Origin of the sequence: Psychrobacter sp. DAB_AL43B, assembly GCF_900168255.1 — a bacterium.
In the GTDB taxonomy this organism is placed as follows: domain Bacteria; phylum Pseudomonadota; class Gammaproteobacteria; order Pseudomonadales; family Moraxellaceae; genus Psychrobacter.
On sequence record NZ_LT799838.1, the window covers coordinates 2824816 to 2882486 of the forward strand.

General features: G+C 42.5%; 52 protein-coding genes (2 of these 52 only partly in view). 24 read left to right on the top strand and 28 right to left on the bottom strand.

Annotated features, from left to right (window positions below):
• Positions 1-283, bottom strand: partial view of a heme ABC exporter ATP-binding protein CcmA gene (gene ccmA, locus DABAL43B_RS12040; protein ID WP_079692610.1) — the 5' end (the start) only. The gene continues 347 nt to the left of window position 1, outside the view; the window shows 283 of its 630 coding nt (coding positions 1-283); its start codon is at positions 281-283; the stop codon falls past the left edge of the window.
• A 76-nt stretch (positions 284-359) separates the two neighbouring features.
• Between ccmA and DABAL43B_RS12045 the strand changes: the two genes are divergently transcribed.
• The 3 genes from DABAL43B_RS12045 to DABAL43B_RS12055 all read left to right on the top strand — a co-directional run bounded on the left by DABAL43B_RS12045 (position 360) and on the right by DABAL43B_RS12055 (position 3414).
• Positions 360-1454, top strand: a complete 1095-nt coding sequence (locus DABAL43B_RS12045) for a hypothetical protein (protein WP_227516689.1) — start codon at positions 360-362, stop codon at positions 1452-1454.
• 79 nt (positions 1455-1533) lie between these two features.
• Complete coding sequence (locus tag DABAL43B_RS12050; protein ID WP_079692611.1) at positions 1534-2361, top strand: YbjN domain-containing protein; 828 nt, start codon at positions 1534-1536, stop codon at positions 2359-2361.
• A gap of 93 nt (positions 2362-2454) precedes the next feature.
• Positions 2455-3414 (top strand): histone deacetylase, encoded by a 960-nt coding sequence (locus DABAL43B_RS12055; protein WP_079692612.1) that lies wholly within the window; start codon positions 2455-2457, stop codon positions 3412-3414.
• Here DABAL43B_RS12055 and DABAL43B_RS12060 read toward each other — a convergent pair.
• Both DABAL43B_RS12060 and coaBC read right to left on the bottom strand, forming a co-directional pair.
• A complete protein-coding gene (locus tag DABAL43B_RS12060; RefSeq protein ID WP_079692613.1) occupies positions 3404-4189 on the bottom strand; it encodes a sulfite exporter TauE/SafE family protein in 786 nt (261 codons plus the stop codon). The two genes, DABAL43B_RS12055 and DABAL43B_RS12060, sit on opposite strands and share 11 nt — an antisense overlap.
• 114 nt (positions 4190-4303) lie before the next feature.
• Positions 4304-5689, bottom strand: coding sequence for a bifunctional phosphopantothenoylcysteine decarboxylase/phosphopantothenate--cysteine ligase CoaBC (gene coaBC / locus DABAL43B_RS12065; RefSeq protein ID WP_079692614.1), 1386 nt, complete (start codon positions 5687-5689; stop codon positions 4304-4306).
• Positions 5690-5817: 128 nt separating this feature from the next.
• On the opposite strand from coaBC, the gene radC reads away from it, so the two are divergent.
• The 3 genes from radC (at position 5818) to DABAL43B_RS12080 (ending at position 11584) form a co-directional block, all read left to right on the top strand.
• Positions 5818-6501 (top strand): RadC family protein, encoded by a 684-nt coding sequence (gene radC, locus DABAL43B_RS12070; RefSeq protein WP_079692615.1) that lies wholly within the window; start codon positions 5818-5820, stop codon positions 6499-6501.
• Between the two features lie 381 nt (positions 6502-6882).
• On the top strand, positions 6883-9810 hold the full coding sequence (locus DABAL43B_RS12075; RefSeq protein ID WP_079692616.1) for an acyl-CoA dehydrogenase: 2928 nt from the start codon (positions 6883-6885) through the stop codon (positions 9808-9810).
• A 400-nt stretch (positions 9811-10210) separates the two neighbouring features.
• A complete protein-coding gene (locus tag DABAL43B_RS12080; protein WP_079692617.1) occupies positions 10211-11584 on the top strand; it encodes a dicarboxylate/amino acid:cation symporter in 1374 nt (457 codons plus the stop codon).
• Positions 11585-11688: 104 nt separating this feature from the next.
• Here DABAL43B_RS12080 and DABAL43B_RS12085 read toward each other — a convergent pair whose 3' ends face one another.
• On the bottom strand, positions 11689-12444 hold the full coding sequence (locus DABAL43B_RS12085; protein WP_079692619.1) for a TSUP family transporter: 756 nt from the start codon (positions 12442-12444) through the stop codon (positions 11689-11691).
• A 506-nt stretch (positions 12445-12950) separates the two neighbouring features.
• Between DABAL43B_RS12085 and nhaA the strand changes: the two genes are divergently transcribed.
• The 3 genes from nhaA (at position 12951) to DABAL43B_RS12100 (ending at position 16275) form a co-directional block, all read left to right on the top strand.
• Positions 12951-14153 carry a Na+/H+ antiporter NhaA gene (gene nhaA, locus DABAL43B_RS12090; protein ID WP_079692620.1) on the top strand — a complete coding sequence of 401 codons (1203 nt, stop codon included), beginning with the start codon at positions 12951-12953 and terminating at the stop codon, positions 14151-14153.
• 53 nt (positions 14154-14206) lie between these two features.
• Positions 14207-14803 carry a DUF2799 domain-containing protein gene (locus tag DABAL43B_RS12095; RefSeq protein WP_079692621.1) on the top strand — a complete coding sequence of 199 codons (597 nt, stop codon included), beginning with the start codon at positions 14207-14209 and terminating at the stop codon, positions 14801-14803.
• A gap of 83 nt (positions 14804-14886) precedes the next feature.
• Positions 14887-16275 carry an oxygenase MpaB family protein gene (locus tag DABAL43B_RS12100; RefSeq protein WP_079692622.1) on the top strand — a complete coding sequence of 463 codons (1389 nt, stop codon included), beginning with the start codon at positions 14887-14889 and terminating at the stop codon, positions 16273-16275.
• A 211-nt stretch (positions 16276-16486) separates the two neighbouring features.
• Here the strand turns inward: DABAL43B_RS12100 and DABAL43B_RS12105 are convergent, their stop codons facing one another.
• The gene (locus tag DABAL43B_RS12105; protein ID WP_079692623.1) at positions 16487-17224 is read right to left on the bottom strand and encodes an NUDIX hydrolase; all 738 of its coding nucleotides are present in this window, start codon (positions 17222-17224) and stop codon (positions 16487-16489) included.
• A gap of 198 nt (positions 17225-17422) precedes the next feature.
• On the opposite strand from DABAL43B_RS12105, the gene DABAL43B_RS12110 reads away from it, so the two are divergent.
• The 3 genes from DABAL43B_RS12110 to DABAL43B_RS12120 all read left to right on the top strand — a co-directional run bounded on the left by DABAL43B_RS12110 (position 17423) and on the right by DABAL43B_RS12120 (position 20342).
• A complete protein-coding gene (locus DABAL43B_RS12110) occupies positions 17423-17938 on the top strand; it encodes an HPP family protein (protein WP_227516690.1) in 516 nt (171 codons plus the stop codon).
• 347 nt (positions 17939-18285) lie between these two features.
• Complete coding sequence (locus DABAL43B_RS12115; protein WP_079692624.1) at positions 18286-18849, top strand: NUDIX hydrolase; 564 nt, start codon at positions 18286-18288, stop codon at positions 18847-18849.
• A gap of 173 nt (positions 18850-19022) precedes the next feature.
• Positions 19023-20342, top strand: coding sequence for a serine hydrolase domain-containing protein (locus DABAL43B_RS12120; protein ID WP_079692625.1), 1320 nt, complete (start codon positions 19023-19025; stop codon positions 20340-20342).
• Between the two features lie 259 nt (positions 20343-20601).
• On the opposite strand, the gene DABAL43B_RS12125 is transcribed toward DABAL43B_RS12120, so the two are convergent.
• Positions 20602-23694 carry an insulinase family protein gene (locus DABAL43B_RS12125; RefSeq protein ID WP_079692626.1) on the bottom strand — a complete coding sequence of 1031 codons (3093 nt, stop codon included), beginning with the start codon at positions 23692-23694 and terminating at the stop codon, positions 20602-20604.
• Positions 23695-24064: 370 nt separating this feature from the next.
• Between DABAL43B_RS12125 and DABAL43B_RS12130 the strand changes: the two genes are divergently transcribed.
• Complete coding sequence (locus tag DABAL43B_RS12130) at positions 24065-24526, top strand: universal stress protein (RefSeq protein ID WP_079692627.1); 462 nt, start codon at positions 24065-24067, stop codon at positions 24524-24526.
• Between the two features lie 100 nt (positions 24527-24626).
• On the opposite strand, the gene DABAL43B_RS12135 is transcribed toward DABAL43B_RS12130, so the two are convergent.
• On the bottom strand, positions 24627-25574 hold the full coding sequence (locus DABAL43B_RS12135; protein WP_079692629.1) for a LysR substrate-binding domain-containing protein: 948 nt from the start codon (positions 25572-25574) through the stop codon (positions 24627-24629).
• A gap of 256 nt (positions 25575-25830) precedes the next feature.
• Here DABAL43B_RS12135 and DABAL43B_RS12140 point away from each other — a divergent pair, with 256 nt between their 5' ends.
• Positions 25831-26913 (top strand): YeiH family protein, encoded by a 1083-nt coding sequence (locus DABAL43B_RS12140; protein WP_079692630.1) that lies wholly within the window; start codon positions 25831-25833, stop codon positions 26911-26913.
• A 239-nt stretch (positions 26914-27152) separates the two neighbouring features.
• Here the strand turns inward: DABAL43B_RS12140 and DABAL43B_RS12145 are convergent, their stop codons facing one another.
• From DABAL43B_RS12145 to DABAL43B_RS12190, 10 genes are all read right to left on the bottom strand, one after another.
• Positions 27153-27362, bottom strand: a complete 210-nt coding sequence (locus tag DABAL43B_RS12145; RefSeq protein WP_010201661.1) for a cold-shock protein — start codon at positions 27360-27362, stop codon at positions 27153-27155.
• Positions 27363-27606: 244 nt separating this feature from the next.
• Positions 27607-28029 carry a YbaN family protein gene (locus DABAL43B_RS12150; RefSeq protein ID WP_079692632.1) on the bottom strand — a complete coding sequence of 141 codons (423 nt, stop codon included), beginning with the start codon at positions 28027-28029 and terminating at the stop codon, positions 27607-27609.
• A 367-nt stretch (positions 28030-28396) separates the two neighbouring features.
• Entirely contained in the window at positions 28397-28888 is a 492-nt protein-coding gene (locus DABAL43B_RS12155; RefSeq protein WP_079692634.1) for a hypothetical protein, read from the bottom strand.
• A gap of 380 nt (positions 28889-29268) precedes the next feature.
• Positions 29269-29667, bottom strand: coding sequence for a hypothetical protein (locus DABAL43B_RS12160; protein ID WP_079692636.1), 399 nt, complete (start codon positions 29665-29667; stop codon positions 29269-29271).
• A 106-nt stretch (positions 29668-29773) separates the two neighbouring features.
• Entirely contained in the window at positions 29774-30859 is a 1086-nt protein-coding gene (locus tag DABAL43B_RS12165) for a DUF262 domain-containing protein (RefSeq protein ID WP_079692637.1), read from the bottom strand.
• The gene (locus DABAL43B_RS12170; RefSeq protein WP_079692638.1) at positions 30856-31437 is read right to left on the bottom strand and encodes a hypothetical protein; all 582 of its coding nucleotides are present in this window, start codon (positions 31435-31437) and stop codon (positions 30856-30858) included. The genes DABAL43B_RS12165 and DABAL43B_RS12170 overlap by 4 nt, the downstream gene beginning before the upstream one ends.
• Before the next feature lie 235 nt (positions 31438-31672).
• Positions 31673-31849 (bottom strand): hypothetical protein, encoded by a 177-nt coding sequence (locus tag DABAL43B_RS12175; RefSeq protein ID WP_171996354.1) that lies wholly within the window; start codon positions 31847-31849, stop codon positions 31673-31675.
• Entirely contained in the window at positions 31827-32120 is a 294-nt protein-coding gene (locus tag DABAL43B_RS12180; protein WP_145952537.1) for a hypothetical protein, read from the bottom strand. Before DABAL43B_RS12180 ends, DABAL43B_RS12175 begins: the two co-directional genes overlap by 23 nt.
• A 52-nt stretch (positions 32121-32172) precedes the next feature.
• Complete coding sequence (locus tag DABAL43B_RS12185; protein ID WP_413771847.1) at positions 32173-35091, bottom strand: valine--tRNA ligase; 2919 nt, start codon at positions 35089-35091, stop codon at positions 32173-32175.
• A gap of 158 nt (positions 35092-35249) precedes the next feature.
• On the bottom strand, positions 35250-35828 hold the full coding sequence (locus tag DABAL43B_RS12190) for a hypothetical protein (protein WP_079692642.1): 579 nt from the start codon (positions 35826-35828) through the stop codon (positions 35250-35252).
• A gap of 157 nt (positions 35829-35985) precedes the next feature.
• Between DABAL43B_RS12190 and DABAL43B_RS12195 the strand changes: the two genes are divergently transcribed.
• On the top strand, positions 35986-37095 hold the full coding sequence (locus DABAL43B_RS12195) for a formate/nitrite transporter family protein (RefSeq protein ID WP_079692643.1): 1110 nt from the start codon (positions 35986-35988) through the stop codon (positions 37093-37095).
• 48 nt (positions 37096-37143) lie between these two features.
• Here DABAL43B_RS12195 and DABAL43B_RS14280 read toward each other — a convergent pair whose 3' ends face one another.
• The 6 genes from DABAL43B_RS14280 to DABAL43B_RS12225 form a co-directional block, all read right to left on the bottom strand.
• Positions 37144-37296 carry a hypothetical protein gene (locus DABAL43B_RS14280; protein WP_171996355.1) on the bottom strand — a complete coding sequence of 51 codons (153 nt, stop codon included), beginning with the start codon at positions 37294-37296 and terminating at the stop codon, positions 37144-37146.
• 177 nt (positions 37297-37473) lie between these two features.
• Entirely contained in the window at positions 37474-37944 is a 471-nt protein-coding gene (locus DABAL43B_RS12205; protein WP_079692645.1) for a YbjQ family protein, read from the bottom strand.
• Between the two features lie 98 nt (positions 37945-38042).
• On the bottom strand, positions 38043-38513 hold the full coding sequence (locus tag DABAL43B_RS12210) for a YbjQ family protein (RefSeq protein ID WP_089554541.1): 471 nt from the start codon (positions 38511-38513) through the stop codon (positions 38043-38045).
• Positions 38514-38567: 54 nt separating this feature from the next.
• On the bottom strand, positions 38568-39125 hold the full coding sequence (locus tag DABAL43B_RS12215; RefSeq protein WP_079692646.1) for a YecA family protein: 558 nt from the start codon (positions 39123-39125) through the stop codon (positions 38568-38570).
• 313 nt (positions 39126-39438) lie between these two features.
• The gene (locus DABAL43B_RS12220; RefSeq protein ID WP_079692647.1) at positions 39439-39675 is read right to left on the bottom strand and encodes a PA3496 family putative envelope integrity protein; all 237 of its coding nucleotides are present in this window, start codon (positions 39673-39675) and stop codon (positions 39439-39441) included.
• A gap of 194 nt (positions 39676-39869) precedes the next feature.
• On the bottom strand, positions 39870-41408 hold the full coding sequence (locus DABAL43B_RS12225) for a hypothetical protein (RefSeq protein ID WP_079692648.1): 1539 nt from the start codon (positions 41406-41408) through the stop codon (positions 39870-39872).
• Between the two features lie 436 nt (positions 41409-41844).
• Between DABAL43B_RS12225 and serB the strand changes: the two genes are divergently transcribed.
• From serB to hemJ, 7 genes are all read left to right on the top strand, one after another.
• On the top strand, positions 41845-43032 hold the full coding sequence (gene serB, locus DABAL43B_RS12230; protein WP_079692649.1) for a phosphoserine phosphatase SerB: 1188 nt from the start codon (positions 41845-41847) through the stop codon (positions 43030-43032).
• A 153-nt stretch (positions 43033-43185) separates the two neighbouring features.
• On the top strand, positions 43186-44226 hold the full coding sequence (locus DABAL43B_RS12235) for a DUF368 domain-containing protein (protein ID WP_079692650.1): 1041 nt from the start codon (positions 43186-43188) through the stop codon (positions 44224-44226).
• Between the two features lie 194 nt (positions 44227-44420).
• Positions 44421-44471, top strand: a complete 51-nt coding sequence (locus tag DABAL43B_RS14580) for a hypothetical protein (RefSeq protein ID WP_413771848.1) — start codon at positions 44421-44423, stop codon at positions 44469-44471.
• Positions 44449-44829 (top strand): AciT family ciprofloxacin tolerance protein, encoded by a 381-nt coding sequence (aciT, locus tag DABAL43B_RS14415; RefSeq protein ID WP_227516795.1) that lies wholly within the window; start codon positions 44449-44451, stop codon positions 44827-44829. Before DABAL43B_RS14580 ends, aciT begins: the two co-directional genes overlap by 23 nt.
• A 178-nt stretch (positions 44830-45007) precedes the next feature.
• A complete protein-coding gene (locus tag DABAL43B_RS12245) occupies positions 45008-45514 on the top strand; it encodes an SCP2 sterol-binding domain-containing protein (protein WP_079692652.1) in 507 nt (168 codons plus the stop codon).
• Between the two features lie 212 nt (positions 45515-45726).
• Positions 45727-46905, top strand: coding sequence for a biotin synthase BioB (bioB, locus tag DABAL43B_RS12250; RefSeq protein ID WP_079692653.1), 1179 nt, complete (start codon positions 45727-45729; stop codon positions 46903-46905).
• Positions 46906-46981: 76 nt separating this feature from the next.
• The gene (gene hemJ / locus DABAL43B_RS12255; protein WP_079692654.1) at positions 46982-47416 is read left to right on the top strand and encodes a protoporphyrinogen oxidase HemJ; all 435 of its coding nucleotides are present in this window, start codon (positions 46982-46984) and stop codon (positions 47414-47416) included.
• Positions 47417-47681: 265 nt separating this feature from the next.
• Here the strand turns inward: hemJ and DABAL43B_RS12260 are convergent, their stop codons facing one another.
• From DABAL43B_RS12260 to DABAL43B_RS12280, 5 genes are all read right to left on the bottom strand, one after another.
• A complete protein-coding gene (locus DABAL43B_RS12260; protein ID WP_079692655.1) occupies positions 47682-48443 on the bottom strand; it encodes a hypothetical protein in 762 nt (253 codons plus the stop codon).
• Positions 48444-48680: 237 nt separating this feature from the next.
• Complete coding sequence (locus DABAL43B_RS12265; RefSeq protein WP_079692656.1) at positions 48681-49172, bottom strand: hypothetical protein; 492 nt, start codon at positions 49170-49172, stop codon at positions 48681-48683.
• Positions 49173-49246: 74 nt separating this feature from the next.
• A complete protein-coding gene (gene rph / locus DABAL43B_RS12270) occupies positions 49247-49963 on the bottom strand; it encodes a ribonuclease PH (protein ID WP_079692657.1) in 717 nt (238 codons plus the stop codon).
• A gap of 236 nt (positions 49964-50199) precedes the next feature.
• Complete coding sequence (locus DABAL43B_RS12275; protein WP_079692658.1) at positions 50200-51984, bottom strand: AMP-binding protein; 1785 nt, start codon at positions 51982-51984, stop codon at positions 50200-50202.
• A 474-nt stretch (positions 51985-52458) separates the two neighbouring features.
• Entirely contained in the window at positions 52459-54189 is a 1731-nt protein-coding gene (locus DABAL43B_RS12280) for an AMP-binding protein (RefSeq protein ID WP_079692659.1), read from the bottom strand.
• 713 nt (positions 54190-54902) lie between these two features.
• On the opposite strand from DABAL43B_RS12280, the gene parC reads away from it, so the two are divergent.
• Both parC and DABAL43B_RS12290 read left to right on the top strand, forming a co-directional pair.
• Positions 54903-57221, top strand: a complete 2319-nt coding sequence (gene parC / locus DABAL43B_RS12285; RefSeq protein WP_079692660.1) for a DNA topoisomerase IV subunit A — start codon at positions 54903-54905, stop codon at positions 57219-57221.
• A gap of 48 nt (positions 57222-57269) precedes the next feature.
• Positions 57270-57671 carry the 5' portion of an SMI1/KNR4 family protein gene (locus DABAL43B_RS12290; protein ID WP_079692661.1) on the top strand. 240 nt of this gene lie beyond the right edge of the window, so only the first 402 of its 642 coding nucleotides appear in the window; it begins with the start codon at positions 57270-57272; its stop codon lies beyond the right edge, outside the window.

The window sequence follows — 57671 nt, forward strand, 5'->3', positions numbered from 1 at the left end:
TTTGTGCAACGGTGAGATTTGGATGAATGCCCAACTGGTGCGATACATATAAAGGCTGAATAGGCAAACTTGCTGCTCCTTGGTAATAAACCTCACCCTCCAGCACTGGCAACAACCCAGCCAGCTGCATCAGTAACGTCGTCTTACCTGTACCGTTGGCACCCACTAAATGGCAAATACTGCCAGCTACTAGATTGAGTGCAACCCCTTCACATAAAGGGATTTCACCGCGCTGAACTGTCAGCTCATCAAGCGCAAGTAAGGCTGTATTCAAAGCCGTCATCCAAACCTCACATTATTTATTAAGCAGCAGTCGATATTCATCACAAACAAAGACGATGTTCATGGCATAATACTTTATGCTTACCACAACCACACAGTATAACAAATTGTCGATTACTATGACCTCAAAACCTATGCAGACTTCAAAAGATATCCAAAACTTAGACCCACAAGCGTTAACACTAGACAGTTTAATCGATGCGCAAGTTGCTTTTATGCAGCAATGGCTGCGTAAGCAAGCTGAACCGCTCAGTATAGAAGCTTGGCAGTGGTTAGGCGCGCAGCCACTCAGTAAATATGTCAGCGCAGATGATTTGCAGCGTCTGATTAATGACTGGCTACTGAATCATCCGCTAAGTGATGTGCTGCGTAAAGATATCCGCGATATCTTGCATACTGTTATTTATCATCCAGTCAATGACAATATGCCTTTATCTGAATTGATTGATGACACTCAGGTTGAGATTCTTGCTGGCTATGTGGGTAGTCATGACGAGCAGCGTAATATATTGATTCATACGCTGGTCGGTAACGACACATTTGCAGATTTACTAACACAAACGCTCTATCACGCCATCAACGACTTTATGGAAAATACGCTAGATAAAGCAGGCGGTGTCGGTAAACTCATGAAGCTTGGGCGCAGCTCTTTTGAAAAAGCCACCAACAAAAACCTCGATGAGAAGTTGCAAACGTATCTGCACCGGAATATTAAAGATTTAACTCGGCGAGCAGAAGTAAATGCTCAAGCGCATTTATCAAATGAAGAAGTTGCGCGATTGATAGTCACGGGCTGGGCACGAATTAAAGAGCAGCCGATTAGCGAAATACAGACCTATTTACGGGATGAGCCGAACGATAGCAGCATTGAGCATATCGAAGCCAGCATCCAACAAAGCTATAACCGCCTGCGTTTGTCACCTTACTTGCATAGCTTAGTCGCGGCGAGCGTCGATACTTGGTATAACAATCATCAGTCCGATACTATTGCTACCGTCGCAACAAGCTTACATATCGACGAGCAGGCGATAATGCAATTGAGTACCACCCTACTGCCTATCATAAATGACGCTCTTGAAAGCTCATGGCTGACGGCACATACCCGTGAGATGCTACAAGCATTTTATGCGCAGCCTAACATCAAAGATGGTTTGGTGTTTAGTGACAATTAATTTACTATTTTAGAAGATTGCTTATCCGGCTTTATTATTAATTCTTACTATCAATCATTTATTGGCTAGCACAATATTTATGAGTCAACGTACTAAGCTCAACTTATGGCAAAAAATTAAACAGCTGCTAACAGCATCGACTGTGCAGTCTGCTATTGATGAAATAAAAACGCCTGAGGATACGCCAGCAGCCAAGGTTGATAATGAGAGCAATACGTCGCAAGCGGAGAATTATAGCTTAAAGGCTCATAATGCGGATATTAGTAATTCTAATAGCAAATCTGATAGCAATTCTATTAGTAGTGTTGCTACGGATATTGATGCTGACACTGACATTGATATTGATATTAAGAGCACCTCGGAGCCACATAGTAATGACGGCATATCTATTGTCGATTACCTTAAACAGTATTTTAATGGCAAAGATTGGCACTATACCCATTATCAACCTGCAACCAACGATAGCCAACAGTCGCACCATTTATTTTTAAGGATGCGAAATAAGCAGCTCGATTGTGGCTATTTGTTTCGTGTGCAAGAGACAAACAATCTGCTGGCAGTCTATGGTGTTTTGCCATTTTTAATACCAGAGAGCCATCAAAGTGCCGCCATGCTTCTCATCACCCAAATTAATTATGATATGTTGATTGGCAACTTAGAAATGGATATCAACGATGGCGAGATACGCTACAAAAATGCTATCGATATCGAAGCAGTAGGTATTGATGACGATATCATTGAGCATTTATTGCAAAGTGTTGTCGCGATGACGACGGTTACCTATGAGATATTTAGTGATTTGATCAGCAACCAAGATCCTGCTAAAGAGTTGCAAACCTTATTGACGCAACTACGCCAACAAGCAGACTCACGAACGTTTTTTTTGCCAACTCAATTTGTGCAATAAAACATCACTATCTTTAGCAATCACCTTGCGCTCAATATGTTATTTTAAAAACACCTCTTTCAAAAACCAAACCTTTAGAAAATCATCAACATTATGCTAAAAATTGCCTACTCTGACATTTTTTGTTATTCAGTGCCCGAAAAACACCGCTTTCCGATGCAAAAATACACCATGATTCCTGAGCGCCTATTGGCAGAAGGCACTATCAGCGCCGATAATTTTTTTGCGCCTGCACGCTTGAGTGAAGCTGAGATTTTAACTACCCATACGCAAGAGTATTGGTACAAGCTTAAGACCCAAACGTTGCCAAGAAAAGAGGCTCGAGCTATCGGCTTTGAGATGACGCCAGAGCTGGTAGAGCGTGGTCGATATATTGCTCACGCAACCTATGAATGTGCGCTTTATGCGCAGCAATATGGCGTGGCAATGAATGTCGCGGGCGGTACCCATCATGCGTTTGCTGATCATGGTGAGGGGTTTTGCGTCTTTAATGATGTTTGTATTGCCAGTAACTTATTATTAAATCGTGGATTGGCGCAAAAGATTTTGGTGGTCGATTTGGATGTTCATCAAGGTAATGGTAACGCTAACATCATGACAGACGAGCCTCGCGTTTTTGTTTTTAGTATGCATGGCGCAAAGAATTATCCATTTCGCAAACAAGTATCAGACTTAGATATTGAGCTAGATAACGATACCGGTGATGAAGAATATTTACAGATTTTGATGGATATACTACCCCGTTTAATCGCTGATTTTGTACCGGATATCATTTTTTATCAGTCTGCTGTAGATGTCCTTGCAACGGATAAGCTGGGTAAACTGGGACTAACGATAGAAGGGTGCAAGGCTCGTGATGAATACGTCTTACGCCAAGCAAAAGCGGCCAATATTCCAGTGGCTATCGTCATGGGTGGCGGTTATTCAGAAGACATTGAAGATGTGGTTGAGGCGCACTGTAATACTTTTCGGCTGGCGCAGCAGATATTTTTTGATAAAACGGCTGGCGAATCTGTAGCGTCAGCGGCGAATCTCGCTACTATTAAGTCATGAACGACGCAATACCCTGCCAACCGACACGAATACCAAGTACCGTTAGGATCAATAAAATAAGCTGACGAAAACGCGCTTGCGGTAAATAGCGACGTAAGCGAATACCGACTAAAAGCGCGGCAATAGACAGTACACTTAGGAAGGTAATCAGCTGCCATTCCTCACTGCTTAGCGCCATAATAGGCTCGCGCAGGACGATAATTTGGGCGATTTTACCTAAAAAATAGCACATATTACCAACTTTAGCGACGGTGTTTTTATCGTTACTGGCAGACAATAGGTACATCATCAGTATGGTCGACATGGCGTTGGTCGCGCCGCCAATGATGCCTGCACTAAATCCAACGGCAATCAGCACAGGCTTAGTATCGGGTAGACGAATTTGTTTACCGAGCAGGCTACTTAAGACATAAAAACCAATGACAGCTGCCAATACCAATAAAATATAAGCGCTATCTACCCATAACAATAGCTTTGCGCCTAGAATACTACCGAGTAAGCTGGTTAACGCCAGCAACCAATAGCGTCTGCCATAATAGGTAAAGTTTTGCCAGATCGTGCGACCGCCACCTGCCAGCCAAGTCATCGCATTGAGTAATAACGATGGAAAAATGACTAAGACAATAGCATGAGGTAACGGATACATACTGGCAAGCGCGGTGGTAGTCACTAAAGTCACACCAAGCCCGCTAATACCATGTAGCAATGATGCCAGTGCAAAGATAGCTATCAGCAATAGCGTCTGTGTGCTATCACCATCTATCATGCCTGTCATATCAGCCTTACCAATCAAAGCTTACTGTCTTTTTCTATACTTATGCTTATATAACGAGGCTTTACACTCATCATTGCACTAACCCTTGTACTAGCCACTGCATTAAGCATTGCATTAAGCATTGTGACGTTGCCAGATTGCCCCGCCAATAATACTTACTAACTGCTCAGCGATCTTATCTTTACTCGCCTTATCAAGCGTGATGCTATCGTGTTCATAACGCTCTGAGAAAAACACCTCCATGGCATTATCATCACTCGCAAAACCAATATCTGCCCGCGAGACATCATTACAAGCAATCAAATCTAGGTCTTTAGACACGAGCTTACCACGAGCATAACGCTCAACATCTTGCGTTTCTGCCGCAAAACCAACGACAAATAGCGCTGGATGAGCAAGCGAAATCGTCGCTAAGATATCAGGGTTTTTCACCAAGCTCAGCGTCATCGTATCTTGGGTTTTTTTAATTTTTTGCGGGGCGGCTTCTTCGGTACGATAATCCGCTACAGCCGCCGTTGCAATAAAGATATCAGCGGCACGCGTATCATATTGGCTATTAGCACTAGCTAAGCTATCATGATCCAAATGCGTATGGTCATCACCATGTTCATCACCACAGCCACAGTCATCGTGATGATGATCATGGTTGTGATGGTCATCTTGCTCATCTTCAACGACATACTGTAGGGCGCTATGCGTACCTTGCACACACTGCTGGGCAGCAATCAGCATCTCTTTAGCCGATAATACATCAATGCGCGTGACATTAAGCGGTGTCGGTAGAGCCACTTTACCACCGGCAATCAAAATAACCTCGGCACCAGCAGCAACACAGGCGCGCGCTAAAGCAAAACCCATTTTACCAGTCGAGTGATTGGACAAATAACGTACCGGATCGATTGCTTCAACCGTTGGACCTGCGGTAATCACTACTCTCTTACCTGCTAATAGCTGCGGTGTCGTTTGCATTGCATTAAACAACAGCACTTCGGCTAATAATGCTTCCGGCTCAGGCAATCGCCCTGCGCCTACATCGCCGCACGCCTGCTCACCACTTGCTGGCGTAATGATTTGATAATTCATATCACGCAGGGTTTGCACATTTAGGTTAACCGCTGGATGTGCCCACATTTGCTGGTTCATCGCCGGTGCAATAATGACTGGTGCCGTCGTTGCCAGACATACAGTCGTTAGCAAATCATCAGCCATACCCATCGCAAGCCGTGCCAAAGTATTGGCGGATGCCGGCGCTATCACGACCAAATCTGCCCACTTCGCAAGCTCAATATGACCCATACCCGCTTCCGCTTGCTCATCGAGTAATGAGATATGCACCTCATTACCAGTCAAAGCTTGTAACGTTAATGGGGTAATAAAGGCTTGCGCGCCTGAGGTCATAATAACGCGCACCTCAAAGCCTGCCTTAATTAATAGACGGGCAAATATAGCAGATTTATAAGCGGCGATACCGCCGGTGATAGCAAGCAGGATATTTGACATAAGCGTGACATCAGCAAAGAATTGAAAGATAAAAATTGCGCTTATAGTAACAATTATGCGATAAGTTAGGGGAAGTTTTCTAGATTTATCTTATTTATCGAGTATTAACTGCATTTCAAGGAGTGACAATGGCGATCAAAGACTGGCATGAAGATGACCGACCGCGTGAAAAGCTACTCAAATTTGGCGCAGCCCATTTATCTGATGCCGAAATATTAGCGATATTCCTACGTACCGGTACGCGATCACAGTCAGCCATAGAGCTGGCTCGTCATCTGATTGATCAGTTCGGTAGCCTCGCAGAACTCTTAGCTGCGCCTCAAGAGACCGTGCTTGCTTGTCATGGTATTGGCCCTGCTAAGTACGCGCAGATACTTGCGTCACTTGAGATGGGCAGGCGCTATTTAGACAGTCAGCTTAAGACTGGTCAAGCATTAGGTCGCTCACAAATGGTCAAAGATTACATTAGCACTCAGTTACGCGGTGAACCTCGTGAAGTCTTTGCGGTACTCTGTTTGGACAATGCGTTAAATTTAATCAATTTTGAGATATTATTTACAGGTGGCATCTCTTCTTGCTCAGTCTGCATCAAACATGTGCTGCGTCACGCTTTGAGCCACGCTGCCAGCCAGCTTATCGTCGCTCACAACCATCCTCATACAGATGCTACACCATCAACGGCAGATAATCTTTTGACCTATGAGTTAAAAAAAGCCTGTGATTTAATAGACTTATCTTTAGTTGACCATATCATTGTGGGACGCAATGAAACCTTATCTTATGCCGAGAGCTTCTTGCCGCCTTTTGGCTAGTTAGCTACAAATGCTATTTTTTTAGATATATGAGAAAATCCTGATACATATTATCGACACAGCGTAGCATTTCCGCTCTTGATAGTTATAAACAACTGTTTCATATTGGTAGTTAACTTTAATTTTAGCTTGGAACTTTAAATAATTTAGAAAATACATTGTTCTGCGATGTTCAATTTCCATTTATCGAACTTCCATTTACGGTCACTTATGCGGTCACTTGTAAAATTAATTGCTTTAAACCAGACATAAGAATAAACATCAACCTTATTCTATAAAAGCAAATGATTGAAATATAAAACAAAAATTATATTTATTTCAAAATTTCCTATTCACTTACATTTTTTACGCTGTTGATTTGGCGTTATAAAGGAGGCAGTCATGGCCATTGGCTTATTTATTTTGGCAGTAATCATTCAATTAGCCATGGTGTTGGCCATCTTTTTGTTGTCTTTATCACGTGTTACTGGCAGTGTTGTTGCCCTGATCACCGTCCTTGTCACCGCCTTTATCAGTCCATGGTCGCTTATTTTAGGCATACCGCTAGCACTACTTTGCCTAGTCCTACTCATCGCTCCTATTCGTCAAACACTGATCACCAAACCCGTTTATAAAACCTTGGGCGGTGCGATGCCTAGTATGAGTGATACGGAGCGTGAAGCCCTTGATGCTGGTACCAGCTGGTGGGAAAAAGAGCTGTTTATGGGTGCGCCAGATTGGGATACCTTTGCTGAATACCCTTATCCTCAATTATCAGCAGAAGAACAAAGCTTTATTGATAATGAAGTAGAAGCGCTATGTATGATGCTCGATGAGTGGCAAATCCACCATGAAGATAAAGAGCTGTCACCAGAGGCGTGGCTGTTTATCAAAGCCAATGGCTTTTTGGGATTAATCATACCGAAAGAATATGGCGGTTTAGAATTTAGCTCTTATGCCCAAAGTCGCGTGATGAGTAAAATCGCTTCGCGCTCACCGACCGCCGCAGTGACCTGTATGGTACCGAACTCGCTCGGTCCTGGTGAGCTATTGATGCACTACGGGACTGATGAGCAAAAGCAACGTTGGTTACCCGGTCTTGCTAAAGGTGAGGAAATTCCCTGCTTTGGTTTGACTGGTCCAGAAGCTGGCTCTGACGCAGGCGCCATCCCTGATACCGGTGTGGTTTGTTATGGGTTGCATGAAGGCGAGCAAGTACTCGGTCTGCGTATGAATTTCTCTAAGCGCTGGATTACATTGGCACCTATCGCCACGGTCGTTGGTTTGGCCTTTAAAATGCATGACCCAGAAGGTTTGCTTGGTAATCTAGAAAAAACGGATTATGGTATTACTTGTGCGTTAGTGCCTGCTAACCATGAAGGGGTGATTATAGGCCCCCGTCACAATCCAATCGGCTCACCCTTTATGAATGGTACCGTCGATGGTAACGATGTGTTTATACCGTTAGATTATATTATCGGTGGCGTTGAAAATGCCGGACGCGGTTGGCGTATGCTGATGGAATGTTTGGGTGTTGGACGCGGTATTTCGTTGCCAGCTTTATCAACTTCAGCCAGTGAAATGACCTACTTAACTGTTGGTGCTTTTGCCAAAGTTCGTGAACAATTTAAAATCTCCGTCGGTAAATTCGAAGGCGTGCAAGATGCCACTAGTCGTATGGCCAGTAACACTTATATGTTAGAAGCCTTTCGTCATTTGGTCACCTGTGGTCTAAACCAAGGTGGTACACCATCCGTTATGACGGCAATGGCAAAATACTATGCGACTGAAACCATGCGCGAGGTAATCAATGACGGTATGGATGTCGTTGGTGGTCGCGCAGTGCAAATGGGACCTCGTAACTTTTTAGCGATTCCTTACCAAGCGATTCCTGTATCTATTACCGTTGAGGGTGCCAATATATTGACGCGCTCATTGATGATCTTTGGTCAAGGGGCGATGCGTTGCCACCCTTATCTATTCGATGAATTGCAACTGTTGCAAAGCGAAGATAAAGAAGGCGCACTCAAGCAGTTCGATACTCTATTCTTTAAGCATCTAGGTTATACCTTTAATCGCGGGGCAAAAGCATTTGTGGCAGGTTATGTCGGTGGTAGCAATCATGCACCAAGTTTTGCCGATAGCTTTACCCGTCCTTATTACAAGAACATTAACCGCTTGAGCGCAGGTTTTTCTTTAACAGCAGATATGGCATTAGGGTTGCTCGCTGGTGATCTAAAACGTAAAGAAATGCTCTCTGGGCGCTTGGCAGATATCCATGCCCACCTATTTATCTGTACAGCGATTTTACAATTTTATGAATATGGCAGCAAATCAGCAGCCGAACGCTTGCACGCTGAAGTGGCATTAAAAGATAGCCTTTATACCATTCAAGAAGCGTTTATTGCTTTATTTGCCAACTTCCCTAATCGCATGGCGGCCAGTGTGGTCAGCTTTGTGACTTTCCCAAGTGGTCGTATCTTTGCACCAGTAAGCGATGAGCTGAAACGCAAATTGGGCGATACCTTTATGGATGATTTTGCAGCCAACCCCTTCCGCGACTATCTCAAAACAATGGTTTATTACAATACTGAGCCAGATGATGTTACGGGGCGTATGGAGCATGCCTATCAAATGCTGCTCGAAGTTGAACCTTTATGGCAGAAGTTTAAAAAAGCAGAACATAAAGACAGCTTTGAAGGTTTAACCTTTGAAGATCATGTGGTCTACGCCAGTCAAAACGGTGACATTACTGAAGAAGAGGCGGAGCAGCTGATAACCTATAATGCGGTACGCTATGATTCATTATTGACCGATGTATTTGATATGCATTTATCTAAAGCTCAAGAACGTGATAATCCGCACAGTTTAGAAAATGCCGTGCATAAGCTGACAGACTATGCACAACTAAAAAACGATGCCCAATTGAAAAATGATGCACAGCTAAAGCATGATTTACCTACGGATAATATCGAGCAGATGCCTGATCATGTGGCACCAGTGACAGATGTTGAACAACCGACGGGAGATACCAATCCTGACCATGGCTATGAAAGTGATGGTGACGTAAAGATGGTCAATGAACAAGATACAGTCGAGGAAACTCGCGCACAAACAAACTTCAATGAGTCAAACCCTGAAGCACAAGCACTTAACCCTCGTCACCGTGATGCTGAATCACACCTAAGCGAGCGCATGAGCTACAACCATCGCCTAGACAATAACTCTGCTAAACCAGATAGTTTAAAAGCCGATAATACACAGCAAACAGAGAGTAGTGACCCTACATGGAAAGATGGTTTGCGCCGTGATAAAAACGACAATGTCTAACCATGATTAGTCTAGCTATATTCATTTAATTGCATTCATTTAATTGTAGTCATTTAAGTAAGCGAGATGCTCTCATCAGAGTCATCTCGCTTTTTTATTTAACCGCTCACATTACTTTTCAATATTTATTCAACATCTCTTAATTCCCTCAATTTTATATAAATTTTTGACGGATGAAAAATCTCGAACATAACCTGCCCATAATGTCACGTTATTTAAATCATAAAAAATTCTTGCAGTATCCCCAACAATTCTTTTATATTGTCCCCAAAATCTGACTTGATGGTCAGGTAACAAATTAATAGATGTCATAAAAGTCATAGTACAAGCGACATTGCACTCATGTTGATTGCGATATCTCATTTATTTCTGTGCGTGACAGATACCAAGGGTAGAGTTTATGTGGAAAAATATGGGTCTAACGGGCAAGATTATTGTTGCCATGGTGCTGGGTATTATCCTGGGTTTGGTTATAAACTATTCTGGCATGAACGCCGAAGGTAGCTTCGTTAATACTTATGTTACCAATGGTTTTTTTGCCATCATCGGTAAGCTATTTGTTAACTCACTCAAAATGCTCGTTGTGCCATTGGTTTTGATTTCGCTTATCTGCGGCGTGTGCGGTATCGGTGATATTCGTCTATTGGGACGTATTGGTGGCAAAACATTTTTCATCTATATGGTGACCACAGCCCTAGCGATTACTACTGCTATCGGGCTTGGTTCACTATTTGGTATTGGTAAGGGCATGCAAATCGAAACCAAGTCGGTTTTCGAAGCAGAGTCAGCGCCTCCCCTCCTTGATGTCTTCTCTAATATTATCCCCTCCAACCCCATCAGCGCGATGGCAAATGGCGATATGCTATCGATTATCTTTTTTGCGATGTTAATCGGTATTAGTATTTTAATGGTGGGTAAGCCTGCAAAAGGTTTGGTACAAAGCTTAGAGCTTATTAATGAAGTCATCTTGAAAATGGTGACCATCATTATGAATTTAGCGCCGTATGGTGTCTTTGCGCTGTTAACCAAAGCGATGGCAGAGCTGGGATTAGATCTTATCTGGTCACTACTAGGTTATGTCGCTGTCTTGGTTGGTGCACTCTTCTTTCACTTTTTTGTCACCATGATGGTAATACTTAAGCTGACTTCAGGTTTGTCGATTAGAACTTTTTTGGCAAAAATGCGCGAAGTACAAATCTTTGCCTTTAGTACCTCAAGCTCGAACGCCACGATTCCAATCACCCTACGCACGGTCACCAAGCGCATGGGCGTTAATAACTCAGTGGCTTCCTTTACCATTCCATTTGGTGCGACCATCAATATGGACGGCACAGCAATCATGCAAGGTACGGCGACTATCTTTATCGCCAATCTGTATGGTGTTCAATTAGGAATCACCGGATACCTGACCGTTATCTTGATGTCAGTGCTCGCCTCTATCGGTACCGCAGGCGTGCCGGGTGTGGGTCTGATTATGTTATCGATGGTATTTGCCCAAGTCGGTCTCCCTATTGAAGGTATTGGTCTGATTTTAGGGGTTGACCGTATTCTTGATATGTTGCGTACGGCAGTGAACGTTGGTGGCGACGCAGCCGTTACAGTAATCGTTGCAAAGTCAGAAGGTGAGATGGATTTGGCTATTTATAACGATCCTGATGCGGGTGCGAAAGAGATGTTTGATGGCCATATCGATGCAGACAGCGAGCGTGAATTATCAGCAGTCTTTCACGATGGCATCATAGGCAGCGAATATGATGATATTAAGCGTGGCTAATTGTGATTGATAAAGCCATATGCATAAGATAAAAATAAACCTCAGCCCATTGGACTGAGGTTTATTGTTTTACACGGCTAATGAAATTTTAGGATTGCCATCAATTAACCAAGCACATACTTAGTGAGCATCGCCAGACATACCAATACAATCATTGGGCGAATAAGTTTACTACCACCTTTAACCACCATATGTGAGCCGAAATAAGCCCCTATCGTCTGCCCGACCATCATCGCCAGCCCCACTTTCCATAAGACATTACCGCCCAAGATAAAAAATATTAACGAGCCAATATTGGTAGATAAGTTAAGCACCTTTGCCGCGCCTGTCGCTTCGATAATTTTTCGACCGCGCAGCGCCACATTTCCAAGCGCAAAAAACATGCCGGTTCCCGGTCCCATATAACCATCATAGAAGCCAATCAAGGGGGCAGCCACTTTTTGCCAAGCGCCCTCTGAGATTCGTGGTGCAGCTTCCACTTCGCCAAGTTTGGGAGCGAATAATGTATAAATACCAATCGCGGCAATCAAAAATGGAATGAGCTTCTCTAGTAAATCCGGCGGTGATAACTGTACTGCAATTGACCCAAAGATAGAACCAATAAAAGCGGCAATAATTGCTATTTTTATATTTTTGGGTTTTACCACGCCCTTTCTAATCATAGTAATGGACGCAGCCAACGCGCCTGAAGCCGCTTGTAGCTTATTGGTGCCCAATGTCAGCACAGGCGGAATATTGGCAAGCAGCATGGCGGGAATCGTCAATAAACCACCGCCACCAGCAATGGCATCGATGAAACCTGCCAGCGCGGCCACGGCCGTCAACATTAAAATAACCTCAATAGAAAGCGATAAGTCCATGACACTGACCTTTAAAATTTATGATATAAGAGAAGTAAGCCTTAGAATATTAGGCTGAGAATATGATGACTAATTAAGTGGTGAATGTTTTGATAAGCACTATTTTGACAATTGCTATTTTTATAAGCGCTTTTTTAATAAAGGTTATTTCAATAATAGCCAAGTCTGATACTAGTAATTGTTTAAAGCCGCTCATTATAAAGATAAAAGCGTAAAAAAAGCCAAAAACCTAGCAAAGTCTGCTAGATTTGTCGTATGAGGTTTTTTCGCATCAAAATGTTTTTTTGTAGGTATTTTTTCTTATAAACATTCAGTCTTCAAGGAAGAAGCAGAAATAGGTTTAACGTATTTAATTGTCTATATTGCTAATATTGTGAGAAACTAGGGCTACCTATTTACCGCATTGTTATTTATGACAGTCCATAGCAATGCGGTAGAAAAAAGCGAAATAGGCACTTGAATTTCTTGAATGATTTAGTACGTTTTATTTAGTTAATGAGGATAATATGGCAATACAAAGAGTTAGAGCGTTTTTCAACCTCGAGGCGTCGGGCGGCATTGTTTTAGCGCTGGCAGCTATCGCGGCAATGATTATTGCTAATACGTCTCTTAATACTTGGTATGAATCCTTTATTCATGCGCCCGTTGCCATTCAGATTGGTGGTTTTGCGATTGCGAAAGATGCGCATCATTGGATTAATGACGGGCTAATGGCTGTTTTCTTTTTCTTAGTGGGTCTTGAGCTTAAGCGTGAAGTGTTAATTGGTGAACTCTCTAACGTTAAGCAAATTATCTTACCCGCAGGAGCAGCACTCGGCGGTATGATGATGCCGGCCATTGTCTACCTACTCTTTAACTATAGTGAACCTGAGTTTTGGAAAGGTTGGGCCATTCCTGCTGCAACCGACATTGCCTTTGCCCTCGGTATCTTAAGCTTACTTGGCAATCGCGTACCCAACTCGCTAAAGGTATTTTTAGTATCTATTGCTATTTTTGACGATATTGGCGCCATTATAATAATCGCTTTATTTTATACCAGCGATTTATCTCTCGGCTCACTGGCTGTCGCAGCGTTGTGTCTGCCATTCTTATATCTACTCAATCGCCGTAACGTCACTAGTATCACGCCATATTTACTTATTGGCGTTATCATGTGGATTGCCGTGCTCAAATCAGGTATTCATGCCACTCTAGCAGGCGTGGTATTGGCGTTATTTATCCCCTTATTTGATCGCACTGACCCTGAACACTCACCGCTTGAAGAGCTTGAACATGATCTGCAAAATACGGTGTCTTACGGTATTCTGCCATTATTTGCCTTTGCCAATGCGGGTATCTCGTTCAAAGGTGCAGGTTTTGCTGAGCTGTTTCATTCGGTGCCACTGGGTATTGCCGCCGGTCTCTTTATCGGTAAGCAATTGGGCGTCATGATCATGTGCTGGTTAATCTTTAAACTGGGTATTTCTACCATGCCAAGAGGCATGAACTTTAAGCAAATCTATGGCGCAGCATTGCTATGCGGTGTGGGTTTTACCATGAGTTTGTTTATCGGTGGCCTCGCATTTGCTGGCGATACGCCACTATTTGATGAGCGTTTGGGAATTATTATGGGCTCAATCGTTTCTGGTATTGCCGGTTACCTGATGCTCAAAGCCACCTTAAAAGATGAAGTCAGTAATACATCTGTGGACTTAACGCATCATAAATAAGCTAAGCAGCTTTTAGTGCAAGTATTGGTCAATGTTGATGATGGGAGTAGGCAATGTGGCCATTTAGTCTGCAACTTGGGTGGCAATGGGCACCACGCTTAGCCATCCTAGGTAGTATCTACATGTTGTCAGCTTGTGCCACCTTATCTAAGCAAGAATGTATGGTCGGCGACTGGCAAGTGATTGGCTATAACGATGGCGTGGCGGGTTATGCCGCAGACCGGTTAGCGTCACATACTAAAGCTTGTGCCAAAGTTAGTATAACCCCCAACTATCAGCTATGGGAGCGCGGTCGTCAACTAGGGCTCAAGCAATATTGCACGGTCACTAGCGCCTATAATGTCGGTCGCCGCGGACGCAAATTAAATAATGTCTGCCCTATTACTATGGTAAATACCTTACAAATCGCCAATCAACAAGGCTTAGATTACTATACCCTAGATAGTCAATTAGATAAGGATAAACGGCTTTTAGAAGCGCGCGAACTAGAGTTTGATAAACTGAAAGACGGTGACATGCTAGACTTTGAGACAGAAAAAGAAGCCCGTGCTCGATTAATATCTTTACCAACAGAACTCCGAGATATTAATCGTCGTATCAATAATACTCAAAAAAAACTAAACGCATTAAATCAAATGAGTAGTGATTAAATTTCGCTAACAAGTGTACAAAACCTGATTATAAGGGCTTGTTATATTTATAATGAGCACTTGATACAGAGTAGTTGATACATATGGATTCAATCGATATGGCTGAAAAAAATAACACGAATACCCTGTATAGACACAGTAGTAACCATCATCAAACAGCTAACACTTATCAACGTCATGGTCGCACCACGGCAATTGATGACCATAGCGATCTGCAAGTATTAAAGCGAATTAAGCGTTATTTACTACCAAAAGACTTTGTTATCTCGCAAGACTTATTAGATGAGATGGTCGCCGGTTACGATATTGGCGATCCCCTAGCAGATGCTCTAGCGGCTGATGGTGTTCGCTTTGCAAAACCATTACAGCAACGTATTATCGACGGAAAAACAGACCATACTTTCGGTGACCATACTTTCGGTGACCATGTTCTCACAAATAACCCCTCATTTAACGCCTTAACCGAGCAATTTAGCCGTCATCCTGATTGGTTCGACCCCAAGCTTGCCCAGATTGGCGCCGTTGCCTATCGACGTTATCCGCTGATGTTGATTTGGCTACTGCGTAATGTCGCCCTGATGGCGGGCTACAGCATCCCTGCTCTGTCACTACCACTGATACAAACCGGCGCATTGATGCACGATGCCCTACCGCGCTTGATGCGTACTTATGCTTATATCTTGGCCGTCTCTGAACATCCACAATCGAATATGAGTGCAAGTAACCACTACAAACCTATCGACCAAGTATTGGCCATTGGCTCTGAAGGCTGGCGGCAATCGCTCAAAGTACGTCAAATCCATACCTTGGTACGGCAGAATTTACTTAAAGGTAAAGCAAAGGCGGCCACAGGCGTGATAGCAAATGCCGATCAACATCACAACCCTGATGGTAGTTGGAACAGCGCTTATTGGGGTATTCCTATCAATCAAACTGACATGATTGCTACCCACTTGCAGTTCTCATTGTTGATTATGCGCGGATTAAGATTACTTGGCGCTCGTATTAGCAAGGAGGAAGCCGAAGGTATTCTGCATCTTTGGAATCTTGCCAGCTATTGGATGGGCGTTGACTTAGATCGCTTACCTAAAGATGAAGCCGCCTGTTGGGAGTGGCTCTATACCTATTTATCCATTCAACAGCTTGATTTTAAAATGGGCCAACCACTGGCAAAAGCGTTACATGATTTGCCGCGTCAACTCATGGGTGAGGACAATCGTCGCGGGCGCTTCGTTGAGATGGTCAACGCCAGTGTGACCCGTACCTTGGTCGGTGATGATATTGGCGATGGGCTGGATTTACCAAAATCAAAAATACGTTTTGGGGTCTTATCTTCAGTACCAATTCTGTTTGCACTCGATACCGCGCGCCAGCACAATAGCACCGTTGCAGATAAACTAGAAGCGTTCCGCGCTAAGCGCCAAGATAATATGAACTGGTGGCTAAAGAAAAACGATGATTATTATAAATAAGTATAACCATGAGGATGATAAGGAGCAGATAATAGTTATAAATCATAACTAAATTAACTAGGTATTGAATATTATTATTACTAAATAGAATATGTTAAACCATTATCAATAACGTCTACAATAACTATAATAAATCCATAAAAGACGTGTTCGATCGTGGTTTTTAATGATTGCTAATATTTATAGGTAACGGGCTATCATCCGATAACCTCTATAACCGTGACTCTTGTATGCGGTAATACCATTCAAGCTGCCGATCAAAGCCCGTTTCCAACAAGCTAGCAATGACGCGTCCTGTTAGACCCCATACCGTTTCACCATCCACTTGCCAGCTTGGCGTGAGGATGGTCGCCGTTTGATCTTGCATCATATATTCTATCGAATATTCTACGGTAGGCTGAGTCAGCAAGGTTTCAAAATCCGCCCAAAAAATGCGTGAGATTTCTCCAAGTTCAGGCACTAACACTAAATCTGGGGCGATAAGCGCCACAATAGGTCGGACGCTCATGCCGCTTTTGGACGTTTGGATTGGTAATTGCCCGAGCAGTTGCACTTTATTGGGCGGTAGCGCGGTCTCTTCGCAGGCTTCCCGTAAGGCCGTGACGACGTTATTACCATCGCTAGTTTCATACTTACCACCAGCACAAGAAACTTCCCCAGCATGACTATTCATATGCGCAGCGCGGCGTGTGAGTAATAACTTAGGATGGCGTTCGTGGGTGATAGCAACCAATATCGAAGCATCAGCAATGGGTGTCTGATATAGGCTATCTAAAACACGCGCGCTACGAGAGGTATTATAAGGGTCGTACAGCACCGAACTGGCGGCGGCATTTAAAGTCTCATGCTGCACCCGTTCAGCCAACTTTCTGATGGTGGGATAACGAATAAAGTCTGGCACAGCGACTGACAACTCATCAAAACGTGCAGACTGCGAAAGGTTTAACATTATTATTGCCTTGTATTTTTATCAGTATCACGCGTCAGTATTAGCATCAACGAAAACTAACAGCGATATAAAATGAAATAGCACTATACATATACAGTTTTTTTATCATTGTACTGTAGCAATCAGCCACATCATAAAAACTGCTATCAACCATCAATTGCTCAACTGTGTCATTCATATATTATTTAGGAAACGCTAGTGGATAAGATTTTTTCATTAAATAAAATGCAGGGCAAAACTGATGATTGCCCGCAAAGGTTGCCATTATTAATCATTGCACTTGCTTGGGTTGGCGGCACCTTTGCTACTGCTGTACTGGCATTACTTGGTAATTGGCAAAATGTCGCTATGATTTTGGGCTCATTCGGTGCCAGCTGCTTGCTTATTTTCGCTTATCCAGAAAGTCCATTTGCCCAGCCAAGAAACATTGTTGGCGGTCATCTAATTACCACTTTTACTGGCTTATCTTTTATGTCTTTATTTGGGATTGAGTGGTGGAGCTTGGCACTGGCGGTCGGTACGGCGATTGCCTTGATGTTATTGCTTCGAGTGCCACACCCACCTGCTGGCTCTAATCCATTAATCGTGATGCTCGGCGGCGTTAAGTGGCATTTCTTAGTTACCCCTACTTTAGTAGGCGCGCTTGCCTTGGTCGTTGTTGCATTAATTTATAATAATATCGGTAGAAACAGACATTATCCCCGCTATTGGTAAATATACATTACAACAGTTGCCCTTCGTATAGACTAGCGCAATCTAGCTATGACCGCCTATACTTTGTGTGACTGACATGTCTGGTATATGGCAGTCATCAGCAAAAGCCAAATAATCTGAGGTTAAAAACATCAGAAATTAAAAAGCCTTAAAAATTAACCTATCAAAAACGAGCTGTTTTTATTATCACTGCCAGTGCGATGAGAATTTGTGTTATCTTAGCTTTAAACACTATTAGCAGATAAAAACCTAATAGGCTATCGTCATAAAGCAATAATTATAACGCTTATAATAACCAAAACCTTTTTTCTCATTACTCGTATTTCTCACTATATAAGGCAGCTGATATGCAATATTGTCTACAATGCGGTCATAAAGCAGAGCGCAAAATACCAGCCACGGATAATATACCGCGTTTGGTCTGTCCAAATTGCCACTATATTCACTATGAAAACCCAAAAGTGATTTGTGGCTCACTCGTCGTCCATAAAAATAGAGTACTACTATGTCGCCGTGCCATTGAGCCACAGTATGGTTTATGGACGCTGCCCGCTGGTTTTATGGAAAATGGAGAAACGATGGCGGAAGGCGCTGCACGTGAGAGCTTTGAAGAAGCTGAAGCAGTTGTCCTCAATCCACAATTATATTGCTTATATGACATTCCTGATATCGGGCAAATTTATAGTATATATATCACTGAACTAAAAGACGGTGCTTATGGTATTGGCTCTGAAAGTCTTGATTGTGCGTTATTCAAAGAAGAAGACATCCCGTGGGATAAGCTTGCCTTTGAAGCAGTACGTCGCACCTTAAAGAGCTATTTTGCAGACCGTCAGCAATTCGATAGCCAGGATAAATTCCCAATCCATCAAGACTATATTGGCAAAGACCAAGCCATCAAGCGCTATTGATATTAAAGCGCTGATTTTTAAGGGCTAGGTTTTAAGGGCTAAACGCTAGCTATCTACAGCGAGTAACTTACAAAAGCAAGTAGTAAAAACCGTTGATAAGAATTATGCTCAAATCTCATCAACGGTTTTTTATTGCCTAAAATTAACCACTTAATTCGAATTGTGAGGATATCATGCTGACACTGCAACACTCTTTTGCGCTACTACCGCTAACTTTAGCCCTAGGGCTGACGAGTATAAGTAGTCATGCTGACAATACCCCTTTAACCGCACAAGAATCAGACCCGCAAACCCTTGGCTGGATGCAAGGCTTTCCACCGCCTAAAGATAAACTGATATCACAACCCCAGTCTGACTTTTTTAGTTTTCCTAAACTGCGCTGGACGGTCTGTCATATCCGTGAGCTGATGCCGACCACTGAAGTCAGTCGCGGTATCGGCGCACCCTCTAAACTCAACTATGAGTTAGATAAAAATATCGATGCCATCACCTTTACCCCAACCAATAGCAAACGCCAGATGACATGGCGCCAATCACTCGATGCCAATTATACTGACGGTATTATGATCATGCATCATGGCAAAGTGGTTTATGAGCGCCAAAACGGCTGTCTTAATGAGCTGGGTAATCACGCCGCGATGTCGATGACCAAGTCAATGACTGGACTGCTGGCAGAAATCCTCGTCACCGAAGGTACGCTTGATGATAAGGCATTGGTTGGCTCAATTATTCCAGAGCTAAAAGACAGCGGTTTTGGTGATGCAACCGTTCGTCAAGTGATGGATATGACCACGGCGCTCGATTATAGCGAAGACTATGCGGATCCTGATGCAGATATCTGGAAATATTCAGAAGCGGCAAGCCCGTTACCAAAACCCAAAGGCTATAGCGGACCTAACGGCTATTTTGAATACCTGCAAACGGTTGAGAAGAAAGGCGAACATGGCGTAGAGTTTAACTATCGGACGATCAATAGTGATGCGTTAGGCTGGATTATTTCACGCACCACTGGCAAAGCAGTCGATGACTTACTCTCTGAGCGCATTTGGCAAAAAATCGGTGCCGAACAAAGTGCCTATATGACTGTCGACGCTAAAGGTACGCCGTTTGCTGGCGGTGGTATTAGTGCTGGCTTGCATGACATGGCACGTATTGGCAGCTTGATGTTAAATAAAGGCGAAATCAATGGCGAACGGTTATTCCCAACGGCAGTCGTAGATCATATCGAGGCTGGCGGTGATAAAGGGGCTTTTGCAAAAGCAGGTTATAAACAGCTCAATAATGGCAGCTACAAAAGTATGTGGTGGCTATTTGATAACCCCACGCCTATATATGCAGCGCGTGGCGTCCACGGTCAAACAGTCTATGTTGACCCAGCAGCCGACATGGTCATCGTCCGTTTTGCCTCATACCCTGAAGCCAGTAATGGTAAAATTGACCCAACGTCGCTACCGGCTTATAAAGCGGTGGCAAATTACTTAATTAAAAAGTAACTGTGTAGAAGTGCAGTGCTTAAACAAGCGTAAAAATAAAAACCGCCGTTTCCAATATAAGTAATGGAAGCGGCGGTTTTTTTATATAGCAGTTCAGCGATTGCACATAGTCGAGTCACTTTAAAAACGATACAACGCTGCTGGGATGAATTTTTCGCAGCCTCTGTCGTGCAAAGCACACAGCAAGCAAGAGAAATTCATCCCAGCGGCTTATGTATATCCATGTATCTTTTTAAATTGAATCTTCTATATCTAACAATTAGCTTTTAATTTTACAAACGTTAAAGCCTAACTCTTTTACCGCCGCTTCTTTATCATAAGGTGCTAATACGGCGCGCACATGTTTTTGCCCTTGCAGATACTGCTTGGCCACGCGCTGTAAGTCAGCAACCGTAACGGCTAAGATGGCCGCACGCATTTTTCGCTGCCAATCTACACCGCGATGATGCAAGTCAGCAAAGCACGCTTTGATTGCCTCGCCTGCTGGAGAGCCAGGTTTATCCATACCTGAGATAATACCCAAGATAGCTTCTTCTAACTGCTCATCCGTTTGCGGCTCATTTAATAGCCATTCGATACTGGCATCGAAGTGCGCAAAGGTCTCAGCGCACTGCGGATCGCGGTAACTAAAGAACTTAAAGGCACAAGCATTGGCATCATAACCTGCGCCGCCGCCATAAGCACCGCCACGCTCACGAATGGCGCTATGCAGATAGCCATTACGCAGGTAAGGCGCTAGTACCATCAAGGCTGCCGTGTCAGGATGATCAGCCGCTGGTACGGTATAAGCACTGGCGTTATGATAGACGTTGGTAGGAACCAACCATGCCAAATCTTCTACATCAACGCCGCTCTCTGTTGCTTTAGCGGGCGCGTCATCACCTTTAATAAGGTCTTCTTCACCATTTAGTGCCGAGTCTAATTGTAAATCTGCAAACTCACTTGGGATATTTGCTTCAATACCAGCATCAGAACGGTTCAATTTTTCAGAAATTTCCGGCGCTTGGCTGTCTTTCCAGCTATCGACAATCAAATTGCTTAAGCGTTCAGTTTGCTCCGCTTCGCAAATAATAACCGCGTGCTTCGGTAAGCTAATCAGACGTTGATGTAAGTCCATCAAACTCGTCGCCAGTTGATTCCACTGCGCATCATCAGTACTCGCATGGGTTAAGAATTCTTTTAATGCATTCAACGCCGGTAGACCGCTGCGCACATACTCTAGCTGCGCTTGACGACTCATACCGCGACTGGCCGTTTGCATCGCGTATGAATGCCCTGAACCGGCAAGGTTAGATTGCCAGCCTGCTTGGCGCTGCTGCAAGATCTCTTTAATGCGTGCATGCTCAGTAAATACACTGTGCTCCATCACTTCTTTGAGCAAATCAATCGCTTCAGGCTTACGGTTAAGCGCACGCGTTGCCACCACAAAGTAGCTGCTAATAGCTTGGCTATCATCAATATTGGTGCGCTGGCTAACTCGTGCGGTCACACCAGATGAATGCGCCGCTTGCTTGGCTTGCATTTCATGGGCGCTTAGCGAATCCGTACCCAGCTCTGACAATAAGCTTAAATAAATCGGCAGTAATGGATGATTAATGACTTCATTAACTGGTAGTTCGGCATTCTTATTACCACCAATCTCATCGGTTAATGGCACAATTATTTGATAATAATATAAGCCGTTAGTGCCCGCTTCATATTCAAATAGCGTACTTTCTGTGCCACTTAATTGTACTTGCTTCTGCGACCCTTGTTTAAAGCTAATATCCGTTGGTACGTCTTCTAGACCAACTTTTGGCAATAAGCTTAAATCATCAGGTGCTGCTTGGCGCGCTGCCAAATCTAACGCTTGTTGTTTTAAGATATCTTTATCGTGAGTGGTCAAATCCATCGCGATGGTATCAAGGCGCGTCTGTTCAGCTGCCGCAAGGCGAGCTGTTTTTTCGCTATCCGGCGTCATCGTGACGCGCACACGGTGCTGATTATCTAACAGGTGCGTTTTAATTAAATTCGGTAGCCATTGCTCATCTTTTACTTGCTCACGTAGCCATTGTAGATGCTCATCAACTTCCCACACATCGATAGGATTGCCATCATGAATCGCGGTACTAAAGCCTTCTAGCATCAAGTTCAAACCATAAGGCATGCTATCGCCGCCGATATGGCGCTGATCAATCTCTATCTGATGCAAGATGGTTTCAATGGTCTCATCATCGACTGGCGCGCTTGCAACCTTAGTCAACAAATCAATAATGCCCTGCTCTACTGCTTCAGCGTGTTCAGGGTTAGAGCCACGTAGCCCAGTATAAAAGACCATTTCATAATGACTGTCATCAAGTCCTAATAACGGACTTGGCGCTTTGCCTAGCGGATGGCTATCAAGATACGCACGTAACGGCGAACCAGCATGCTCAATCAATACGCCTTCTAATAGACGCAGTGCCAAACGCTGCTTCGGATCAGTAATCGATGGCAATAACCAAGCAAGTACGTGATGGGTTTGATCGGGACCAGCTTCGTCAGCGGTATAAGTATCGGTGGCACTAATCGGCGCAGACAAACGCTGCTCTGGACGCGATACGTGTTTTTTACCGGCTTCAAACTCAATCAAAGCATCGTCATGGATTTTTGCTTGGGTCTCAGCGACTGGAATATTACCAAAGCTCATAATCACACTGTTTGACGGATGATAATGACTCTGATGAAATTCAACCAGCTCATTATGAGTCAGGTCTGGGATATCAGCAGGATCACCGCCCGAATTATAGTGATAGGTCGTCGTTGGGAATAAATGATGGGCGACCGTATGATACAACTGATCAATCTCGCCACTCATCGCGCCTTTCATCTCATTAAAGACGATACCTTTAAACTGCGGCTTATCATTTTCGTCTAATTCAACACGGATGCCTTCTTGGGCAAAATCAAGCGGATGAATATTCGGGAAAAATGATGCGTCAAGATAGACGGCAAGTAAGTTAAAGTAATCATTTTTATTTTGCGTGGCATACGGATATGCCGTCCAGTCAGCCGCCGTCATCGCATTCATAAAGGTATTTAGTGAGCGCTTAATCATTGAAAAGAACGGATCACGGACAGGAAATTTCTTCGAGCCACATAAAGCGACGTGCTCTAAAATATGCGCCTCGCCTTTTGAATCCATCGGTTGGGTGCGAAAGCCAACTAAAAAGGCATTTTCATCACTGGGATGCGCCAAATGATAGTGCATCGCTCCCGTTTTTACATGCTGACTGATCAACACATCCATTGATAATGCATCAATGTGGCGGTGCTCAAGCAGCTCAAAGGCTGGATGCAGGGTTAAATCAGCAGTAAATGGCGTGTCAGTCATAGTTGTCCTTATAGATTACTTTGATGTCATCATTGATGGATAACATTAATATAAATAATAGAAAATAGTGAAGTTTATAGTTATAAAGTTTGTCTTTATAAAACTGTATTTATAAAGCTGTGTTTATAAAAGATTAGCTTTATCAAAGCCTCATAGGTAATCTTCGAATTGAATGGCATTTATCAGCTAAAAAGAATTTGCCTAACGAGGTTAGATGGGGCTAATACGTGGATAAGTCAAGACGGTAGATGGAGAAAGATAATCAGTAATAAAGAATAACGCATAAAGATAATACGCATTTCACAAAGCCCACTTAACAGTAGTCATTAGTAGTGTTATAGTTAAAATCATCTGTCACAAGGAGCCGCTCATGAGTTACCAACATATATTACTGGTTACAGACCTAATGTCCGATGCCGATGTGGTCGCCCAAAAGGCCAAACGTATCGTCGATAATCGTCCTAACTCTAAACTATCGGTACTACATATTGTCAAAGACACCATGGTTGGCTTCGGCTATGAGCTGGTGCCTGCCTCAAGCCTATATGATGAGATTGATGATGAGCGCTGCCAAGAAGCACGCGCAAAACTGGCACAATTTTTAGACCGCAATGAATTAAACGTGGTTAATTCTGAAGTGACCACCGCAATCTCAAACAGTGAAGGTATCGTTAACTATTGCCACAAGCATGACGTCGATTTATTGGTCATCGGTCGCCATGAACGTCATGGTATAGCGGCTTGGTTAAGCGGAGCAACCGCGGATAATATCTTACCCAATGTACCTTGTGATAGCTTGGTAGTGAGACTCGATAAGCCTGTCTCAAAATAACCGTAGGCTTATTATTGTCTTATATAATCAGCTATGAAAAAGCGCCGTGTCAATAATGACACGGCGCTTTTTTATTTTTAGCTAAAACGGCGATTGCCTGTCAAGTTTGAGCTTGACCCTGTTCAATAATGTCAATAAACGTCTGCCAAATCGGGCTTTGATGACGGGCTTTATGCCAGACTAACCACCATGTCCGTGACAAATCTATACCCGCCACCTTCACCTGCACCAGCTGTCCTTTGGCTAACTCGGCATGAATGACGTGCTGCGATAAACAGCCAAGTCCAATATCAGCACTGACCATATGCTTAATTGCTTCAGATTGCTGAATCGCCATAATGATTTCTGCATTAGGTAAATATTGCAATAATTGCTCATCAATAATCTGCCGTGTACCCGAACCCGCTTCACGTACTAGTAATGGCAACTTTGCCAGTTGCTCAGTACTTAGCTCATAGCAATGATCAGCATCGTTATACGCTGCAACCCCTTTTAGCCACTTACTATCGCGCTTAGCAAATACCATCAAGGTGTCTGTCCGCCAAGCTCGTTGCTCAATCGCTTTCATATCCGTCGGCCGCGGCATCCCTTCTACTAGCGCAATATCAATATTTAATTGTTCAACCTCATTGACCACTTCTTGGGTATTGGCAATATACATATCGACATTCGCGTCTGGTAGCACCTCGTATAGCTTGGCAAGCAGCGGCGGCAGTACATAATTGCCAATGGTGGTACTCGCACCGATATGAATCTGACCTACTTGCGATTTATGATAATGCTCAAGCGTCAATGCTTGCCCTAAGATTGCTTGCGCCTGTATATAAATAGGATGAGCATTGGGATGCTGATTAAGCCTGCGCCCGACCCGCTCAAATAGTGGCATCTGCAACCTTGTTTCTAATTCTGTCAGCGCACTACTAACCGCTGATTGTGACAAATGCACCACTTCACTAGCACGGCTGGTGCTGCCTGTTTGATAAATACTGACAAATACGGCCAGTTGCCGCAGCGTAATCTTCGGTATAGTCTGTACGGCTTTTTTCATGAGCACATCTATCCCTTATGTCTGTTTTTACTTATGTATTTTTAATAACCTTTTCACTCTCAATTTAAGAAATAACTGAAATTAATTTAATAACCTATAAAATCGATAATTTATATCTTATTAATCTGTTTTTATTATAGATAGTACTGACTTATAATGTCTAGTCATAAGCTTATGCTATTTTCGATTAACGAGAATAGCCAATCTTATCAAGATTAGCAGTACTACCCAAAACATATCAATAGGACAGTCCGTCATGAACGCCTTAATGCAGTCAGTAAATAGCTATTTTCCACGCAAACACCATCTCGCAGGGCTTATCGCCGTGCTAATTGGCAGCTTATTTTGTTTGTGGTTAAATAGCAGTTTGAACACTTGGACAAACGGGCGCATCGTGGGACTGTCATCGCTCACGCTAGCGATTTTAATCGGTATGATACTTGGCAATACGGTCTATACCAATTTTGCTGAGCGCTTAAATGAAGGGGTCGGTTTTGCTAAAGGGCAAATTCTAAGACTCGCCATTATGTTCTATGGTTTTAAATTGACCCTAACCCAAGTATCAAGTGTCGGTCTACCAGCAGTGATGAGCGATGCGTTGGTGCTCACATCAACCTTTTTATTAACCTATTGGATAGGCACCAAATTATTAAAAGTGGATAGAGAAACCACGATATTGATAGGTTCAGGCGCTAGTATTTGTGGAGCAGCAGCTGTCATCGCCGCCGATCCAATCGTCAAAGCAGAAGCGCACAAAGTCACTATCGCGGTCGCAACGGTCGTGGTATTTGGCACAATCGCTATGCTGCTTTATCCGTTTCTCTATCATCTTGGCTGGTTACAGCCTTGGCTAAGCGCGCAAGATTATGGCGTCTATACCGGCTCGACCATTCATGAAGTCGCGCAAGTGGTGGTCGCTGGTAATACCGTCAGTGCTGATGTTGGCGATACCGCAGTCGTCACCAAAATGATTCGTGTCATGATGCTCGCCCCTTTCTTATTGGTACTGTCTTTTGCTTTGACAAAAGGCAATAGCGAAAATGGTCAAACCGCTTCATTTATGAGCCGTATCAAAGAAGTTAAAGTGCCATGGTTCGCCTTTATTTTTATCCTAATCGTCTTGTTGCATACTTGGCTAAATATATCTGAGAGCTTTGAGCGTAGTATGATAATGTTCGACGATGTCTTGTTAACGATGGCGATGTTTGCGCTTGGCTTAACCACCCATCTCAGCGCCATCAAACAAGCTGGCGTCAAACCACTGATATTAGGTGCGATTATGTTTGCTTGGTTAATCGTTGGTGGTGGATTGATTAATATCGGCATTAGCTTTATTTAAGAGGCCAAATGACTTAACACCCTCTACTTCATCTGAAACCAAAAATGCCTACGACTATAATAATAGTACGTAGGCATTTTTTGGTTTATATTCTGATTTAATAACTATTTATCTTAAAGCTCAAACTTTTAACATCAAGCTTTTAATATTAAGATTTTGATATTAAATTATAGACGAAAAAAAACGAACCCGAAGGTTCGTTTTTTATTCATCTTGCTCTAGTTGTCTAAAAAGACAAATTAGATAGCAACGATGTTATGAGCTTGTGGACCTTTTTGACCTTGAGTTACAGTGAACTCAACTTCTTGGCCTTCAGCTAAAGTTTTGAAGCCTGAACCAGTGATTTCGCTGTAATGAGCAAAAACGTCTGCGCCAGTTTCTGGAGCGATAAAACCAAAGCCTTTAGCTTCGTTGAACCACTTAACTGTACCTTTTTGAGTATCTGACATATCGATAATCCTACTTTTTAATTTATTAATGGCCTAGTGACCGGTAACGCTTGCAAATAGCTACTGAACGATAAATATTAAAACGAAGGATTATAACTAATACTACGAGGTAATGATTTGGTGCAGAACTGCTCTTAAGCTTGGAGGTATTATAAGGGCAACATCTCATTATCGCAAGCCTTATCTTAGATTTCGTGTAACTGAAGCTAGATATTGGCTATTTTTCGTCCTAATTGCAACAATTTTAGGCATTTGGCAAGCGGAACAAATATATCGCTACCCCACTACATACCAAGGCTACCGACCATGCCACCCACATCATATCGGCAGGAATGCTAAAAAATAACATCGTTGTCGATATTGCCATCATTATGGTTGCCAACCACTTCGCGTATAGCGGTACGGCGCGGCGATCTTCCCAATCGCGGACATATTTACCAAAATATTTATGATTTATCAGCCAAAAATGGAAGCGTCGTGAGCTACGTGCCCAGCAACCTGCCGCCAGTAAGATAAAAGGTGCGGTCGGCATGACAGGTAATAGGATACCAATGATACCCAAGGCAAAAAACACCCAGCCAAATATCAAAAACATCCAACGCACGGTTGGACTGTTATGTTGATTGGTCTTAGGTCGATAATAAAAAGCTTTCTTTGATTGAGTCATGAGAGTTTTATCAGTCAGTGTTAGACATTAGGTCATTAGGTATGGACTACCTATATAAGCTATCAAAGATAAAGAAGTTGATAACGCAGTTCAAGACTGATTTTGCACGGTTTTGCTACTGATGGGTATGTTTGGTTAGTGATTGAGTAAATGAGTACAACTAAATATTTTAGAATTATTATCTTTAGCATGGCAATTAGTATCAGCTCTGAGACGAATAACATGTGTATTTCGCTATATTTTGGATAGCTAGCATCTTGGTTTTAAGTCAAATGAATGGGATAAAAAAACCGCTCACAGTTTAGGTGGTGAGCGGTTTTTATTGACTGTACAAAGCATTCTCGACAGATAGGTTTTACTTCTAATGCTAGACCAATATCAACGCCAGTAATGCAAATATCAAAAAATAGCCAAAGACAGCCATAATCGCATACATGGTTTTAATATCTTTACCATTGATCTGCATGCTGGCTAACGTATTGCCAAGTTTCAAAATCGAGATGGTATAAAAATAAAATGCTAATAACAGAAGTACTATGCTAATGGTGAATATGGCGATGGAAGACAGCGCGCCAAAGAAAACCACCGTTCCAGGGAACAACGCCTCGCCTTTGATAATTAAAACCAATAGTACGATAGCCACACCTGATGCGGACGCGTGGAAAAATATAATATCGTGCCACGTTGCATCCGTTCTATAAAAACTGGACTCAATATCGAGCCTGTCGCTACTGAGTGCTTTTGGCATAGCGCCCTTATCACGGATTAACTTACGACCTTTTATATTACTTATAGCAATAAGGAGGGTAAAAAATGACAGGGCGACCCAAAAAATGACATACATATTTATCTTTATCATAGTAATTATTCCTAAACCTAGAGAAACTTGATTTAAAAATATCTTGTGTACTACAAGATTCGATATAATATCTTCTACTTATTTCCCTATTTGTATAGTCTCAATTTTTATAGTTATTAATGCTCATCTGTTTATATTATCAGCCCTATCGCTTTGATTTGTAACAAAATGTCTAATACAAAGTTTGCCGTAGCAGTGCTAGTAACTAGCAAGTAGCCTGTTTTGTTTGGTGACTAACATAGAAAAACCGCTCACAGTTTAAATTGTAGGCGGTTTTATTTTGAACGATAAGATTCTGACTTATTTCGCTACCCATCCTATCTCGCGTGCTTCTTCAAGCCAGCTTATATAATCCGACTTAAAAACGTTGCTCATTTAATTCAGGGGTAACTTTCCCAATAGTCGGCGATGACGGCTGGGAAACAATAGTCTTTTGGCATTACAGTAATAGCGATTGGCACTAATATTGATTTGGTCACGCCGCCGATACTCTCACAAGTGGCATCGGTGGGTACGTCATAATAAATCAAGCGCAAAGTATTCTGTGGACAGAGGTCTGAGCACTGGAATGATTTTACCACCTCGATACCATGATGATAGCCAATGACCCATTGCTGCGCGCCTTCGGTTGGCGCTGATTCTTTTTTCTGTGCGGCTCGAATGAGATCGGCGTCTGTCAAAGTGTCTTCATTAGTTGGCGGTGAAACGATAACGCAAGCGCTTAGGCTTAATAACAAGGCGCTTAAGGTGAGAGCTTTGGTAGTTGATATTGTGTTCATGATGAACGTCCTTGTTTACAACCACTAAAGTCGATATTTATAGGACTTTAGCGAGTAGGCTTCCAAGTTTTACCAATATTATGGCACACAAAACTCAATTTATTTATTACTCTTCCTGAGAGTTCAGAATAGACTCCATGATGATATCATTTCTTATTTTTCTCTCTTTTAAGTTATTCGTGCCTTCCTTTGCAGCTATTCTATAGCCATTTTCATAAGCAGGCTCGTTGTTAAAACCATTTAACTTAAGACACAGTTCAGTTTTATCTAAAGATTCTAAATTATCAACCTTTAACAGAGCGACAAACAAAGAGAACATGTTAGCTTTATTAAACCATATAGATTTTTTATCCAGATTCAAATCCAGATAAAAACGAGCAACTCGATTAAAGTTCGTAGTAACCCTATCTTTAAATTCAAAATCCTCTAAATACGTCTCTAGGTATTCATCCACTTTATCGTTTCGATTATAGAATCCTCCTAAGTATGTTGATACCATATTTAAAGTATATTGAAGGTTTATTTTCCTTGAAATATCTCTTATGGAAAATATCCGTTTATCCGTCATTAGTTCTTGAAAAGCAATAAATTCAAGTTTGTTATTCCTTGCCCAAACTAAAAATTCTTTTGGTATATTTGGATCAAGTTTAAAATCTTCACCGTCCATTTCAGAATCATCAATCTCAATCTGCTCACACAAAAACTGACAAACTAACATAAAATATGACGATCCATATTCAGAAGCTTTCTTTTCAATCGCCGTCAAAGAATCAGACGTCCTATTAATTCTTTGGAATATGTCTAAAACTCTAGGATCTGTATTTTTAATATCAAGCTCACATACTGGGATTTCATACTTAAAAAATTCTGATTTCTCTTGCTCATTGAAATCTCTAAAATATCTATTACCTACAGAAAAATCATTGTTAACAAATGAAACTATTGCATTTGTTCTTTGTTGACCATCTACGACACATGAAGTAGATACCATCTCATTCACATCTATTTCACCCTTAGAAATAAAAATAAGTGGAAATGGATAACCATCAAGTATTGTTTTAATTAAATCTTTCTTATGTAATTCTCTCCAAACTAAATTTCTTTGGAAATATGCATTTGTAATTAGATTTCCATTTTTTATGTCACGAACAAGATTTAATAACTGAACAGATCTGATTTGATATGGAATCATTTATAATCCTTAAAGTTGTTATTTTTCCACTTACTAAGACCATTGATTTGCTTTTGCTTGAAATTATCTTCAGACATATAAAAGCAACATGATACACCTGAGAAGAGACTTCTGTAGTCTATAGACATTTCATCGAAGAACTTTAACAAATCTTTCTTCAGTTCTATTTCTGGCATGAAATTATAATTAATCATACCCAGGCTTATTCCATATTTGTATTTTTCTAAATTAGAATTACGAAATAAATGACCTTTTGAATAGTTCCTAGTTTCACTCAATACTCTATTAAAAATATCACAATAAAGCTTGTTATTAATAATAGCTAGGTCAAGGTCAGAAGATCCTGGATTATAAGATGTTCCTTTATACAAGCTAAATCCTAACTTAGCTGATCCACAAACTAATATATCATTTATAGGTACACTAAAATTTAGACTGACTCTGTTTAATATATCGTCAGCTACTATTAAATTTTCAGTGAATGCATACGTAGGATGAACCAAAAAGAATCTTCTGACAATATCATCTAAAGGAGTATCGTTACTAAGACACTCATCTATTTGTCCTTGATAATCCATAATTAACCTTTTTAAGACCTATGAAGAGAATAGAGAGATTGCTCCATAGCCATTAAGCCCTTTTGTATCTTATATAAGATCTCAATCTCATATAAGATAATCCTATTTTTACAGCAAGTGTTTTAATAGAAATAGTATCTAAATTTCAGATCAATATGCATTATTCAAACTTTCAAGTAACCCATAATAAAACCACCTTACAAGATGGCTTTATCTTATTTAGCAAATATAGAAACTACAACGCCTTTAACTCTTCCATCTGCGCCGTCATGGCGGTCAACTGCCCTTCTAACTCAGCCTGTTTCGCTTTTTCAGCATCGACCACTTCCACAGGCGCTTTACTGACAAAGCCTTCATTACCCAGCTTACGCGAAATGCTTTCAGCTTGCTTAAAAAAACCATTTAAACCCAACCAAAACCACCACAGTTACAACCAACCCTAACCAACCAAATCCCTTTGTACCTTGTACTGGTATCGTCGCATTTATTTCAGGAAATAGAATAGCGCCATACGATACTAGAGGTAATATTATCAGCAAGGTATCAATATGGCGATTCGGTGAGAAGTATGGAGGATTCAAGAATAGATAAATAAGCACATATACCACCATAAATACAGTGGCGAAAATGGCATGCATATCTAACGGCTCATGACGATTCCAATAAAAATATAGAATCGCCATGTTTAAGAACGCAAGTATTAAGGTTATGATCATTATAACGATTACTTATAATCTACAACGCCTTTAACTCTTCCATCTGCGCTGTCATGGCTGTCAATTGCCCTTCTAACTCAGCCAGTTTTGCTTTTTCAGCATCGACCACTTCTACGGGCGCTTTACTGACAAAGCCTTCATTACCCAGCTTACGCGAGATACCTTCAGCTTGACCTTTTAACTTATCATATGACTTACCTAAACGAGCCAGCTCAGCGGTTGGGTCAATCAGTCCTTTCATTGGGACAAGCACGCGTAGCTGTCCAATCATACTTGATGATGATAGTGGCACGTCATCGCCCTCTTTTAGTATCTCTAGGCTCTCGACTTTGGCAAGCGCTTTAAACTGATTTTTAATACGAGATAGACGCGCATCTTCGTCGCTAGAGATATTTTGTAGCAATACTGGCAGACGCACCGCATTACCCAGCTTCATCTCGCCACGGATATTACGCACACTAGCGATGAGCTGTTGTAGCCACGCCATATCAGCTTCAACTTGCGCGTTAATTTGCGCATTATCAGTTTGTGGATAATCAGCGATTACGATGCTATCAGTATTTTTGCGACCCAATAACGGTGCTATCGTCTGCCAGATTTGCTCAGTCAGATACGGCATGATTGGGTGGCTAAAGCGTAGCGCAGTCTCTAATACATGGAGCAATACATAGCGAATTTGCGCTTTACGCTCATCCGACACCGAGTCATCATTTAGGCTGGCTTTGGCAAGCTCAACATACCAGTCACAGTATTCATTCCAGATAAATTCATAAATATCATGGCTGACCATATCGAGACGATACTGAGCAAAATGCTGATGAATATTGGCAACCGTTGAGTTTAGGCGACTCATAATCCACTTTTCTGGTAATTCCCAAACCTCTGGATTGGCAGTTTGGTCAATCGCTTGGGCATTGCCTTCTTTATCCACACAGTTCATCAGCACAAAGCGGCTGGCGTTCCAGATTTTATTACAGAAGTTACGATAGCCCTCGACACGTTTGAGATCAAAGTTGATATCGCGACCAGTACTGGCAAGCGAGGTAAAGGTAAAACGCAGCGCATCGGTACCAAAAGCTGGGATACCTTCTGGGAACTCTTTACGCGTTTGCTTTTCAATTTTTGCCGCATCTTTTGGATTCATCATATTGCTAGTGCGTTTTTCGACTAACGCTTCTAAATCAATACCATCAATCAAATCGATAGGATCTAAGACGTTACCTTTAGATTTAGACATCTTCTGACCATTGCCATCACGCACCAGACCATGAACATAAACGGTCTTAAACGGTACTTGCGGCGTGCCATCTTCGTTTTTGACAAAGTGCATGGTCATCATGATCATGCGTGCAACCCAAAAGAAGATAATGTCAAAACCGGTAACCAACACGCTGGTCGGGTGAAAGGTTTTGAGCACGCGCGGATCAGCATTGACGTCTGCCCAATCAAGCGTACTAAATGTCCATAGACCGGAGCTAAACCACGTATCAAGGACGTCATCATCTTGGCGTAATTTTACGTCGTCGCTTAGATTATATTTTGTGCGCACTTCTGCTTCATCACGCGCCACATAAATCTCACCGGTCGCGTCGTCATACCAAGCTGGGATACGATGTCCCCACCAGAGCTGACGACTGATACACCAATCTTGCAAATCAGTCATCCACGACATATACATGTTTTTATATTGCGCAGGGACAAACTCAATACTGCCATTTTCTACCGCGTCAATCGCAGGCTTAGCAAGTTTATTGACTGCCACATACCACTGATCGGTCAACCACGGCTCAACGATCGTACCGCCACGCTCAGCGCGCGGGGCTTTAAGGGCGTAGTCTTCTATTTCCTCTAACCAACCCTGCTCGCCTGCTTGCGCCACTAAAATTTTACGCGCGGCAAAACGCTCAAGTCCAGCATATTCACTTGGTGTGGTTTCAAGCTCTGGCTCACGCGTTTGCAGGTCAGGATAAACTTCCATCGCTGGTAAAATATTGGCGCGCTCATCAAGGATATTAATGAGTGGCAAGTTATGACGACGACCCAATTCATAGTCATTAAAGTCATGGGCAGGGGTGATTTTTACACAGCCAGTACCAAAGTCTTTTTCGACATAATCATCAGCAACGATAGGTACAACGCGTCCAGTAATTGGTAAAGTAATCGTTTTGCCAACTAAATGTGCATAACGCTCATCGCTCGGATTGACTGCAACAGCAGTATCGCCGAGTAAGGTTTCAGGACGCGTGGTTGCTACGACCAGATAGTTTTTACCATCTTGAGTGGTGATATCTTTATCGGTGAAATGATAACGGAAATGCCACAAGCTGCCTTTTTCGTCATGATTTTCAACTTCTAAATCCGATAGCGCAGTTTGGAATTTAGGATCCCAATTCACCAGACGCTTACCACGATAAATTAAGCCATCATCGAAAAGACGGACGAACACTTCTTTAACGGCATTTGATAAACCATCATCCATGGTAAAGCGCTCACGCGACCAATCGACCGAGCTACCCAAACGGCGAATCTGACGGGTGATATTGTCGCCCGACTCTTCTTTCCATTCCCAGACTTTATCGATGAAGTCTTCGCGCGTCATGTCACGGCGCTTGATACCTTCAGCTTCCAGACGACGCTCAACGACCATTTGGGTTGCAATACCAGCATGATCCGTACCCGGTTGCCAAAGCGTATTGTCACCATCCATCCGGTGATAACGCGTTAGCGCATCCATAATGGCATTATTAAAGCCATGACCCATATGCAGCGAGCCAGTCACGTTTGGCGGTGGTAGGGCGATAGAGAAAGACTCATCTTTATCAAAGCTCGGCTTAAAATAACCGCTTTCTTCCCAACCTTGATACATGCCAGCCTCAACCTCAGCAGGATTGTAGGCGTGCTCAAGTTGGCTTAGGGCTGCTTGGATAGATTGGGTCAGGTTGGTCTTAGTGTTAGTATCGGTATTAGGGTTGCTCATAATAGAATGGTCTTTTATTAATAATGAATGTGGTCAAATAAATATGTTAAAAATAGATGAAATAATTAGTAGAGTGATTTTAACGCAGATAGCAGGATTTTGTTAGATGCTAAGGTCATTTAGGCGTATAGCGCTTTGAAAATAGACTCTATCTTTGGATGATTATCTGTTATCCATTGATGACAAAGCTGAAAAAACTGACATTGCATACGATATAACGTTACAGGATCATTATAGCCATGCGTGATGTATCCCATATAGAAATTGTCGCCAGCATCCTCTATACAATAAAGCAAATCCTTGAGCTTACTTATCTCCTTTAAATGACTATCATTGTTGAAAAACTCATCAAATTTATAATAAAATCCTACTGCCTCATTAGCAAAAACATAGTGATTGTTTGGTGCTGTCGCATAGTTGTTCATGAGCCTGTAAGTATAAATCCACTTAGATTGCTCTGTATAGATGTCTGGAAAACCTAAACTAGAAAGTGCTCTTTGAAACGATTCTTTATTGCCTCTTGGATATATAGGGTCATCATCAATTATCGATAACATCTCATCGTCGTAGTATTCATTATCGAGTAAGTAATGAGTGTACTCGACAATTTTCTTATCTGATAATAAATCAAGCTTCAGAAGACTAGCCGTCACTGCCATCTCGCTTTGCCAAGGGCTATATTTAGATAATGTTCGCATAACCTCTCACCACTACATTAAAACAATAGATTTGACTAAGAATCAGGATAAAGAATTAACAACAGCAATTAGCTGAATACTAAACATAATAGGTTATAGTCCTACTATAGAATAGACCAGATACTAAAATCACTATCTGATAAACAGCGAGCTGACCGTGTCCCAAGATACCGAGCATAAGAACAACTCTCAGGCTGACAATGTAGACGATAAGCGTTTAGTTGATGGTGCCGCTAATCATGACTATAAAGTTGAAAATAAACAAGACGGTGATATTGATAGCAGTGACATTGATACTACTGACACTGATGCTACTGACACTGATGCTACTGAGAATTTAGACGACCACGACTTCTCTGAAGATATTAGCGAAGAGGACAAAGCCTCTATCAAAGAAGTCGCTGGCGATGACAATCTTAGCGCACCTAAAAGCTATGCCAGCATCTTAGTTGAACAAGTCATCGATGCCAGAGAAACCTTTAACCGCTCACTTGGCTCATTATTTACCAGTGCCTTTACCGCTGGGCTTGAGATTGGCATCAGCTTATTTGTTATTCTAGCCGCTTTTGCGCTACTGAGCGAGGTACTACCTAGTGATTATGCGATGGTACTGGCGTCGCTATTATATCCGTTAGGTTTTATCATCGTCGTTATCGGTCAGTCGTTATTATTTACTGAGCAGACCTCGCTGTTAAGCTTACCCGTACTCAACAAAATAGAGCCACTATGGAAGCTGCTACGGCTTTGGGGAATTGTCATTGCTGGTAATATCGTCGGCGGTTGCCTGTTTGCAGCATTAATGATTGGCTTAGGTATTAACATGCAGCTATTTACCGTCGCTAATATTGATGCCTATGCGCAGCATGTTTTAGGCTTTGAGTGGTGGGTGATATTTGGTAGCTCAGTATTAGCGGGTTGGATGATGGGCGTGGCAGCTTGGCTTGTGACTTCGGCGCGCGATACGCTTAGCCGCATTGTCTTGGTAACTCTTATTACGGGTAGTATTGGCTTTTTAGGTTTGCATCATAGTATCGTTGGCAATATCGAAGTATTCTCTGCCTTATTGTATGGCAATACTGTCAGCTTAACGAGCTACTTATGGTTTTTAGTGGTCGTACTGGTTGGCAATACGGTAGGCGGCGTGGTGTTTGTCGCCGTACTCAAAAACCGTACCTTCTTATTTGATATCGAAAAGATAAAACAGCAAGCTGAAGATGAGGAGCAAGATAAAGTAGCGCGGATAAATGCGCGTCGGCGTCGGCGTTAAGCTCTTAATGGCGCATTACAGATTTTTCAACTCGCTGGTAATCACTTTCTAATCACCGCCGCCTCCACCGTCACTACCACTAGAGCCACTGTCACTACTAGAAGAGCCACTGCCATCAGAACCGCTGTCACCTTTATCGCTACTGTCAAGATGCTCCGACAGCCAAATCGATATACTCTCATGATTATTAGCATCATTCAACCATGTTACTATCCTAAAAAAAGCATACATTAACATGAGTGCAAAAATTATTTTTAAGAGCAACATAGTATTGCCTTTTATAAGGCGAGCATTGGTGTGAAATGTAAATTAATGCAGGATGTTAAGTATAAATAAACCTAAATAAAAATTGCCTAATTGCCATAAAACAACAATGCTCTAGGCGTGCTCGCTGCTCATAACTGCCGTACCGTAAGCAATCGCTTCGACCATGCTACCTAATTGATTAATATTACTAACCTCAAGACGCAAGCCGTAGATATGATTATAGCCTTTAGCCTGCGCTTGGGTGCGCATACGTACTACTGCCTCGCGGCGAGCGCGATCCAGTAAAGTCTCATAGGTGGTTAGATTTTTACCAAAGATACTTAAAATACGAGCAATCACCATTTTAAAATAATCTTGCGCGATAACAACGCTGCCGAGCACCAGATCGCCTTGTGTATTATCAGCAAGCGCTGGCTGATAAAAACGCTCAGTGGATACAATAATATAACTTAGGGATTTTTCTGCAAGTACTAACTGTGCGAGATGCTGACGTTCATGACGCGCACCAAAAAACCAACCCACCACAAACAGGACGATAAGCGGTGCATAGTTCATCAGCATTTGGCTGAGAGAGTTATTCATGGGACGTCTCTTGTCATCAAAAAGCATCGTTGCTTTAAACCAGTACTTTAAATCAGTGCTTTAAGCTAGCGTTTTACATCAGTGCTTTAAGCAGTGGCTCATTCACCAAAAGGGTTGAAACGTGGTAATTCATCCGTAGCTGCTGGCGTCGTAGTGGGTGATTGAGCAGGCGCTTGCGCTGGCTGTTGATAATGCGTATGACCGTAATGGTCGCTCGGAGGCTGAGGCGACGCAGACTGTTGTTGCACGCGTACAACTTTGACAGCGGTACCGTAAACAAAAAGCTCGGAAGCTCCTTGCGCAATGCTAGATGTCGAAAACCGCAAGCCAACGACTGCATCAGCGCCCAAGGCTTCTGCCTTTACCACCATCCGATCTATCGCCTCTTGACGCGATTCTTCTAACAGTTCGGTATAGGCGGTCAACTCGCCGCCAACGATGTTTTTTAGACCAGCAAACAAGTCTTTACCGACGTGCTTTGAGCGCACGGTACTGCCATAAACCACATCTAAGCGCTCTGTTATTTGATAGTTAGGCAAGTACTCAAGGTTGGAGAGTTGCACGGTCATAATACTGCCTTATCTTTGAGTTATCCGGATTAAAAACAACGTCTATAGTTCGCCCTAGTCGTTGGTATGAAACAATAAAAACAGCTCAGTTAGATTGCCTTCAATACTATTGGCCATTTGCGCCATTTTATCTTGATCCTTACGCATCTCGATAAGGTCTGGATCTTCGTCATCAATACCGCTCAACACAATCATCGGCAAGGTCAAGACTGCCACATCTTCTGCTGTCTCTTCGTTTTCCATCCAATCACTGGCTTCATCGCCATACATCGCATCGACGAACCCAATCGACCAAGCAACGATATCTGAATCATCAGAAAAATCGACCGCCACTTCTTCATTGCCCGCATCTTCACCAAACGGCAGCTCAATAGGCGTCTCGTTTTTTAGCTCAGCAATAATAGACTCACGCCAGCGCTGAATACCATCAATCACGTTTGCTGGAATCTCGCTCACATGACCTTCAAACAATGCCTCCAACCAATTAGGCAGCGGACGTCCAATGACGGTCGCGGTCAAAAAACCATGGGTGGCGACACTATCGAGCACAAACTGACTTTCTTCATTGTCTAAATAATCTAATAATTCATCGAAACTTAGTTGGTTATTCATCGTGTGGTTGTCCTTGGAGGATAGCTTGCGTCATGCGCAATAAATAATGTGTTAAATACAAAATGGTAGGAAATATAAGGATGACATTTATCTGAATTAAGAAAATAAATCCAAATAAACTTTGATAAAGTAAACTTATTGAAGAGGGCTGGTTGAAAGGCCATTGTTAAAAACAGAATACAACCAGCTTAGCACAGTCGACTGAGGATCATTAGTTAACGATGGTTAGCTAATACCAATTAGATCATTATCACTTATTAAGAAGTGGTTTTACTGAGTATGTAAGCGAAAATTCTACCGCTTAAATGACGAATTAAATATCGTCATCGTCCCAATCATCACCGTCTTCATCGAAATTATCTATATCGTCAAGATCGTCTTTTAGCTCTTTAGCCAAACGTTTTTCTTCTAGCAAATTATCGATCAAACGGCGTTTTTCAAGACTGCTTAAGCGCGTACGCACACTCGTCTCGGCTTCTTCTACCATCTTTGCATCGTCATCGTCGACAAAATCATCATCAAAATCGTCATCAATATCAGCATCACTCATGACAAACTCCTATCGTTTTTAGGCAAGTGTATTAAAAATATATCGTTATATATATGCCTTATAAAGTCTCTACTAGGCGTTGTCAATCCTTTTTATCACTATGGCTGATTTATGAGTAAATACCAAGGTGAAGATAACAATTATCGCACAGGCAATTGTAGAGGCTTTGGTTAAGCTAAAGGAGCTATTTATACCTACTCTGCTGCCTCTTCAATCATCAGTACCGCGTTACGCACATCTGCTAAACGCTGAATCATGGCATCATTGCCGCCATCAAATACCGCACACTCACGCTCATAAACAGTCGTTGGACGCATGACACTTTGTACTTGGACATGATTACTGATTTGTTTGAGACCGCCATTGGGGAGCAAGATGAGCATCTGCTCTTTTTTACCCACGCTTTCTAGCAGCTGACTCATGGCCTCGACTTGAGCATTGTCACTCACCCCAGCTTTTGCTGGCAAGGCAAATCGTGATAACTCGATGTGCTTATCATGAATGATTTTATTGAGCATCAAATACAGCTTACCCAACATAACACCCGCTAAGGCCACTTTTGCGTGGCTATTGTCTGCCTTGAGCATCACATAAGCGCCACTTTCATCAAAGTATGGCTCATTCAATGCGCTCACACCCAGCAACAATGGCTGTTTGAGTAATTCAGTCACCGCTTGATTCAATAGCTGCGTACATAACGCTAAATAAGGCAGACGCTGAGACGGCGCTAAGCGCTCAAGCATATTAAATTCATCATGAAATACAATTTGTACGCTGATACTATCAAACGGCCGGGTGGCAGACAATCGAGAGGCGTTATGAGATTGATTGCTACTATCAACGCCATTCGTACCGTTTGGACTACTATCTACTGCATGATTGATCGCATGGCTTTCTGTCGTATTGCTTGCAGCGGTATCAGTGCCATTAGCAGTGTCATTATCATTGAGCGCTGTATCTTGATTCTGCTGTGTTCTTACATACTGATTTACGGCACTATGAATGTCTAATTTTCGAGTATTAGATAAAGGGTTATGTAGCGCACTGGCATCTGCTTGAGGGTTAAGCTGGCTATCTAAAAGACTATCAACATCATACCCCAAACCATCACTCTCGCCAGTTTCCTTCTCAGCAGCAGTAGGCGCTGATTGACGACGTTCCAATTCGCGATCGTAGCCGCGCTGATCGAATTGTTTATATTGCTCGCGATGCAAGTCTTGGACATCACGGCTGATGGCGTTGATTTGCTCCCTAGTAGGGCGCGCAATGTAACTATAAATGAGCCATAGCAATAAATGTAGCAGCATCGTTCCAATCACAAACGGCCATTGCATCGCAATGATTTCGCCTTTGCTAATATCTTTTAGGGTTAATGCCACACTACCGATAACCGCATCGCCTTTGGTGGCTATCTGGCTAATCGTGTCGCCTTGTTGCATTGGCGCATTGCCGACGGGCACCAATATATCGCCATTATTGTCTTTGATTAGTATACGGGTCACGTCCTGCTCGCTGGTATAGCGATTGGCAATGACACTCAAACTGACTCGGTCTTTATTTTCTAAAGACAGCCGTGCTTCATCAATGAGCTGAGCGACCATTTGCTCGCCTTTTTGCGCACGACTGTTGCTCAGCTGTTGATCGGTGCTGATGACCAACAATAGAGTTTGCAAACAAAAACTAACCAGAAGAATAATGGCAAACAACCCTTGCCGCGGCGCTAAATAGGTCATGATATGTTAAACTTTTTTGGATAAATGGAATTAAAAAACGAGGCGTTGGCTCATTTTTTAGAAGGATATGTCGCTATATTTGCTTAATTTAATACCGCATCGTCTAAATGAATCCTTATTTAAATAAAGACTATTTATGAGACGCTGCCATCGTACAGTAGATTTGTTGTGCAAGTATGTTTGGGTCAAGCATTTATCAAGTACTTATTAAGCACTCGCCCGCTCATTTAAGCCTACTATATCACCATAGTAAGGGTTATGGCGTTAGCTAGTATCATAAATTTATGGTAATACGTTTCTTTTATTCTACCGACCTTTTTGGACGTGACGGGTGTTTTTATCCGGCTGTGATACTTTGCGCCTCATCTATAGGCGCTGCCGAGTAAAACTGTTATTATTCCTAATCTTATACCAGCATACAAGGGACAATTGAGCGATGCTAAAAAATACATCTTACTCGTTACCAAAAGACAGCAAAGCATGGCAACAAGCCGTCGATTCTGTGGCCTCGCTATTACCAGAGGGTACTAATTTACAAGATTTTGATGCGCTGCAATCCTTGCCCATTTTTGCCTTGATTGTGGTACTGCCGACGCATGTATCCTCGCTCGATATCCACCAATATGTACAATCATGGGTTGATGAGCAGCCAAATTGGCATCTGGTCACGGTGGCAGAAGATGCCGATGCGAGTTTTGTAGATATTGAGATTGCTGATACAGACACGGCGCAAACATTTGCCAAACCCTCGTTTATCGATGTGCAAGTTTTCCGCTATTTGCTGGTACCGGTTACTGATACCTTGATGCATCCTGCTAAAAAAACGGCAGCAGCCCATATCATTGACGATCAATTGACCACGCGGTTGCGTCGCGACTTGACTGAAGACTATAAAAACGCTCAAAGCTCAATAACGAGCGACCAATTGGATGTCGTCGACTGTCATATCCTATCGGTTGGTCATATGCTGCGCACCCATAAGCTTGCTTGCTTCGATATGGACTCTACGTTAATTGAACAAGAAGTCATCGTTGAGCTGGCAAAAACAGCAGGGATTGGCGAGCAAGTAGAAATCATCACTGAGGCGGCGATGCGCGGTGAAATGGATTTTGACGAATCTTTTGCTCAGCGTGTGGCACTATTACAGGGCATCCCAACCAGCGTACTTGATGAGATTTGCACACGCTTAACTTTATCGACAGGCGCTCGTACCACTATCAGCGCGCTTAAAGCCTTAGGCTACCATACGGTATTGATATCAGGTGGTTTTACCTATTTTGCCCGCTATATCGCTGAGCAATTAGGTATCGATGAAGTGCATGCCAATCCTTTAGATATCGAAGAGGGCGAAGTCACCGGTCATGTGCAACTGCCTATTATTAATGGCGCTAAGAAAGCGGCTATCGTCGCTCATACTGCTGAGCGCTTGGGCATTGCAATGTCGCAAGTGATCTGCATCGGTGATGGCGCCAACGACTTACCGATGATGGCAAGCGCTGATCTGGGTGTGGCTTTTAATGCCAAACCTATCGTACAAGCGCGCGCAGATGCGGCCGTCAATGTCACAGGGCTTGAAGGCACACTTTATGCGCTTGGCTATCCGGCATTCGCCCGTAGCAAATAACGATTACAGACTGCTAATAATAAGCTAGGCTAATGTATTTTTCATTGACCTAGCTTTTGTAGTTTACTCTCTCTTTTATACGGTGTTTTTGGTGCTATTATGCCGCCAAACGTTACCCTCACTTTTACATTGTCAAACAAGAAAGGAATGTCCATGACGGCATCACAATCACCACGGCCAGATGCGCCGTCATCTTCCGATGATTTAGATAAGCAAGCTTTAGATAAACAGCACTTAAATAACGAACATTTAGTTAAAGATAGCACGCCTATTTATAATGATAATCCAAAGCAGCTATTGGGTGTCTACGTCAAGGGTATCGCTATGGGCGCAGCTGACATTGTACCGGGTGTTTCTGGCGGTACGATCGCGCTGATTGCTGGCATTTACGAGCGCTTAATTAATGCCTTAAGTAGTATTGGTCCAAATTTTTGGCAGATATTTCGGCAAGAAGGCGGTATCAAAGGCTTACTGGCAGTATGGCGACAAGTCGATGCCACTTTTTTATTGTGCTTATTGCTCGGTATCGCCACCAGTCTTGTAACGTTAGCCGGTATGATCAAGCATTTATTGGACAACCAGCCTTTGATGATTTGGTCATTCTTTTTTGGTTTGGTTATCGCGACTGTTTTTCTGTTATTAACTGAGATTAAGCGCTGGAATATCGGACGGGCGCTATTGTTCCTGCTTGGGATGGGTAGCGCTATTATCATCAGTAGTCTGCCTTTAATGACCACCACGCCAAGCTTACCCTATCTGTTCTTTGCCGGCGCTATTGCTATTTGCGCGATGATACTACCTGGTATATCAGGCTCGTTTATTTTACTATTAATGGGCGCTTATAATACGGTACTTGAAGCCGTACATACCTTGAACTTTGCCATTATCTTTACTGTCGTTGCTGGTATGGCAACGGGGCTGTTGCTGTTTACCCGCATGCTCAAATGGTTACTATCGCGTTATTATCAAGCAACGCTAGCCTTGCTGATTGGTTTTATCGCAGGCTCCTTAGTCAAAGTATGGCCATGGAAAACCGATGCCCTAGGTACACTAAACAGCGAAGCAATCAATAACGTCATGCCGTGGCAGTATCCTACTGGCGCGCATTGGTTGACCACTTTAGGTTTGATGCTATTGGGTGCCATATTAGTGACAGCGTTAGCATTTTGGGGTCGCCGTAGTATTCGTCCTTAAGAAATTTGTTCTACTTTTACTAAAAAAGCGCCCATCATTGTGGCGCTTTTTTAATGGCTGTCGCTGCAAAATTTACCGTGTGTTTTTATAAATCAATCTAAAAAACCAAACGTCAGCTGTTGTCGCAAAGTCGCCCTCAGCCTCTTTAGCTTTGTGTTTTAAACTTCCATAATAGCCTTGTTGGAATTCACCTTATGAAGAGCGAGATGAACAATGTTATTAATAATACTTTCCACTTTTGGTAGTGAGCCGTGGAGCACAAGTGCAATATTGGGTTATGGTCTACTTATAGGCTCAGTCGTGGCGCTTGCTTTATCGTCGCAGCGCTGGTTACTATGGTATCTGTTCGGTGGGATGCTGTATTGGTTAGCCGTTGAAGTCATTGATAGCTTATTAACGCATTGGTTTGTGTTATCAGAATGGCACAATTACGTGGTCGCGATGGGTATCAGTTGGCTGCCGCTAGGCGCTTGGGTGTTATATCGGGCGCTGCGTTATGAAGATGTCAGTCAGTCCATCAAGAAGCAGCGAGAATTGGAAGCGGCACGCTATATTGAGCACACGCCTGTCTATGATGACGATTATCAGCCACGCTTTCATTGAGAATGTGCCTATCCTACTAACGTCATCGAATGTTACAAGATACTTAAAGCTCTCTACGTAACTACTAAAGAATTGACACCTAGCAATCGTTTATAATGTAATTATATATTTGTCGCAAAAATTGTTATAAAGTACCCATTATTTTGCGTCTCATTTCTCATTCTTTAGGAGTTCGATTATGTTTACTGTACCTGTTTTAGATATCAAGTCTGATCCATTAGATGTTTTGTTGACGGTGATTGGTTATCGTTTGTCTATGCTTGCTGATAGCGATAACGAAGATGTCAAAGCGCTATTTGCGGATCGTAAAGTAACGATTGAGTTTGCCAGTACTGAATCTGATGTTGCGCGTCATTTTAGCTTCGATAATGGTCAATTTAGCCAACATAGTGGTCATGCTAAAGCAGCCGACCTTACTATTAACTTCAAAGACTCGATGACAGGCGTTAAGCTTTTAACCAAAGGTAATCTTCCTGCCTTTATGACTGCCGTGCAAGAAGGCAACTTAAGCATAGAAGGCGATTATAGCCTAATGATGTGGTTCAATAAGCTTGCCAAACATATCGTGCCAGCCATTCCAGAAGAATATAAACCGTATATCCAAAAAGCCAAACCTTACGCTTATAAAGCACAGCAGTTTGCCAACCATTGGGTCGGTGTTGCTAAGCACAAGTTAGGTAAATAGATCGAGCAAACAGGCAGCTGCTATTATGGATCTGATTGACCATTTAGCAGGGTTCTGATTTTCTAAAAAGGTTGCGGTATACTATACCGCAACCTTTTTTTCTTTAAATTATACTGCTTAAAATTTTATCTTCTCAAAATTAAAATAAATAAAATACATTCACACTTACCTTATACGTTAATGCTTACTATGTTTATAAAAGGATTTATATGATGGCAGGATTACTTAGTATCTCAGAACCTAGCGACACACTTAATAATCAGATAAACGCTAACAATGACTTTCTAGCGACATTGACAACCGATGCCACTAAATCGACTAAAGCGACTGAAACAATCATAAAAAAACACAGTCGCGAGCAGATTGGCCAATTATTCGATTTACCATTAATGGATTTATTACTACAAGCACAGACTATCCATCGTCAGAACTTCAACGCTAATGAAGTGCAAATTAGCACCTTATTATCTATCAAAACTGGCAACTGTCCTGAAGATTGCGGCTACTGCTCACAATCCGGTCATCACCGTGATACTACAAAGCTACAAGCCGAAAAGCGCATAGACGTTGATAAGGTAATTGCCGCTGCCAAACGTGCTAAAGCCACTGGCTCATCGCGATTTTGTATGGGCGCCGCATGGAAGCATCCAAGCGCGAAAGACATGCCTTATGTGGTTGAGCTGGTCAAAGAAGTGAAAGCATTAGGGCTTGAAACTTGCATGACTTTGGGAATGCTTGATACGGAGCAAGCGACGCAATTAGCAGATGCCGGACTGGATTATTATAATCATAACTTGGATACCTCAAGAAGCTATTATGAGCAAGTGGTCAGTACGCGCAGCTATGATGAGCGTCTGGATACTATTGCAAACGTACGCAATTCGGGCATCAATGTCTGTAGCGGCAATATTGTCGGTATGGGTGAAAGCCGTGATGACCGTATTGACTGGGTTCATGAACTGCTTAAGATGCCAAAAGCACCTGAATCTATTCCGGTCAATTTATTAGTTCCTATTGCAGGAACACCGATTGGCGATCGCGTGCTTGCAGAAGGTCAGCTGTCAGTCCTTGAATGGATTCGTACCATTGCCGTGACGCGTATTTGCTGTCCGAGCAGTTATGTACGTTTATCTGCTGGACGTGAAAGCTTGTCCGATTCTGAGCAAGCATTGGCATTTATGGCGGGTGCTAACTCATTTTTTTATGGTGATAAACTACTCACTACCGGCAATGCTAGCCAATCAGGTGACGATAGATTGATGCGTGAGCTTGGTTTGACGAAGCAGTTTGCAGCCCCTCGTGCACCTAAGCAAGTACCTGTTGTGGACGCTATGAGCGGTCATCAATCACAAGTCATTTCGGCTGATTTGGGCGGAGTAGTTTTGGCTTAACGCTACCATTATGAGATAATCTGCGCTAAGCTTGCCCGCATTTATTATTGTTAAAAATAACCAGAGAGACTCTAGCATGGCAGATTATTTTAACTGGATTAAAGCAGCACATATTATTTCAGTGGTGACTTGGTTTGCAGCAATTTTCTACTTGCCGCGCTTATTTGTCTACCATGCCATGAGCGATGACAAGGTCAGTCACGACCGCTTTATTATCATGGAGCGCAAGCTATATCGCGGTATCATGACGCCATCTATGATAGCGACTTGGGCTTTTGGTTTATGGATGGTATTTTTAGGCTGGGATGTCTACAAAACCCAAGGTTGGCTACACGTAAAGATTTTCTTAGTGGTTCTATTGTCCGCTTATCATGGCGCCTGCGGTTTTTATCGTAAAAAGCTCGTCGATAGGCCACAATATAAGTCGCATGTTTTTTGGCGCTGGTTTAATGAAGTACCCGTCTTTGCTTTAGTAATTATTGTTATTTTAGTGGTCGTTAAACCTTTCTAACATGAGCTTTAATAGAAGTAATATTTAATAAAAAAGCGTCCATCACTTAATAAAGTGACGGACGCTTTTTTATGTCTAAATAAATTAAATATAGTCAGTTCAAAAGAAAACACATACTATTGTCACAATATTCTGCTGGTATAAATTCTTCTCGCTTGCTGTGCACTTAGTCAGACAGAGGCTTCGAAAAATTCATACCAGCAATACTGTATTCTTTTTATAGTGAATCGACTCTATATTAAATCATGCAAATTAATAATCTATATTAAACGTTCGGACGCATGATTTGATAGACATTACTTAAATCATAAACACGATAGCGCGCAGGTTCACGTCGGCTTTCGCCAGCATAGCTTAATATCAGTGCTTGCTTAGCTTGCTCATCAACCCAGCCTACAAACAAGCCACTATGCTCGACCCCATTATAGCCATGGTTGATATAATAGAGCCAATCACCGACTTCAATCTCGCCACTATTGGCATAAGGACCTTGACCGTAAGTGCCTTTGTGTATGGTGTCGCGGGTCACCCCTGCTCGTTTAAACACGGCATTCAGATAATCCCAGCAGCCGCCTTGAATAATCGTACGCTCGTTTAGCGCCATTTTACGGGCAATGCTAATCACTTCACGGGCAGCAAGACTACTTTGCGTCTCAGCATTGCTCAATAGCGGTAGATACTCGCTATCGACATTATCATAATTACCCGATAAAAATGCCGGTAATACCGTCGGCATTTTTGCTTGTACCTCAGGATAACGATAAGCAGTGTTAACAGCTGGCTGAGTATTCGCAGCATTTGAGCGATAGTTACCAGCACCAGCACGTTGGATAGTGGAGCGCGTACTGATTTTAGCAGCAGGAACAGCAGGGTACGATGGTGTATAGCGGGCGCTATAATCGGGTTGAGCGGACTTTTGGGCAATTAGACTACTCATGCTATCGGCATGAACTTGACCAACCGCGCCCAGAGTAAGCAATAATGCACTGCACGACGTTGTGATTGACCAAATGGGCAAACGCGACATGACTAGCTCCTTGTCAATAGAGTATCAATAACAGTAGTAGTGATAACCGTATCAATTATAAGTATGATGAGATTTTCAATCTTACTTATAAACCATTTGGGCAGGAGTCTGCAAGCCTTATCACTCCTAAGTAAGCGCTAAAAGGTATAATTATAATGATAAGCGGTCAATGAATGAGGCGAGATAGACAGGTTAAAAAAGCTTTTGGGATTAAAAATTCCTTTAATAATAAAGGCGCTAATCGTTGCTCATTTTGATGGTGACATGACGTTTCGTCAGTGCTTGACCTTGTAAGATAGCTTTGGCAGCAGTGGCTTCTTGGATATTATCAAAGCCGCTGATGTGATACTTACGTTTAGCATCACCATCAACGATTTCTAATTGCTCACCAATTAGACTAATTTTATCACCGTCATCCAGCTGGATAGGTATACGTTTACCTTGATTGTCATGTACCAGCTCACCAGCGCGCACCCATAATATGCCGCTATTAATCACACCCGTCATGGCTTTTTTGCGCTGTTGGCGTTGCCGATTAAAAAAGAAGCTACCGATAATCAGCAATGCTAGCGCACCAATAGACCATCGTACCGGCAACAAACTCATCGCCAGCGCTACGGCTACTGCGCCTACCAATAACGCCGCGCCAAACCAAAACAACCCATTATCTAATGCTTGGGGCTGTCCTTGTAAGGTAATTTTAGCGCCGTCATCAGTCAGCTTAAGCATGGATTAATACCTGTTAAAGAGCGTGAGAGGATGATTGAAAAGCGTTGAGCAATTGGTATAGCTGTCCTACATTACTACCAGCCGAGTGCAGTTTTTTGCATGGCAATAAGCTCAGCGATACCTTTTTCGGCAAGAATCAGCATATCATCAGCTTGCGCGCGAGTGAATGGCTTTTCTTCTGCCGTACCTTGCAGCTCAATGAATTCGCCTTTTTGGGTCATCACCACATTTAGGTCAGTATCACAGCTGGCATCTTCTTCGTAATTCAAATCCAGATAGGCTTCGCCATCTTTCATACCGACAGAAACCGCAGCAACCAAACCAATTAGTGGATCCGCTTTAAGTTTTTTGGTTTTTTGGATGCTCTCTAACGCATCAATAAGCGCAATTGCTGCACCAGTCACACTAGCAGTACGCGTACCACCATCGGCTTGCAAGACATCACAATCAAGGTAAATGGTGTTTTCACCAAGCTTGCTCAAATCAATCATGGCACGTAAGCTACGACCGATTAAACGCTGGATTTCTTGCGTACGACCTGATTGCTTACCACGTGCCGCTTCACGCTGATTACGGGTATTGGTCGCGCGTGGCAACATGCCATATTCGGCAGTGATCCAGCCTTTGCCTTTACCTTTGAGCCAGCGCGGTACGCCAGATTCAACACTAGCGGTGCACAGTACTTTGGTATCGCCAAAGCTGACCAATACTGACCCTTCGGCATGCTTAGTATAATGGCGCTCAAAGCTGATTGAGCGAAGTTGGTTAAGCTCACGGTTGTCAATACGCATAAAATTCCCTAGTACGAGGTTGTAAAAGCAGTGTTATAAAATAAAAGGTTTAGGTTTATATTCATGGTTATTTGGTTAGCCAGTCGGTATTTACAGAAAATTTATATTTTGAAATAAATGATAACTGAGTGCACTAACAGCGCTAAATATTAGGTTATCCTAACGTGACAACGGTGCAATAGCAAGATTCACACAAGCTATCGCACCGTTGTTTTGGATAAGAATAGTCGTAAAAGTTATTCTAAACCTTCCATCTTACGCAATTCTTTACGCAGGATTTTACCCACGTTTGATTTTGGTAATTCATCAACGAATTGAATATGACGCGGACGCTTATAGCCGGTCAAGTTCTTTTTGCCAAAATCAAGCAGTTCTTGCTCGGTAACGTCACCTTTTTTGACCACAAACAGCTTTGGATCTTCACCGCGGTCATCATTTGGAATACCAATCGCGCCGCACTCTACTACCGCTGGATGCTCGCTCATGACTTCTTCGATTTCATTTGGATAGACGTTAAAACCAGAGACCAAAATCATGTCTTTTTTGCGATCAACGATTTTAATAAAGCCTTTTTCGTCCATGATACCGATGTCGCCGGTTTTTAAATAACCACTGGCAGTAAAGGTCTCAGCCGTTTCTTCTGGCCGATTTTGATAGCCAATCATGACTTGTGGACCTTTGACACAGATTTCACCACGATCACCTAGTGCGACCACATTTTCATCATCATCAATCAAGATGATATCGGTGCTAGACGCAGGAATACCAATTTTTCCGGTGAATTCAGCGATAGTCATTGGGTTAAAGGCAACCACTGGTGAGGTTTCAGACAAGCCATAGCCTTCAACAATTGGTAGACCCGTAATTTTATGCCACTCTTTTGCCACGCTTGGTAATACGGACATGCCGCCACCGATAGAGGCTTTTAGGCTAGAAAAATCTAAATCTGCAAAGCCTTCTTTATGTACTAGACCGTTAAACAAGGTATTGACCGCTGGGATAAAGGCCGGTTTATATTTAGCCATCTCTTTAATCAAACCATCAAGGTCACGCGGATTTGGAATCAACAAACTAGCACAACCTTCATACATGCCATACATGCCACAAACCATAAATGAGAACACATGGTATAGCGGTAGTGCGGTCAAAATAACATCATCCGAATCTACATCATCCTCAAAAGCACTACTCATTAACGCGCTAATCTGTAGCATATTGGCGACTAAGTTACCGTGCGAAAGCATCGCGCCTTTGGCAACACCTGTGGTACCGCCCGTATATTGCAATAACGCCACATCGCTTAAATTCAAATCAGGACGCTTATATTTGCTGGCTGAGACTGCATTTAATGCCTGCTTAAAGCTGGTACTTTCTGGTAAACGATAAGCGGGTATCATTTTTTTGACATGGCGTGCTACAAGATTAACCACAGTGCCTTTTACTAGCCCCAACATATCACCAAGCTTACAAACGATGACATGCTTAACTTGACCTTTATCTTCAGCGTCTTGGTAGGTCTTGGCGAAGTTTTCGACGATAAATAAAGCTTTGGCGCCACTATCATGGAGCTGATGCGACAATTCACGGCTGGTATATAAAGGATTGACGTTAACCAAAACCATACCGGCACGTATAATACCCAGCATGACGATTGGATACTGCAAAATATTGGGCATCATCACCGCAACTTTGTCGCCTTTAACCAAGCCTAATGACTGCAAATAGCTGGCAATTTGACGACTGTATAAATCTAATTGCTTAAACGTGATGGACGCACCCATACAAATATAGGCAGTTTTTTGACCATAACGGCTGGTGTTACGCTCGAACACCTCAAGTAAAGATGTACTGTCATCTGGCATATCGATCGTCGCTTCGATACCATAGCGCTCATAAGCACTCAGCCACGGTCTGTCACTCGCTATCGTCGGCATGGTAGGAAATACGTTAGTTCCAGCCATTGATTGAGCGTTGTGAGCAGCTTTATGGTCTGTGGTTTCTTTATTGATACTGTCCGTCATAATCTTCCCTAAATATTACCGTTAAAATATAGAATATATCTAATTAAATCACCGTGGTCGTTAGTCACTCATTTATAAAATCAAAAACTTGTGAATAAGAAGCCTCTTCGCTCATAAGCGAATAGATTTTGTCATTCACAAATTTTTTAAATCAAAAGTTATTACCTTGATACTAAATTTATTATCTACTATAAAGACCGATAAAAATGACCTTACTCAATCGCTTTATGCCGATAATTTTGTGAAGGCTTTGGGCTCAAAAAGTCTAAAAACCACGCACTTTTATCGTTCAATACCAAAATATATCGGCACGAACTATAGCAGTTTTGCGGACAATTCTCTATGGATACTACCAAATCATAATAGAAAAATAAAAAAAATGATAAGGGCTTATACAAGCGACCTTATCATCTTTTATAGCCATTCCTATCAGCGATAAAGATGGCTAAAAGCTACTCTAAACTTGATGGTAAACTATTTACCATGATTCTTTTCTTCAAGCACACGTAGATCTTTGTGTAAAATCTTACCAACGTTCGATTTTGGTAGCTCATCGATAAACTCAACATAACGCGGACGCTTATAACCGGTTAGATGCTCTTTGCCGTAAGCGAGGACATCTTCAACCGTTAGACTGTCATCACTACGTACCACATAAATCTTCGGTACTTCGCCGCTCTTTTCATCATCGATACCGATGACGCCGCATTCTAAAATCTTTGGATGAGCTGACATCACATCTTCTACTTCGTTTGGATAAACGTTGAAGCCTGATACCAAAATCATATTCTTTTTGCGATCAACGATTTTAAAGTAACCTTCTTCATCCATCACGCCGATATCACCAGTACGGAAATAACCATCAGAGGTCATGACTTCAGCAGTGGCATCATCACGCTTCCAGTAGCCTTTCATCACTTGTGGACCACGAACACAAATTTCGCCGCGCTCGCCAAGTGGAACTTCATTACCTTCTTCATCCAAGATAGCCATCTCAGTCGCAGGCATTGGTAGGCCAATATTACCTGAGAATTCGCCGGTACCTTCCGGGTTTGCTGACGCCACAGGTGAAGTCTCTGACAGACCATAACCTTGTACGATCACATTACCGGTAATTTTTTGCCATTTGTCAGCCGTATCTTTTAAAACCGCCATGCCGCCGCCCATAGACATCTCAAGCTTGCTATGATCTAAGGCTTTAAATACCTCACTATTTGCCAACGCGTTGAATAGGGTATTGACTGCTGGGAAAAACGCCGGTGGGTAATCTTTATAAGCTTTTATTAAGCTGGCACCGTCACGTGGGTTTGGCACCAATAGTCCGATACAGCCGCGATATAAGCCGAACATGCCGCAAACCGTAAATGAGAAGATATGGTATAGCGGCAAGGCCGTCATAATGACAGGCTGCTCAGCCATACCTTCAAACTTATCAAAAGCATCACCAAGATACGTATCACACTGAATCAGGTTAGCCACTAAGTTGCCATGCGTGAGCATCGCGCCTTTGGCGACGCCTGTGGTTCCACCGGTATATTGCAAAACCGCAATATCATCAAGGCAGATGTTATCTGGACGCTTATATTTTTTGGCCGAAAAGCGATTAAGTGCCGTTTTAAAGTTGGTGCTATTTTTAAGATTATAATCAGGTACCAACTTTTTCACATGGCGCACGACCATGTTGACAATAAAGCCTTTTAACGGACTCATCAAGTCGCCCATCGACGTCACAACGACATGGTCAACCAAGTTTTTACCAATATCTTCATAAGTTTTGGCAAAGTTCTCTAAAATGAACAATGCTTTGGTATCAGAATCTGTTAGCTGGTGCTCAAGCTCTTTTGAGGTATAAAGTGGATTGACGTTGACCAAGGTCATGCCAGCACGCAGCACACCCAATACTGCAACCGGTAGCTGCAAAATATTTGGCATCATAACGCCGACTTTATCGCCTTTTTTCAGGCCCAGGGACTGCAAGTAGGCAGCGATTTGTTTGCTATAGCGATCTAAATCTTCGTAGGAGAGCTTTACATCCATACAGACAAACGCTGTTTTACCAGCGTGCTTAGTAAAATTCTGCTCAAATATATCGATTAACGAGGTATTGGCAGCTGGCATATCGATATCGTACTGGATACCAAGCTTTTCGTAAGTTTTAACCCATACTTTGTCATTACGACGAATTTGGTTACCTTGATTTTCCATAATCTTACTGCTCCTAATAATAGTGCGCTACTGTAAACCCATAATAATCACAATGTGATAAACGTACGAAGACCCGGCGCACAAGCTAACCACTATGATGGCGAGCGAGGCTAGCGGTATAAAGGTACGGCCATGAGTCAACAATTTAGCGGTAAATGGCCCTTTGTTGTTTAACATACACACTTTGTACAAACTACTCAATATAAAAAAATGCTACTTGAGTTCGCAAAGTAGCTTGACGATGCATATTTTTATTTATATCAGTGAGTTAAGCCTCATTACAGCTAAATAAGCCACCTATTATTGATAAACATTTATCGTCTATTGTGATATAAATTCTATTGAGCTTTGAAAGCAGTATTTAATAAAACGATAAACGCTTAGCCTTTACCCAGCTTGCTTAAATCGACTGTATCATTATTAACCTTGTTAAGGTCGCGTTGATTAAAAAGCCAATACTATAAGTAGGATAATAAAAACAAGTAAAATGATAAAAAACAGTTAGATTAACTATACTTACCTTATTTTGTAAAAGCTATCAACCAAAACGTTATGCTAAATAGAAACGGCATGCTCAGCACGTCATGCACTGTCGTCTATACTGACTTACACCTTTTTAATTATGCCAATATCCTTTACGATAGCACTATCTTATTTACCCAATTGAACCGATTGTTTATACCTATTAAAAACTTATAAGTGAATCCTATTTTATGTCCGATGTTATTGATAATGCGATTGCCCCAATAATTCCAAGCGAACCGATGGATACACGCTCTGTGGCGGAATTCACTGAGCAAGCTTATCTCAACTATGCGATGTACGTCATTATGGATCGGGCGCTGCCAAATATTGCCGATGGTCTAAAGCCTGTCCAGCGCCGTATCATCTATGCGATGAGCGAGCTAGGGCTAAAATCAACAGCGAAAGCGAAAAAGTCTGCGCGGACGGTCGGTGATGTGCTGGGTAAATATCATCCGCATGGCGATAGTGCTTGTTATGAAGCGATGGTACTCATGGCACAGCCGTTCAGCTATCGCTATCCATTGATTACCGGTCAAGGTAACTGGGGTAGCCCAGATGATCCGAAATCTTTTGCCGCCATGCGTTATACCGAAGCTAAGATGTCCGCTTATGCCAATACGTTACTCGCAGAGCTCGGTCAAGGTACGGTCGATTGGCAAGATAACTTCGATGGCACCATGCAAGAGCCGACCACCCTGCCCGCCCGTCTGCCCAATATTTTATTAAACGGTACGACCGGTATCGCCGTTGGCATGGCAACGGATATTCCACCGCATAACCTCAATGAAGTGGTTCGCGCCGCTATCCGTCTGCTTAAAAACCCTGAGCTATCGGTTAAGCAGCTTACCCAGTCGATACCAGCACCTGATTTGCCGACGCCTGCCGAAATCATCACTAGCAAAAAAGACTTGCAAGCCATGTATGAAAGTGGACGTGGCAGCTATAAAATGCGCGCGACCTTTCATATTGATCCTAAAGAGAAAAATCTCGTCATCATCGATGCCCTCCCTTATCAAGTCTCAGGTAATAAAATCCAAGAGCAAATAGCCAAGTTGATGACCGATAAAAAGCTGCCGTGGATTACTGACATTCATGATGAATCAGACCACGAAAATGCTTGCCGTATCGTCTTAGAGCTGCGCTCAACGCGAGTCGATGTCGATCGCGTGATGAGTCATCTGTTTGCCAGTACTGATCTAGAAAGTAATTACCGCGTCAATATGAATATGATTGGCTTAAACGGTAAACCGCAGGTTAAAAATCTTAAAGAAATCCTAGAAGAATGGCTCGTTTGCCGCCGTTCAGTGGTCACGCGCCGTTTGCAGTATCGCCTCGATAAAATCGATAAGCGCTTACATATTCTCGCAGGTTTGCTAATTGCCTATCTAAATATTGATGAAGTGATTCGCATTATTCGCGAAGAAGACGATCCAAAATTAGCATTGATGCAAGATTATGATTTAACCGATATTCAAGCCAATGCCATCTTGGATATTCGTCTGCGTCAACTGGCAAAACTTGAAGAGTTTGAGCTGCGCCGCGAGCAAGACGAGCTGGCTGCTGAACGCGCTATTATTCAAGAGTATTTGGACAATCCAGACAGTTTGACCACTCTGATGATCGATGAGCTCAGCGCCGATATGAAAGAGCACGGCAACGAGCGTGTGTCACCACTGGCAGAACGCGAAGAAGCACAAGCGTTAAAAGAATCTGACCTCGTACCAAGCGAGCCGATTACCGCTGTACTATCGAAAGCCGGTTGGATTCGTGCTGCTAAAGGCCACGAGGTTGATGCTGCTGGTATGAGCTACCGCTCGGGCGATGCTTATCAAGCACACGTCCGCGGTAAATCGAATGAAAGAATCTACGTGCTCGATAGCACAGGGCGCAGTTATAGTATCGATGCGCATAACCTCGCCTCGGCTCGTGGTCAGGGCGATCCGCTCACCAGTGTTTTAAAACCGCCAGCAGGAGCAACTTTTGAGCAATTGTTAACCGGTGACAATGACCAGCGCATCATCTTAGCCAGCTCGCAAGGCTATGGTTTTATCAATACGCTTGGCAATTTAGATAGTAATCAAAAAGCCGGTAAAAACATCATTAACCTTGCTGCCAATAGCCGATTGTTACCTATCGCCCGTATCGATGATCAAGCTGATTTGATTGTAAGCTCTGAGAATAATGACAACTCTGCTAGCGAAAATAGCTCTACTCCTGACCATATCGCTGTCGTGACCAATGCTGGCTATTTATTAATCTTTGCACTGAGCGATTTGCCTGAGCAGGCTCGCGGTAAAGGCAATAAAATGATTACTCTAAAAGGTGATGAAGAAGTGCTGACTATCACGCCGCTCAGTAAACAAGACAGCCTAATCATTACTGCTGGCAAGCGTCATGTGACCTTAAAACCGATGGATTTAGCGAACTATACTGCGAAACGTGGTAGTCGTGGCGGTCAGCTGCCAAGAGGCTTTCAGAATGTGACGAGTGTTGAGGTGGTTAGGTAGTTAGAGCGATATAACTACTAAAAAATGAATCTTAATTAAGGACTTATCATGGAAGATTTAACCATATTTGAGAACTGGCTCGCAAAGCATCTACCTGAGGTTGTGAAAGATTTGCATCCGCCTGCTACTTTAGAAGAAGTTCAATTGTTAGAAAAAACAATTGGCAGAAGCTTACCAGAAGATTTTATTTTGTTATATCAATGGCATAATGGACAAATGGGTAATGCCGCTACTGGTCCTTGGTATGGCTTAGAATTCATGCCTATCAAAAAAATTATTAAAAGTATTGAGTTAGAAAAACAGATAATGGAAGAGTTAGGAGAAGATGAACTTAATTCGATGAGTGAATGGATGAAATCAACTCCTGACGGTTATGTTAAAAAGGCTAATAGCAATCCATTTTGGGTACCATTTGCCCACGACCATGGCGGAAACTTTCTAGGAATAGAT

Excerpts from the sequence above, each read along its gene's own strand:
- DABAL43B_RS12145 (WP_010201661.1), bottom strand. The coding sequence starts at position 27,362 with ATGTCAGATACTCAAAAAGGTACAGTTAAGTGGTTCAACGAAGCTAAA.
- DABAL43B_RS12220 (WP_079692647.1), bottom strand. The coding sequence starts at position 39,675 with ATGAGTGATGCTGATATTGATGACGATTTTGATGATGATTTTGTCGAC.
- DABAL43B_RS12050 (WP_079692611.1), top strand. The coding sequence starts at position 1,534 with ATGAGTCAACGTACTAAGCTCAACTTATGGCAAAAAATTAAACAGCTG.
- DABAL43B_RS12130 (WP_079692627.1), top strand. The coding sequence starts at position 24,065 with ATGAGTTACCAACATATATTACTGGTTACAGACCTAATGTCCGATGCC.
- DABAL43B_RS12135 (WP_079692629.1), bottom strand. The coding sequence starts at position 25,574 with ATGAAAAAAGCCGTACAGACTATACCGAAGATTACGCTGCGGCAACTG.
- DABAL43B_RS12150 (WP_079692632.1), bottom strand. The coding sequence starts at position 28,029 with ATGACTCAATCAAAGAAAGCTTTTTATTATCGACCTAAGACCAATCAA.
- rph (WP_079692657.1), bottom strand. The coding sequence starts at position 49,963 with ATGCGTATTGACAACCGTGAGCTTAACCAACTTCGCTCAATCAGCTTT.
- hemJ (WP_079692654.1), top strand. The coding sequence starts at position 46,982 with ATGGCAGATTATTTTAACTGGATTAAAGCAGCACATATTATTTCAGTG.
- DABAL43B_RS12180 (WP_145952537.1), bottom strand. The coding sequence starts at position 32,120 with ATGGCGATTCTATATTTTTATTGGAATCGTCATGAGCCGTTAGATATG.
- radC (WP_079692615.1), top strand. The coding sequence starts at position 5,818 with ATGGCGATCAAAGACTGGCATGAAGATGACCGACCGCGTGAAAAGCTA.
- DABAL43B_RS12140 (WP_079692630.1), top strand. The coding sequence starts at position 25,831 with ATGAACGCCTTAATGCAGTCAGTAAATAGCTATTTTCCACGCAAACAC.
- DABAL43B_RS12190 (WP_079692642.1), bottom strand. The coding sequence starts at position 35,828 with ATGCGAACATTATCTAAATATAGCCCTTGGCAAAGCGAGATGGCAGTG.
- DABAL43B_RS12125 (WP_079692626.1), bottom strand. The coding sequence starts at position 23,694 with ATGACTGACACGCCATTTACTGCTGATTTAACCCTGCATCCAGCCTTT.
- DABAL43B_RS12275 (WP_079692658.1), bottom strand. The coding sequence starts at position 51,984 with ATGACGGACAGTATCAATAAAGAAACCACAGACCATAAAGCTGCTCAC.
- DABAL43B_RS12280 (WP_079692659.1), bottom strand. The coding sequence starts at position 54,189 with ATGGAAAATCAAGGTAACCAAATTCGTCGTAATGACAAAGTATGGGTT.
- nhaA (WP_079692620.1), top strand. The coding sequence starts at position 12,951 with ATGGCAATACAAAGAGTTAGAGCGTTTTTCAACCTCGAGGCGTCGGGC.
- DABAL43B_RS12085 (WP_079692619.1), bottom strand. The coding sequence starts at position 12,444 with ATGGACTTATCGCTTTCTATTGAGGTTATTTTAATGTTGACGGCCGTG.
- DABAL43B_RS12260 (WP_079692655.1), bottom strand. The coding sequence starts at position 48,443 with ATGTCGCGTTTGCCCATTTGGTCAATCACAACGTCGTGCAGTGCATTA.
- DABAL43B_RS12245 (WP_079692652.1), top strand. The coding sequence starts at position 45,008 with ATGTTTACTGTACCTGTTTTAGATATCAAGTCTGATCCATTAGATGTT.
- DABAL43B_RS12265 (WP_079692656.1), bottom strand. The coding sequence starts at position 49,172 with ATGCTTAAGCTGACTGATGACGGCGCTAAAATTACCTTACAAGGACAG.
- DABAL43B_RS12165 (WP_079692637.1), bottom strand. The coding sequence starts at position 30,859 with ATGATTCCATATCAAATCAGATCTGTTCAGTTATTAAATCTTGTTCGT.
- DABAL43B_RS12080 (WP_079692617.1), top strand. The coding sequence starts at position 10,211 with ATGTGGAAAAATATGGGTCTAACGGGCAAGATTATTGTTGCCATGGTG.
- DABAL43B_RS12045 (WP_227516689.1), top strand. The coding sequence starts at position 360 with ATGCTTACCACAACCACACAGTATAACAAATTGTCGATTACTATGACC.
- DABAL43B_RS12055 (WP_079692612.1), top strand. The coding sequence starts at position 2,455 with ATGCTAAAAATTGCCTACTCTGACATTTTTTGTTATTCAGTGCCCGAA.
- DABAL43B_RS12215 (WP_079692646.1), bottom strand. The coding sequence starts at position 39,125 with ATGAATAACCAACTAAGTTTCGATGAATTATTAGATTATTTAGACAAT.
- DABAL43B_RS12100 (WP_079692622.1), top strand. The coding sequence starts at position 14,887 with ATGGATTCAATCGATATGGCTGAAAAAAATAACACGAATACCCTGTAT.
- DABAL43B_RS12205 (WP_079692645.1), bottom strand. The coding sequence starts at position 37,944 with ATGAATAACTCTCTCAGCCAAATGCTGATGAACTATGCACCGCTTATC.
- DABAL43B_RS12120 (WP_079692625.1), top strand. The coding sequence starts at position 19,023 with ATGCTGACACTGCAACACTCTTTTGCGCTACTACCGCTAACTTTAGCC.
- coaBC (WP_079692614.1), bottom strand. The coding sequence starts at position 5,689 with ATGTCAAATATCCTGCTTGCTATCACCGGCGGTATCGCCGCTTATAAA.
- DABAL43B_RS12060 (WP_079692613.1), bottom strand. The coding sequence starts at position 4,189 with ATGACAGGCATGATAGATGGTGATAGCACACAGACGCTATTGCTGATA.
- parC (WP_079692660.1), top strand. The coding sequence starts at position 54,903 with ATGTCCGATGTTATTGATAATGCGATTGCCCCAATAATTCCAAGCGAA.
- DABAL43B_RS12160 (WP_079692636.1), bottom strand. The coding sequence starts at position 29,667 with ATGAACACAATATCAACTACCAAAGCTCTCACCTTAAGCGCCTTGTTA.
- bioB (WP_079692653.1), top strand. The coding sequence starts at position 45,727 with ATGGCAGGATTACTTAGTATCTCAGAACCTAGCGACACACTTAATAAT.
- DABAL43B_RS12155 (WP_079692634.1), bottom strand. The coding sequence starts at position 28,888 with ATGATAAAGATAAATATGTATGTCATTTTTTGGGTCGCCCTGTCATTT.
- DABAL43B_RS12210 (WP_089554541.1), bottom strand. The coding sequence starts at position 38,513 with ATGACCGTGCAACTCTCCAACCTTGAGTACTTGCCTAACTATCAAATA.
- DABAL43B_RS12170 (WP_079692638.1), bottom strand. The coding sequence starts at position 31,437 with ATGGATTATCAAGGACAAATAGATGAGTGTCTTAGTAACGATACTCCT.
- DABAL43B_RS12225 (WP_079692648.1), bottom strand. The coding sequence starts at position 41,408 with ATGACCTATTTAGCGCCGCGGCAAGGGTTGTTTGCCATTATTCTTCTG.
- DABAL43B_RS12095 (WP_079692621.1), top strand. The coding sequence starts at position 14,207 with ATGTGGCCATTTAGTCTGCAACTTGGGTGGCAATGGGCACCACGCTTA.
- DABAL43B_RS12235 (WP_079692650.1), top strand. The coding sequence starts at position 43,186 with ATGACGGCATCACAATCACCACGGCCAGATGCGCCGTCATCTTCCGAT.
- DABAL43B_RS12115 (WP_079692624.1), top strand. The coding sequence starts at position 18,286 with ATGCAATATTGTCTACAATGCGGTCATAAAGCAGAGCGCAAAATACCA.
- DABAL43B_RS12075 (WP_079692616.1), top strand. The coding sequence starts at position 6,883 with ATGGCCATTGGCTTATTTATTTTGGCAGTAATCATTCAATTAGCCATG.
- DABAL43B_RS12105 (WP_079692623.1), bottom strand. The coding sequence starts at position 17,224 with ATGTTAAACCTTTCGCAGTCTGCACGTTTTGATGAGTTGTCAGTCGCT.
- serB (WP_079692649.1), top strand. The coding sequence starts at position 41,845 with ATGCTAAAAAATACATCTTACTCGTTACCAAAAGACAGCAAAGCATGG.